The organism is Cellulosimicrobium sp. RS (genome assembly GCF_046159675.1).
GTDB classification, from domain to species: Bacteria; Actinomycetota; Actinomycetes; order Actinomycetales; family Cellulomonadaceae; genus Cellulosimicrobium; species Cellulosimicrobium funkei.
This window is the reverse complement of record NZ_JBJXVU010000003.1, coordinates 341,059-398,729: the sequence shown is the minus strand read 5'-3', so window position 1 is coordinate 398,729 and position 57,671 is coordinate 341,059. Positions and strand designations below refer to the sequence as shown.

Sequence of the window (57,671 nt, the reverse complement as noted above, 5' to 3'; positions counted from 1 at the left end):
TTGACCAGCTGGTCCTGGCCCGCGAGGCGGCGCAGCACGACGCCCCGGCGGTGGTCGACGCGGATCGCCGACCCGGACGAGTCGTGCTCGGCGACCGACGGCGTCGAGACCAGGTCGAACGGGCGCGACCGGAAGCGGTACGCCGCCCCCGTGAGCGCGCCGACCGGGCAGATCTGCACGGTGTTGCCGGAGAAGTACGACGCGAACGGGAGGCCCGCCTCGTCCTCCAGGGCCAGGCCCACCGGGCGGTCGCCGGGCGCCTCGCCCGCGGGGGGCGCGAAGTCGAGCACGGCCTCGTCGAAGCGGCCGATCTGCTGCGCGGCGCCGCGCTTCTGCAGGTCGATGAACGCGTCGCCCGCGATCTCCTGGGAGAAGCGCGTGCACCGCTGGCACAGGACGCAGCGCTCGCGGTCGAGCAGGATCGTCGTCGAGACGGCGATCGGCTTGGGGAACGTGCGCTTGACGTCGACGAACCGGCTCGTCGCGCGCCCGTTGCTCATCGCCTGGTTCTGCAGGGGGCACTCGCCGCCCTTGTCGCACACCGGGCAGTCGAGCGGGTGGTTGATGAGCAGCAGCTCCATGATCCCGTGCTGCGCCTTGTCGGCGACCGGGCTCGTGCGCTGGGTCTTCACCACCATGCCCGGCGTCGCCTCGAGCGTGCACGACGCCTGCGGCTTCGGCATGGGCCGCACGTTGCCCTCGCGGTCGGGCGCCGCGACCTCGACGAGGCACTGGCGGCACGCCCCGGCGGGCTCGAGCAGCGGGTGGTCGCAGAACCGCGGGATCTGGATCCCGATCTGCTCGGCCGCACGGATCACGAGCGTGCCCTTGGGCACCGACATCTCGATGTCGTCGATCGTGAACGTCACCTGGTCCGCGGGGGCCGGGGTCTTGGCCGCGCCGCCCGAGGGCGCGACGGCCGAGGAGCCGGTGCCCGGGGCGGGGGTCGTGGTCGTCATCAGTGCACTCCTGCCGTCAGGACGCGGGCCGGGCGGGGCGTGTAGTCGAAGAGCGCCGAGGCCGCCGGGTCGAACGGGCAGCGGTGCTCCGTGATGTGCGCCTCGTACTCGTCGCGGAACAGCGCGATGCTGCTCGTGACGGGCGACGTCGCACCGTCGCCGAGCGCGCAGAACGCGCGGCCCAGGATGTTGTCGCACGTGTCGAGGAGCAGGTCGAGGTCGGCCTCCGTGCCCTGGCCCGCCTCGATGCGCGCCAGCACCTGCTTCATCCAGTACGTGCCCTCGCGGCACGGCGTGCACTTGCCGCACGACTCGTGCGCGTAGAAGTCGGTCCACCGGCTCACGGCCCGCACGACGCACGTCGTCTCGTCGAAGAGCTGGAGCGCGCGCGTGCCGAGCATCGAGCCCGCCGCGGCAACTGACTCGTAGTCGAGCGGGGTGTCGAGGTGCGCGTCGGTGAACAGCGGCGTCGACGAGCCGCCCGGCGTCCAGAACTTCAGCGCCTTGCCCCCGCGCATCCCGCCCGCGAGGTCGAGCAGCTCGCGCAGCGTCGTGCCGAGCGGGGCCTCGTACTGCCCCGGCCGCGTCACGTGCCCGGAGAGCGAGAACAGGCCGACGCCGGCCGAGCGCTCCGTGCCCATCGAGGTGAACCAGTCCGCACCGCGCGCGACGATCGACGGCACGCTCGCGATCGACTCGACGTTGTTGACGACCGTCGGGCGCGCGTACAGGCCCGCGACCGCGGGGAACGGCGGCTTGAGCCGCGGCTGCCCGCGGCGGCCCTCGAGCGAGTCGAGCAGCGCCGTCTCCTCGCCGCAGATGTAGGCGCCGGCCCCGGCGTGGACCGTGACGTCGAGGTCGAAGCCCGACCCGAGCACGTCCTTGCCGAGGTAGCCCGCCTCGTACGCTTCCTCGACCGCGCGCAGCAGGCGGCGGTACACGTGCAGCACCTCGCCGCGCACGTAGATGAAGGCGTGCCGGCAACCGATCGCGTACGACGTGATCGCGACGCCCTCGACGAGCGCCTGCGGGCTCGCGAGCATGAGCGGGATGTCCTTGCACGTGCCCGGCTCGGACTCGTCCGCGTTGACGACGAGGTAGCGCGGGCCGCCGTCGGGCGCGGGCAGGAAGCCCCACTTCATGCCCGTGGGGAACCCGGCGCCGCCGCGGCCGCGCAGGCCGGACGCCTTGACCGTCGCGACGACGTCGCCCGGGTCCTGCCCGAGCGCGGCGCGCAGGCCCGCGTAGCCGCCGCGGTCCAGGTAGGACGCGAGCGTCCAGGACCGGTCCGCGTCCCACGTGTCCGACAGGACCGGGGTCAGCGGGTCCGGCGCCGGGCGGGTCTCGGTGCTCTGCTGCTCGCTCATGCGTCCGCTCCCTTCGACGGGTCGGGCTTCGTGCCGGGCGACTCGGCCTTGCCGCCGGGGTCGACGTCGGCGTCGGTCGTCGGCTTCCGCTCGGCGCTCGACTGCGCCTCGCCGGCGTCGGGCGTACCGCCGGCGGGGGCGCCGCCGTCGGGGGCCGCCTCGGCGTCCGTCTCAGCGGCCGGGGCGGTCCAGCCGTGCTCGCGCGCGAGCCGCAGGCCGGCGAGGGTGGGCTCGCCCGCGCCGACGCCCTCGTCGGCGCGGCCGTCGGGGAAGCCGGCGAGCACGCGGCTCATCTGCTTGAACGTGCACACGCTCGCCGCGCCGCGCGTCGGGGCGACGGGCTCGCCGGCGCGGAGCCGGTCCACGACGTCCGTCGCGCTGCCGGGGGTCTGGTTGTCGAAGAACTCCCAGTTGACCATCATCACGGGCGCGTAGTCGCAGGCCGCGTTGCACTCCACGCGCTCGAGCGTGATCGCGCCGTCCTCGGTGGTCTCGTCGTGCCCGACGCCGAGGTGCTCAGACAGCTCGTCGAAGATCGCGTCGCCGCCCATGATCGCGCAGAGCGTGTTCGTGCAGACGCCCACGGTGTAGGTGCCGTTGGGGTGGCGCTTGTACTGGGTGTAGAACGTCGCGACGGCGGAGACCGCGGCCGCGGTGAGGCCGAGCTGCTCCGCGCAGAACAGGATGCCGTCGCGCGACACGTAGCCGTCCTCGGACTGCACGAGGTGCAGCATCGGCAGCAGCGCGGAGCGGGACTCGGGATAGCGCGCGACGATCTGCGCGGCGTCGGCGGCGAGCCGCGCCGTCGTCTCCGCGTCGTACCCGGGGCGCGCCCGCCCGGCGGGCGTCCCGTCCGTCGCAGGTCCGGCGTCGATGGTCATCGGTCCACCCCTCCCAGCACGGGGTCCAGGGACGCGACCGCGACCACGACGTCGGCCACCTGGCCGCCCTCGCACATCGCCGCCACGGCCTGGAGGTTGTTGAACGACGGGTCGCGGAAGTGCGCCCGGTAGGGGCGCGTGCCGCCGTCGGACACGAGATGCACCCCGAGCTCGCCGCGCGGGTGCTCCACGGTCTGCCACGCCTGCCCCACGGGGACCCGGAAGCCCTCGGTGACGAGCTTGAAGTGGTGGATCAGGGCCTCCATCGAGGAGCCCATGATCTCCTTGATGTGCTCGAGCGAGTTGCCCTGGCCGTCGCTCCCGATCGCGAGCTGCGCGGGCCACGCGATCTTGCGGTCGCCGACCATGACGGGCTGCCCCGCCGTCGCCTCGAGGCGGTCCAGGCACTGCGCGACGATGTGCAGCGACTGGTAGCACTCCTCGAGCCGCAGCACGACGCGGTCGTAGCAGTCGGCGCCCGTCGCGGTCGGGACGTCGAAGTCGTACGTCTCGTAGCCGCAGTACGGGTCGGCCTTGCGCACGTCGTACGGGTGGCCCGTCGAGCGCAGCACCGGCCCGGTGACGCCGAGCGCCATGCAGCCCGCGAGGTTGAGGTGCCCGACCCCGACGAGGCGCCCCTTGAAGATGGGGTTGGCGAGCATGAGGTCGCCGAGCTGGCCGAGGTAGCGGCGCACGAGCGGGTCCGCCCGGCGCACCTGCTCGACGAGGTCCGGCGGCACGTCCTGCGCGACGCCGCCCGGGCGGACGTACGCGTGGTTCATGCGCAGCCCCGTGACCGCCTCGAAGATCCGCAGGATCTCCTCGCGCGCGGTGAACGCGATGGTCATGACGGTCGTCGCGCCCATCTCGTTGCCGCCCGTGCCGAGGCACACGAGGTGGGACGCGATGCGGTTGAGCTCCATCATCAGCACGCGGATGACGCTCGCCCGTTCGGGCACGTCGTCCGTGATGCCGAGGAGCTTCTCGACCGCGAGGCAGTACGCCGTCTCCTGGAACAGCGGCGCGAGGTAGTCCATGCGGGTGCAGAACGTGACGCCCTGCGTCCACGTCCGGAACTCCATGTTCTTCTCGATGCCCGTGTGCAGGTAGCCGATGCCGCAGCGCGCCTCGGTGACCGTCTCGCCGTCGATCTCGAGCATGAGGCGCAGCACGCCGTGCGTCGACGGGTGCTGCGGACCCATGTTGACGACGATGCGCTCCTCTCCGAGCGCGGCGGCCGCGACGGCGCTCTCCGCGATCTCGGCCCAGTCGCCGCCGGACGCCTCGAAGCTCGGGACGCCGGGGTCGAAGTCGCCGACGGGCGGACGGGTGGCGTGCGGGGCGCCGCCGGGGGCGCCGGTGGTGTGCGTGCTCACGAGTACGACCTCCTCGTGTCGGGCGGGGGCACGGTCGCGCCCTTGTACTCGACGGGGATCCCGCCGAGCGGATAGTCCTTGCGCTGCGGGTGGCCCGGCCAGTCGTCGGGCATCTCGATGCGCGCGAGCGACGGGTGGCCGTCGAAGACGATGCCGAAGAAGTCCCACGTCTCGCGCTCGTGCCAGTCGTTCGTCGGGTAGACGGACGTCGTGGTCGGCACGTGCGGGTCCGCGTCGGGCACCGACACCTCGAGCCGCAGCCGCCGGCCGTGGGTGATCGAGGTCAGGTGGTAGACGGCGTGCAGCTCGCGGCCGACGTCGTGCGGGAAGTGCACGCCGCTCACGCCGAGGCTCAGCTCGAAGCGCAGGTCCTGGTCGTCGCGCAGCGCCCGGCACACCTCGACGAGGTGGTCGCGGTGCACGTGCAGCGTGAGCTCGGCGTGCGCGCCGGGCGGGTCGACGACGACGCGCTCGACCGCGGCGTCGAACCCGACGCCGGACGTCTCGAGCACCTCCGCGAGGACGTCCACGACCTCGTCGAACCAGCCGCCGTACGGACGGGCGCTCGCGCCCGGCATCGCGACGGGCTGCACCAGGCCGCCGTAGCCGGACGTGTCGCCCGAGCCGTGGACGCCGAACATGCCCTCGCGGACCTCGACGACCTCGAGCGTGCGGGGCGACCCGGCACCGGTCACGAGGTCGGCCGACCGGGGGCCGTTCACCTCCTCCGGCTGCGGCACCGGCGTGCCGGCGCCGCTCTTCTCGTCCGTCACCGCAGCAGCCCCTTCATCTGGAACGTGGGCGTCGCCTCGAGCGCCGCCGCCTCGGCGGCGCGCGCCGCCTCCTTGCGGTTCACGCCGAGCGGCTCGTGCTGGATCTGGTCGTGCAGCGCGAGGATCGCGTTGATGAGCATCTCCGGCCGCGGCGGGCAGCCGGGCAGGTAGATGTCCACCGGGACGACGTGGTCGACGCCCTGGACGATCGCGTAGTTGTTGAACATGCCGCCGCTCGACGCGCACACGCCCATGGACAGGACCCACTTGGGCTCGCTCATCTGGTCGTAGACCTGCCGCACGACCGGCGCCATCTTCTGGCTCACGCGCCCGGCCACGATCATGAGGTCCGCCTGGCGCGGCGACGCGCGGAAGACCTCCATGCCGAAGCGCGACAGGTCGAACCGCGACGCGCCCGCCGCCATCATCTCGATGGCGCAGCACGCGAGGCCGAAGGTCACGGGCCACAGCGACGCCTTGCGCAGGTACCCCGCGAGGTCCTCGATCGTGGTGAGCAAGAAGCCCGAGGGAGCTTCCTCGATCCCCATGGTGTCTCTCCTAGTTCTCTCGCCGGTGCCCGCCGGGGCCCCCGCTGGGTGCCACCGTCAGTCCCACTCGAGGCCGCCGCGGCGCCACTCGTAGACGAACGGGACGGTGATGAGCGCGAGGAACGCGAGCATCGCCACCAGCCCGAACGTCGCGAGCGTCGCGAAGTCGACGGCCCACGGGTAGAGGAAGACGACCTCGATGTCGAAGACGATGAACGTCATCGCGACGAGGTAGTACTTGATCGGGAAGCGCCCGCCGCCGACGGCGTGGGGCGTGGGCTCGATGCCGCACTCGTAGGCGTCGAGCTTGGCGCGGTTGTACCGCTTGGGGCCGATGACCGCGCTCGCGGCGACGCCGCCGAGCGCGAGCACGGCGGCCACGCCCATGAGGACGAGCAGCGGGACGTACGGGTTGGTCATCGTCGACTCCTCGAGTGGGGGCTCGGGACGGGTCTCCCCGGACGGCGTCGTCCGGGTCCGCGGTCAGGTGGTGCGAGTGCCGGCGCTGCGTGGTGCGCGGGTGCCGGCCCACCTCGTGGGCTCATGACGATGGCACCACCCTGGTCAGCCCGGCGATGACGCGGTCGACCCAGTCGCCGCCGCGGGGCTCGTAGCAGTCCGACAGGAGCTTGAGGACGAACCGCATGACGACCGGGCGCGGGAGCCCGTAGCGCGTGCAGATCCGCATGATCTCGGGGTGCTCGATGAGCTTCACGAAGTACCGGCCGAGCGTGTAGTAGCCGCCGAGCTCGCGCCGCATGAGGCGCGGGTACGTCTGCAGCGCACGCTCGCGCCCCGCGTCGGTGAGGCGCACGCGGGACTGGGCCACGACGTCGGCCGCGGCCCGCCCGGCCTGCATCGCGTACGCGATGCCCTCGCCGTTGAACGGGCTCACCATGCCGCCCGAGTCCCCGACGAGCAGCACGCCGCGCGTGTACAGCGGCGTGCGGTTGAAGCCCATGGGCAGCGCCGCGCCGCGCACCGGGGCGAGCCGGTTCTCCTCCGTGAACTCCCACTCGGGGGGCGCGTTGCGCATCCAGGTGGCGAACAGGTCCTTGTAGTCGACGTTGGCCGCGGACTGCCGCGCGGGCGTCGAGCTGACCGAGCCGAGGCCGACGTTCGCCGTGCCGTCGCCGAGCGAGAAGATCCAGCCGTAGCCCGGCAGGAGGTTCGACTCGCGGGGCTTGCCGTCCCACAGCTCGAGGTGGGACTCCATCCACGGGTCGTCGTGGCGGGGCGTGCGGAAGTAGGTCCGGACGGCGACGCCGATCGGGCGGTCCTCGCGCCGCGCGAGGCCGAGGGCGAGCGCGAAGCGGGACGAGACGCCGTCGGCCGCGATGACGACGGGCGCCCGGTAGGTGACCTCGTCCCCGGCGCGCCGGCCCTTCTCGTCCACGGGGCGCGCCGTGACGCCGACGACGCGGCCCGTGCGCTCGTCGAGGACGGGGCCGGTGACGGCGGTGCGCTCGAGCAGCTTGGCGCCGGTGCGCTGCGCGTGCTCGGCGAGCGTGCGGTCGAACGAGTGGCGCGCGCGGGCCATGCCGTAGCTGGGGTACGACGCGAGGTCCGGCCACGCGAGCTCCCACGAGCGGCCGCTCGCGACGACGCGCAGCCCGCGGTTGCGGATCCAGCCGTCCTCGGCGCGCGTGGGGACGCCCATGCGCACGAGCTCGGCGACCGCGCGCGGCGTCAGGCCGTCGCCGCAGATCTTGTCGCGCGGGAACGCCGACTTCTCGAGGAGGAGGACGCTCAGGCCCGCGGCGGCGCAGTAGTGGGCGGCCGCGGAACCGGCCGGGCCGGCGCCCACGACGATCACGTCGGCGTCGTCGAGCCTCGCGCCCACCGTGCCCACCTCGCCGTCCCGTCGTCGGAGTCCTCGTGCGATGCTCCACCGTGGCCCGGCTCGGGACACGGTGCACCCACTGTCCTTGTGAAGTCGGTCACAATGGACACCGCCACTCTAGTCACTCCGGACGGGAGATGTGTAGCAAGGCGACCCTTCCCTGGGAGATCCTGTGACGAAGGTCCCGGCACGCGGCGACACCCGACCCTGGGGACGAGGACTCGCGGGCAAGGGGGCCGGCGCCACGATGGCCTAGCCTCCCGCGCGTCCGCGCCCGCCCGGGGCACCGTCGTCCCAGGTCAGCGCCGCGCACGCGTGCCGACGCGGCCGCGCGCCGCCGGGGTCGCCGAGAAGGCCCCGCGCGGCACGCGCGGGGCCTCGTCCTGGTGTGGCGTCAGGCCGGGCGCACGCCCCGGTGCAGCGCGACGATCCCGCCGGAGAGGTTGCGGTAGGCGACCTTCTCCCAGCCCGCGCGCAGCAGGAGACGACCCAGGCCCTGCTGGTCCGGCCACGCGGCGATCGACTCGGCGAGGTACTCGTACGACCCGCCCTCGCGCGTCACCGCCGAGGCGATGCGCGGCAGCGCCTGGACCAGGTACTCCTGGTACAGGACGCGGAACGGCGCCCACGTGGGGGTCGAGAACTCGCAGATCACCACGCGCCCGCCCGGCCGCACGACGCGCAGCATCTCGCGCAGCGCCCCCTCGGTGTCGACGACGTTGCGCAGCCCGAACGAGATCGTCACCGCGTCGAACGTGCCGTCCGCGAACGGGAGCCGCGTCGCGTCCCCGGCGACGAACGGGAGGTCCGGGCGGCGCTCCTTGCCGACCTGGAGCATGCCGATGGAGAAGTCGCACGGGACGACGCGCACGCCGTCGTCGGCGAACGGCTCCGAGGACGTGCCCGTCCCGGCCGCCAGGTCGAGGACCTTCTCGCCCGGCAGCGCGCCGACCGCGCGGACCGTCGCCCGGCGCCACGCGCGGTCCTGCCCGAGCGACAGGATGTCGTTGGTCAGGTCGTACCGGGAGGCGATCCCGTCGAACATCGACGCGACCTCGGAGGGCTTCTTGTCCAGGTTGGCACGGGGCATGGCGCCCATGCTTCCACGTCCCCGCGCCCGCGGTCGCACCGCCGCGGCTTACGCTGGGAGGCGATGAGCGCAGAACCGTCGGCCACGGCCGCACAGCCCCACCCGCTGGTCGTGAGGACCACCCGGATCCCCGACCTGCCCGGCGGCCTCGACGCCCTCGTCGACCTCCTGCCGGACACGCGGCCCCTCGCGTGGGTGCGCCGCGGCGACGGGATCGTCGGCTGGGGCGAGGCGCTGCGGCTCGAGACGTGGGGCCCCGGCCGGTTCGCCGACGCCGAGGCCGCGTGGCACGAGACGCTCGCGCGCGCGGTCGTGCGCGACGAGGTGGGCCTGCCCGGCACGGGCCCCGTCGCGTTCGGCTCGTTCGCGTTCGACGACTCCGCGCCGGGCGACGACGCCCACGACCCGGTCCGGGCCGGCGGGGTGCTCGTCGTGCCGCGCGTCGTCGTCGGGCGACGTGACGGCCACGCGTGGCTCACGACGGTCGACACCGCCGGCTCGCTGTCCTCCTCCCCCACGGACGCCCTGCGCCGCACGCCGCGCGAGCCCGTGCGCGCGCCGGGTGCGGTGGCCTGGCACGACGGCGCGCTCGGCGCCGACGACTGGGCCGCCGTCGTCGCGGAAGGCGTCGAGCGCATCCGCTCGGGCGCGCTGGAGAAGGTGGTGCTCGCGCGCGACGTCGTCGCCCACACGAGCGAGCCCGTGGACCCGCGCTGGCTGCTCGCGCGCCTCGCCTCCGCCTACGAGGCGTGCTGGACGTTCTCGGTCGACGGGCTCGTCGGCGCGACCCCCGAGCTGCTCGTCCGCAGCGAGAAGGGCCTCGTGACGTCCCGCGTGCTCGCCGGCACGATCCGGCGCGGCGGCCTGTCCGACGACGAGGCGCTCCTGCGGGCCGCGCAGCTCGCCCGGTCGTCGAAGGACCTGGAGGAGCACGAGTACGCCGTCCGGTCCGTGGCGCAGGCGCTCGCCCCGTTCTGCTCGTCGATGAACGTCCCCGACTCCCCGTTCGTGCTGCACCTGCCGAACGTCATGCACCTCGCGTCCGACGTGACGGCCGTCCTCGCGCGCGGCGCGAGCGCGCCCGGGGCGTCGGGCGGCGCCGCGGCGGGGCCGACGAGCCTGGCGCTCGCGGCCGCGCTGCACCCGTCCGCGGCGGTGTGCGGGACACCGACGGTCGTCGCGCGCGACCTCATCCGCGAGATCGAGGGCATGGACCGCGGCCGGTACGCCGGCCCGGTCGGGTGGCTGGGCGCCGACGGCGACGGCGAGTGGGGCATCGCGCTGCGCTCGGCCGAGCTGTCGGGCACCGACCCGCGCTCGGTGCGGCTCTTCGCCGGGTGCGGCATCGTCGCGGCGTCCGACCCGGCGGCCGAGGTCGCCGAGTCCGAGGCGAAGCTCGAGCCGATGCGCTACGCGCTCGGCGACGCCTGACGCCCCACCGCCCCGCGCCCGTACCCCGGCGGAAGGCCCCCGACGAGAGACCCCCGGACGACGACGAGCGGCCGGCACGGAGATCCGTGCCGGCCGCTCGGTGCGGTGGGCCGCCGGGGCGGGGACGTCCCCGACGGCCCACCGTCCCGCCACGGTCAGAGGAGGTGGCGGGACGGGGTGCGGCGCCGGGTCAGCCCTGGCCGCCGAAGAACCAGTCGAACGGGTTCGGGACGTTGCCCGGGTCGGTCGGGTCGCCCTGCTGACCCTGGTCGCCCTGCTGGCCGCCCTGGTCGCCCTGGCCGGGGAGCTGCCCCTGGCCGTCCTGGCCCGGCGTCTGCCCCTGGCCGTCCTGCGACCCCTGGCCGGTGGTCTCGTCGTCCGCCGGGCGCGTCGCGAGGGTGACGTCGAGCTCGAGCGTCTTGCCGTCGCGGACGACGGTGAGCTTCGACTCGGCGCCCGCGGCCCGCTCGCGCACGAACGCGGTGAGCGACTCCGCCCCGCCGACCGGGTGGCCGTCGATGGCGACGATGACGTCGCCCGAGCGGATGCCCGCGTCGGCGGCCGGCGAGCCGTCGGTGACCTCCTGGACCTCGGCGCCGCGGCGCGTGACGCCGTCGGCCGTCGCGGTCGCGTCGGCGAGCGTCACGCCGAGGAACGCGTGCTCCGCGGTCCCGTTGTCGACGAGCTGCTGACCGATCGTCTTGGCGAGGTTCACCGGGATGGCGAACCCGAGGCCGATCGAGCCGGACTGGCCACCGCCGCTCGACAGCGTCGCGATCGACGACGTGATGCCGATGACACGGCCCTGCGCGTCGAACAGCGGGCCGCCGGAGTTGCCCGGGTTGATCGCGGCGTCGATCTGGATCGCGTTGGTGACGACGGACGTGCCGCCGCCCTCGCCGGACGCGGACACCGGGCGGTCGACGGCCGAGACGATGCCGGTCGTGGCCGTGTTCGCGAGGCCGAGCGGGTTGCCGACCGCGAGGACCGACTCGCCGACGGTCACGTCGTCGGAGTCGCCGAGCGTCGCGGGCTGGAGGTCGTCGGGGGCGTCGACGAGCTGCACGACGGCGAGGTCCGTCGCCGGGTCGAGCCCGACGATCTTCGCGTCGAACAGGCGGCCGTCGCTGAGCGTGACCTGGACGGTGTCGTTCTCGGCGCCGGACACCACGTGGTTGTTCGTCACCACGTGGCCCTTGTCGTCGATGATGACGCCGGAGCCCTCGGCCCCGCCCTGCGGGGTCTGGACCTGGATCGCCACGACCGACGGCGCGACGGCCTTGGTCACGGCCTCCCAGTCGGGGTTCTGCGACGACGAGTCGGCGACGGGCGCGGCCGACGTCTCGTGCTGCTGGCCGACGTCGGCGAGCGACGTGGAGTCCTGGTCGGCGCCGAACGCGCCGGTGAGGCCGGCGGTGCCGACGCTCGCGAGGAGCGCCGCGGCGGCCGCGGCGCTGACGACCGGCACCCAGGTGCGGCGGCGCTGCGGGGCGCCGCTCTCCCCGGCGGCGGCCGGGGCCGGCGGTGCGGGCGGCGGGCCGAAGCTGCCGGACGGCGTGTGCGCGCCGGGGGCGGGCGCGCCCTGCGCGGGTCGCGCGTACGGGTTCGCCGGCGCAGCGGTGGGCGTGTGCCCCGCGGGTGCGGTGGCGTGGCCCGTCGGGGCGGGCTGCGGCGTCGTGAGGTGCTGCACGGGGTGCGGCGGGAGCGGCTGCGTCGGGTGGTCGGTCGAGTGCGCCGACGGCTGGGCCGGTGCCTGCTCGCCCGCGGTCGCGGCCGGCAGCGGCTGCGTGGCGTCGGGCGTCGGGACGGGGGTGGGCTCGGTGCCCGGGGTGTTCGTCATGGTGGGCCTCCTTCTTCTGCCCACTACTTCACACCGCCGCGCTTGAACGACGCTTGAACGAACCTGGGAGTCTGCTGCGAGTTTTTCCGCGCCCCTCAGCCGCCCGAGGACAGAACCGCGCGCACCGCCGCCCGGACGTCGTCCGCCAGGACCAGGCCGTCGCGACGGCGGTCCGCACGCCCGACACGCACCTCGAGGACCTGGACGCCGTGGCTCGGTGCCGCGAGCGCGTGCCGCAGCGAGGGGACGTCCTGGACGAGCTGGTGGTCCACCCCGTACCCCGCGCACAGCGGCGCGAGGTGCGCGCCGTGCGGCGTCGCGAAGACGCGCTCGAACGTGCGGCGCGCGCCCTCGGACGACTCCCCCAGCGCCCCGGGCTCGAGCCCCGCGAAGATCGCGCCGCCGTCGTCGTTCACGACGACGAGCTGGAGGTCCGCGTGCGGCTCGTCGGGTCCGCGCAGCAGCCCGCCGACGTCGTGGAGGAAGGTGAGGTCGCCGAGCAGCGCGCGGGTGCGCCGGTGGCCACGACCCGTCGCGAGGGCCGCGCCGAGCGCCGTCGACACGGTCCCGTCGATGCCCGCGAGCCCGCGGTTGGCGAGCACGCGCGGGCCGGGCCCGTCGAGGCCGAGCACGAGGCCCAGGTCGCGCACGGGGCTCGACGAGCCGGCGACGAGCAGGTCGTCCGGGCCGCCCGCCGCGGCGACCGCGCGCGCGACGCTCGGCCCGTCGGTCCGGGCCCCGTCGGTCGCCGCCGCGACGACGGCCGTCGCCGCGGCCGACGCCGCCTGCCAGCGCTCGGCCCAGCCCGTGGCGGACGCGGGCTCGAGCCACCCCGCGGGCACCACGGGGAGCACGGTGGAGGCGTTGCGCGCGGCGTCGGGCCAGGGGCGCGAGCCCGGCGCCACGACGGTCACCGCGACGTCCCCGCGCCCGAGCAGCCGCTGCACCGGCCGCGAGAGCGTGGGCCGCCCCAGCACGACGACGTGCTCCACGTCGTCCACGAGCGCGTCGACCCCGAGCACGAGCGGGTGCGCGACGACGAGACGCCGACCGCCCGCCGCCCCGGACGACGGCTCGGCGAGCAGCGGCCAACCGCGCGCCTCGGCGAGGTCGCGCGCGACGGGGCCCGCGCCGTCGCCCGCGACGACGACCGTCCGCTCGCCGGGCACCGGCAGCGCGACGGGGGCGACCGGCGTGCCGAGCGGCTCCGTGACGTCGCCCGGCGCGACGGCGGTCGGCACGGCCGCGGGGGCGGCCGGCACGACGACGACCGGGCGGACACCCGGGAGGTCCGGATCGAGGGCGGCGGGGGCGGTGGGCCCAGCGAGCGCGGCAGCGGGAGGAGTGCCGGGCAGGCCGACGGGCACGAGCGGCTCGCGGTAGGCGAGGTCGAGGTGCACAGGACCGGGGTGCCCCGAGCGTGCGCCCACGGCCTCGGCGAGCGCGCGCGCCGCGACGGCGAGGAGGTCGCGGACCTCGCCCGGGCGGCCGTCGGGCGCCGGGACGTCCGCGGCGAACCGCGTCGCGGGGCCGAAGATCCCGGCCTGGTGGGTCGTCTGGTTCGCGCCCGTGCCGCGCAGCTCGTGCGGCCGGTCGGCGGTGAGGAGCACGAGCGGGACGCCCGTGTGGTGCGCCTCGAGCACCGCGGGGTGCAGGTTCGCGACGGCCGTCCCCGACGTCGTGACGACCGCGACGGGCCGGGGCAGCGCGACGCCGCCGCGCACGAGCGGCCCCGCGCCGCGCGAGAGCCCGACGGCGAGGAACCCGGCCGCACGCTCGTCGACGCGCACGTGCAGCGTGAGGTGGCCGAGGTCGGCCGCCGCCGCGAGCGCGTACGCGAGCGGAGCGCTGCGCGACCCGGGGGCGAGCACGACGTCCGCGACGCCCTCGAGCGCGAGGCGGTGCACGAGCGCGAACGCGCTGCGCACCGCGGGCGGCTGGGCGTGCAGGCCGTCGAGCAGCGGGTCGAGGGCGGCGCTCATCGCACGCTCCCGGCGGCCACGAGGCCGGCGACGCGGTCGAGCCGCGCGCGCCACCGCCGGTCGGTGCCCGGGTCGGGCGCGGTCGCCGCGAGCGCCTCCGCGCTCGGCGCGGGGCGGGCCACCGGCAGGGCCCCGTCGACGGGCACGAGCGGCGCGGCCACGACGTCGGCGGCGAACAGGTTCACGGTCGCGAGGCCGCACGCGTACGGCAGCGCGGGGAGCGCGGCGGCGAGCGCGACGCCCGCGGCGATGCCGACCGACGACTCGAGCGCCGACGACACGACGACGGGCAGCCGCACCTGCTCGGCGAGATCGAGGCACGCGCGCACGCCGCCGAGCGGCTGCACCTTGAGCACCACGACGTCGGCCGCGTCCGCGCGCACGACGGCGAGCGGGTCCTCGGCGCGCCGGATCGACTCGTCCGCGGCGACGGGCACGGCGGTGTCGCCGCGCTGGCCGCGCCGCACGGCCGCGAGACCGGCCACGTCGGGGCACGGCTGCTCGACGTACTCGAGGCCGCCCGCCGCGCGGTCGAGGTGCGGGAGGCGGCGCAGCGCCTCCTCGGGCTCCCAGGCGCCGTTCGCGTCGACGCGCACCCGACCGCCCGGGCCGAGCGCGTCGCGCACGGCCTCGAGGCGCGCGACCTCGGCTCTGAGGGGTTCGAGCGCGCCGTCGGGCCCGCGCTGCGCGACCTTGACCTTGGCGGTGCGGCACCCGCCGGACGCGGCGACGAGCTCCCGGGCGCGGTCCGGTCCGACCGCCGGGACGGTGACGTTCACGGGGACCCGGTCGCGGACGGGGGCGGGCCAGCCGTCGTCGGCCGCCTCGCGCGCGGCGCGCAGCCAGGACGCGGACTCGGCGTCGTCGTAGTCCCAGAAGGGCGAGAACTCGCCCCAGCCGGCGTCTCCGCGCAGGAGGACGCCGTCGCGCGCGTCGAGCCCGCGGAACCGGGTGGTGAGTCGGGTGCGGTAGACGACGGCGCGGGAGTCGGGCACGCGTCCAGGCTATGCCACGCGTCGTCGTCGGCCCGCGGCACGGGCACGGCCGCGGCGGGCGGCGCTCACGCGTTGACGAGCACCACGACGACGAGCGCGACGATCACGGCGTTGAACGCGAACGCGACGACGGCGTGTGTCGTGACCATCCGGCGCGTGACGGGGTCGAGCACCGTGACGTCGGCGGTCGAGAAGGTCGTGCTCACGCCCGCGGCGAGGTACACGTAGTCGGCGTAGGCGCGCGGTCCCTCGCCGGGGAACGCGAACCCGAGGCCGTCGCCGGCCGCGACGTCGCGGCGCGCGTAGTGCACGGAGTGGGACACGAGCACCGCGACCCACGACACGACGATGACCGCGACGCCGAGCACGGTCAGCGCGGGGGCCGCGGCCCACGCGACGCCCTGCGCGAGCGCGAACCCGACGAGCAGCGCCATGACCGCGAACTGGACGGACCACGCCGTCGACCCGCCGCCGAGGAGCAGCGTGCGGCCGCGGCCGCGCCCGTCGGGGTGCGCGCGCAGCAGGGCCCGCTCGAGCTCGGGGCCGCGGCGCCCGGCGAACGCGACGCACGTCAGCGTGCACGAGAGCCCGGCGAGCACGACCCACACGAGGAGGCCCGCCGCAACGGGCACGGTGCGGTCGTCGAGGCCGAGCGGGCCCTCCGCGAGGAGCACGACGACCGGACCGGTCACGAGCGCGACGACGGTCGAGACGAGGGTCCGGGTGGTCTCGGGGACGAGGCGGTCGCGCAGGGCGGGTCGGGCGGTGGACGGGCGTCGGGTCATGGGCCGCGAGGCTACCCGGCGGCGGCGCCCGACCTCAGCGCGGTCCGGGTGCCACGAGCTCGCCGACGAGGCGGACCGCGAGCGCTCGCACGTCGCGGCCCTCGCTCAGCGCGCTCACGGCGGCGCCGTCGACGACCGCGACGAGGAGCGACGCCGCGACGTGGCCGAGGCCCCGCACGGCGAGGAGCTGCGCGACGGCGTCGTCCAGCCCCTGCCGACCCTTCCCGTAGGCCCGGGCGAGCGCCGGGTAGCGGCCCGCGCCGACGAGGTGCTCGTAGAAGCCCCGCAGCTCGCTCTCCCCGCCGGGCGGCAGGACGGCGTCGACGAGGACGCGCGCGTCCTCCCGGGCCCGGTCCCCGCCGCGCGCCGCGCGCTCCGCGGCGCCGTGCGCGTGCTCCGCCCACCCGGTGACGATGAGCTCGCCGGCCGCGCCCATGAGGTCGTCGAGGCCGGTGAAGTAGTAGGTGGTGGCCGCGAGCGGGACGTCGGCGCGCGTCGCGACGGCGCGGTGGGTCACCGCCGCGGGGCCGTCCTGGAGGATGAGGTCCGCGGCGGCGCGGACGATCGCGTCCCGGCGCGCGACACCGCGCGCCTGGCGCCGCGGTGCGGGTCGTCGGTCGGCGGTCTCGGTCGGCGTCGTCCCCACCCGCACACCGTAGGGCACCGGCCGCGCGCTCGTCAGGCGGGCAGGCGTCCCGCGCCCGCCGCCCGCAGCGCGTCGACGATGCGCGCGACGTCGGGCTCGCGCACGCGCGCCGTGCCGACGACCACGCCGTGCTCGGTCGGCTCGGCGCGCTCGACGCCCGTCCCGCTCAGCGGCTCGACGGGGACGCCGGCCGCGCGCAGCCCGTCGACCGCCGCGTCCTCGGCCGCCGGGCCGGGGAGCGGGACGACAAGGTGGAGACCCGCCGCGACGCCCCCGACCGTGACGCCGGGCAGGGCCTCGCCGAGCGCGGCGAGCAGCGCGCGGCGCCGCCGCTGGTAGACGACCCGGGCCCGGCGCAGGTGCCGCTGGTACGCGCCCGAGCCGAGGAGCGCCGCGAGCGCCGCCTGCTCGGGGACGGACGTGCCGAGGTCGGCGTGGCGCTTGGCCTCGACGAGCGGCCCGACGACGCGCGGTGGCGCGACGACCCAGCCGAGCCGCAGCGCGGGCGACAGGAGCTTGGAGACGGACCCGAGGAGCACGACCCGCTCGGGGGCCAGGGGCTGCACCGACGCCACGGGCCGACGGTCGTAGCGCAGCTCGGCGTCGTAGTCGTCCTCGAGCACGAGGCGGTTCCCCGCGGCGGCCCACGCGAGCAGCGCACGACGGCGCGCCGGGGCGAGCACGACGCCGAGCGGGAACTGGTGCGCGGGCGTCACGAGCGCGGCGCGCGCGTCCTCGGGGAGCAGGTCGGTCCGCAGCCCGTCGGCGTCGACGGGCACGCCTGCGGGCCGGGTCCCCGCGTCGCGCAGGAGCTCGAGCGCGCCCCGCGACGACGGGTCCTCGACGGCGACCGTGACGGGCCCTGCCCCTGCCCCTGGCCCTGACCCCGGCCCGGGCGCCACCCGGCCCGCGGCGAGCAGCCGTGCGAGCAGCGCGAGCGCCTGGGCGACACCGCTCACCACGACGACGTCGTCCGCGGTCACGTGCGCGCCGCGGCTGCGGCGCAGGTGCTCCGCGAGCGCCTCGCGCAGCGCGGGCAGGCCCTGGGGGTCCGGGTAGCCGAGGTCGGCGTCCGCGAGCCCGCGGACGCCGTCGCGGACCGCGCGCGCCCACGCCGCCCGGGGGAACAGCGCCGGGTCCGGGGTCCCGACGCTCACGGGCCGGGGGCCCGCCGTGCCGTGCCGGGTGCTCCCGGTCCCCGGGCCCCGCGCGGGCGGTGCCCCTCGGGGGGACGGCGCCGCGGGGAGCGCCGCGACGACGACGCCCGACCGCGGCCGGGACACGAGCAGCCCCTCGCCCACGAGCACGTCGACCGCCGTCGTCACCGTGCCGCGCGAGAGCCCGAGCGCGACGGCGGCGTCCCGGCCCGACGGCAGGACCGTGCCCGCCGCGACCCGCCCCTCGACGACCGCCGCGCGCAGGCCGTCCTGCAGCCAGCGGCCGACGTCGCGCGCGGGGCGCGGGCCGAGCACGAGCAGGAGGGCCTCGGGCGCGAGCCGGGTCGTCATCTGGCCCAGTGAACCAGGCACGACCTGGCCCTGCACCCTGGTCCACGACGCTCCTACCGTCGAGGCATGACACCCGCACCCGAGCGTCCCGGCAGCCCGCGGACCGGCGACCTGCGCTGCGCCGCGGGCATGGCGATCGTCGGCTCGTCGTTCGTCGCGTCCGCCGCCCTCGCCGGGTTCCCGGTGCTGGGCGGCCAGGCCGCGCGCTACGCCGTCGCCGCGCTCGTCCTGCTCGCCGTCCTCGCCGTGCGCCGGGTCCCCTGGGTGCTGCCCTCACCCCGCGCGCTCGGGCGCCTGACCGCGCTCGCGGCCACGGGGCTCGTCGGCTTCAGCGTCCTCGTCGTCGAGAGCGCGGGCCGCGCCGACCCGTCGCTCGTCGGGGCCGTCGTGGGCGCCTCGCCCGTCGTCCTCGCGGCCGCGGGGGCGCTGCGGGCCCGACGGCTCGCGGTCCGCACCCTCGCGGCCGCCGTCGTGGTGACCGCCGGGGTCGTGGTCGTCGAGGGCGGCGGCGCGGGCGACCCCGTCGGCGTCGCGCTCGCGCTCGGCGCGCTCGCGTGCGAGGTGTGCTTCTCGCTCCTCGCCGTCCCCCTCCTGCCGACGCTCGGCGCGCTGCGCGTGTCCGCCTACGCGTGCGTCCTCGCCGTGCCGCAGCTCGCCGTGCTCGGGCTGGTGCGGCAGCAGGTGTCGGGGAGCCCGTTCCTCGCGGTGCCCGACGGCGCCGAGCTCGCCGCGCTCGCGTACCTCGCCGTCGTCGTCACGGCCGTCGCGTTCCTCCTCTGGTACTCCGGCCTCGCGACGATCGGGCCCACGCGCGCCGGGCTGTTCGCGGGCCTGCTGCCCGTGGCGGCGCTCGTCGCGTCGGTCGTGCTCGGGTTCGAGGAGCCGACCGCGCGGTCGGTCGTCGGGACGCTCGTCGTCGGGGCGGGGCTCGTGCTCGGCCTCGCCCCGGCGCGCGCACGCCGCCCGCTCGCGCACCGGCTACCGTGGCGGGCGTGAGCAGCACCGACCCCACCCCCGCCGTGCCCGACGACGCGAGCCGCGCCCCCGCCCGCCGGGAGCACGCCCTCCCCCGCCAGGTCTCCGAGACGTTCGACCCGGGCGCCTGGCGCGAGGTCGACGGCTTCGAGGCGCTCACCGACCTCACCTACCACCGCGGCGTCGAGCGCGACGCCGACGGCGCCGTCGTGCGGGACCTGCCCGTGGTCCGCGTCGCGTTCGACCGGCCCGAGGTGCGCAACGCGTTCCGGCCCCACACCGTGGACGAGCTGTACCGCGTCCTCGACCACGCGCGCATGACGTCCGACGTCGGGACCGTGCTCCTCACGGGCAACGGGCCCTCGCCCAAGGACGGCGGGTGGGCGTTCTGCTCGGGCGGCGACCAGCGCATCCGCGGGCGCTCCGGGTACCAGTACACGACCGCGCCCGACGGCGGCGGCGACGTGCACACGCGCGACGCCGTCGACCCGGGCCGCGCGGGGCGCCTGCACATCCTCGAGGTGCAGCGGCTCATCCGGACGATGCCGAAGGTCGTGGTCGCGGTCGTCAACGGCTGGGCCGCGGGCGGCGGGCACTCGTTGCACGTCGTCGCGGACCTGTCGATCGCGAGCCGCGAGCACGCGCGGTTCAAGCAGACCGACGCGAACGTCGGGTCGTTCGACGGTGGCTACGGCTCGGCGTACCTCGCACGGCAGGTGGGCCAGAAGCGCGCGCGGGAGATCTTCTTCCTCGCGCGGGAGTACTCCGCGCAGGACGCGTACGCGTGGGGCGCGGTCAACGAGGTCGCGGACCACGCGGACCTGGAAGCGCTCGCGATCGAGTACGCGCGGGTGATCGCGACGAAGTCGCCGCAGGCGATCCGGATGCTGAAGTTCGCGTTCAACCTCGCGGACGACGGGCTCATGGGGCAGCAGGTCTTCGCGGGCGAGGCCACGCGGCTGGCGTACATGACGGACGAGGCCGTCGAGGGCCGCGACGCGTTCCTCGAGCGGCGCGACCCGGACTGGGGACGCTTCGGCTACGCGTTCTGACGAGCCGGCTCAGGAGCCGCCGACGAGGCTCGTCAGCATCTCGATGAGGCCGCGCCCGACGAACGCCGCCGCGACGGCGAGGCCGAACAGGAGCCCGACGGAGACGACGACCGGGGCGGCCGAGCGGGCGACGCCGGGCTCGTCGTCGCGCGACGCACGCGGCGCGTACGAAGGCGGGAGCGGGGTCTGGTCCGCGCGCTGCGGGGCGTCCTCGGAGGGGGTGCGGGGCTGGGACGGGTGGACGGGGTGCGGGACGACGGTTGCCATGACTCCACGGTGCCGCCCGGGACCCCTCGGCGCGTCGGCCCCGCGGCTCGACCTGTGCGGCGGGCGGTCCCCCTCGGGGCGGAGCGGACGTACGCCGTGGGGAGGACGTCGTCCGCCCGACGGCGGAGGGTCAGCCCACCGTCCAGCTCCCGGACCCCGTGGGCACGAGCTCGATCCAGGACGCGCCCGGCTCGAGCTCGACGGGTGCGCCGTCGGCGCCGCTGAGCACGAGCGGGGCCTCGACGCCCTCCTTGGACCACGTCACCGCGACCTGCTTGCCGCCGCTCGCGACGACGCCCTCGCCCGTCCCGACGAGCTGCGTCTCGGGGACCGGCACCCCCGCCGGATCCTTGAACGGCGTGTCCACCATCGGCGCGGCGAGCAGCACGACGTTCGTCGCCGACAGCCGCACCTCGTCCGCGGAGACGGCCGGGCGGTCGCCCTCGCTGCGCACGTAGCGGCCCTCGCCGCCGTCCCACTCCCACACCGCGCGGCTCGCGTGCGTGAGGCGCACGTCGAGCCGGGTGGCCGCGGCGCCCGCGACCGTCGCGGTCGCCGTCCCGGGCTCGCGCGCGAACACGAGCTGCGCGGGCGGCGGGGACGTGCGGTCGTCGTCGGCCTGGGCCCAGAACGCCTCGGGGCTGCCGTACACGTTGTGCGGGGCGCGCCGCGCGCGCGTGGTCGTGAAGCCGTCGTCGCCCTCGTCCATGACGACCGACTGGACGCCCGCGGCACCCACGGCGTCGATGAACGGCTGCTGCCCGCCGGTGTACGCGAGGACGCCGTGCAGCGGCGCGACGATCGCCGGGTCCATGGGCCGCACCGAGCGGACGGGGCCCACGCTCTCGGGCACCTGCGAGTGGTAGACGGCGACGAAGCGCGTGATGCCGCCCTCGACCACCTCCTCCCACACGACGTCCGCCTGCTCGAGCCCGGTCTGCGGGCGCGCCTGGGGCGCGTTCTCGATCTTCACCGCGAGCGCCGGCCGGTCCGCGACCTCGTCGGCCGCGACGCCCGTGAGCGGCCACACGAGGGGGACGTCCGGTGTCGGGGGCACCCCCTTGGTGCCCGACGCGTCCGGCTCGATCGTCGTGGTGCTCGGCGCCGTCGGCTCGCCCGCGCACCCGGCGAGCGCGACCACCGCCGCCACCAGGACCGCGGCGAGCGCGCTCCCCCGGACTCCTCGTCCCGTCCTCGTCACCCTCGACCTCCCGACGGCCCGGGGCCCCTGCCCGTGCCGGCACCACGACGGACCTGTGTCCTCGGCCACGGTACGACCCGACCTAGGCTGATCCGGTGAACCGCGCCGTCGTCCCCGCCGATCTGGACGCCCTCGTCGCGGCGGTCGGGGCCGCGCTCGACGGCGACGGCCCGCCCGTCGCGCCCGTCCCGCTGCTCCCCCGCCCCCCGGGCTCCGGACCGGCCGCGGGCGACGTCCCCGCGGGCACCGCGCTCGTGCTGCGCACGTCGGGCTCGACGGGCGCGCCCCGGGAGGTGCTGCTCGGCGCCGACGCCCTGCGCGCGTCGGGCGCCGCGACGCACGAGCGGCTGGGCGGCCCGGGACACTGGCTCCTCACGCTGCCCCCGACGCACGTCGCGGGGGTGCAGGTCGTCGCGCGGGCCCACGCCGCGGGGCGGGGCCTCACGGTCGCGCCCGCGGGCGAGCCCTTCACCCCCGGCGGGTTCGCGGCGCTCGTCGCCCGCGCCCCGCGCGGCGAGCGGCGGTACGTCTCGCTCGTCCCGACCCAGCTCCACCGCCTCGTCGAGGCGGCCGACGCCGGGTCCGCCGACGGCGCCGCAGGACTCGACGCGCTCCGCTCGCTCGACGCCGTGCTCCTCGGCGGTGCCGCGACGCCGCCCGCGCTGCTGCGCCGCGCGCGGTCCGCGGGAGCGCGCGTCGTCACCACGTACGGCATGACGGAGACGTGCGGCGGCTGCGTGTACGACGGCGTCCCCCTCCCGGGCGCGCGCGTCCGGCTGGTCCCGGCGGGCGACGCCGAGGGCGAGGGGGCGGGCGTCGTCGAGCTCTCCGGCCCGTTCCTCGCGCACGGCTACCTCGGGGAGCCGGACGGGACCGCGGCCGCGTTCCGCACCGACGACGACGGCACGCGCTGGTTCCGCACGAGCGACCTCGGGCGGCTCGACGGCCCCGCGGACGCGCCGGTGCTCACCGTCCTCGGCCGCGCGGACGACGTGATCGTCTCGGGCGGCGTGAACGTCGCCCCGGCGGCTGTCGAGGCCGTGGTCGGCGAGGTCGGGGGCGTCGGGGAGGCGTGCGTCGTCGGGGTGCCGCACCCCGAGTGGGGCCAGGAGGTCGTCGCGGTCGTCACGCTGGCGGGCGCGCAGCGCGACGACGGTGCCGCGTCGGGCACGGCGGGCACGGCGGGCACGGCGGGCACGGCGGGCACGGCGGGCGCCGGGGGCGTGACGAGCGCCCCGCCCGAGCTCGTCGCCGCCGTGCGGGGCCGCGTCGCGGATAGGCTGGAGCGGGCGGCCGCACCCCGCCGCGTGCTCGTCGTCCCGGACCTCCCCCGGCGCGGGCCCGGCAAGGTGGACCGCGCCGCGGTGGCCCGGATCGCCGTCGGGCACGGGCGCACCCTGCCCGGCTGAGCCGGCCGGACCACCCCGGGCACGACCGAGCAGCACGACCCGAGACGCACGACCGAGACGCACGACCGAGACGGAGCACCATGGCCAGCACCACCCAGTGGGTCGCGGGCGCACGCCCGCGCACCCTCCCTGCCGCCGCGACGCCCGTCATCGTGGGTTCCGGCGCCGCGGCCCAGGTGGACGGGTTCGCGTTCTGGCCCGCGCTGCTCGCCCTCGGGGTCGCGCTCGCGCTCCAGGTCGGCGTGAACTACGCCAACGACTACTCGGACGGCGTGCGCGGCACCGACCTCGACCGCGTCGGCCCGCTGCGGCTCACCGCGTCCGGGCTCGCGCGGCCCGCGCAGGTGCGCGCCGCGGCGTTCGCCGCGTTCGGTGTCGCGGGCGTCCTGGGGCTCGTCCTCTGCGCGGTCACGGGCCACTGGTGGCTCCTGGCGGTCGGCGCCGTCGCGATCCTCGCCGCCTGGTACTACACGGGCGGGCGCAACCCCTACGGCTACCGCGGCCTCGGCGAGGTCGGGGTGTTCGTGTTCTTCGGCCTCGTCGCGACGCTCGGCACCACGTACACGCAGGCCGGGGTGGTCACGTGGCCGTCCGCGGTCGGCGCGGTCGCCGTCGGGCTGCTCGCGTGCGCGATCCTCATGGTCAACAACATCCGCGACATCCCGACCGACGTCGTCGCGGGCAAGCGCACGCTCGCGGTGCGGCTCGGCGACTTCCGGGCGCGCCGCGCCTACGTCGCGATGATCTGGGTGCCGCTCCTGCTGGCGGTGGTGTGCGCGTTCGCGTCGCCGTGGGCGCTCGGCACGCTCGTGCTCCTGCTGCCCGCCGCGCTCCTCACCGTCCCGGTGGTCGCGGGCGCGCGCGGTCCGCTGCTCGTCCCGGTGCTCGCGGGCACCGGCCTGTTCGAGCTCGGCTACGGCGTCCTGCTGGGGGTCGGGCTGGCGCTCTGAGCGTGGGCCCGCTCGGGGCCGGCGGGCTCCGGGCGGGCCGGCTCTGGGCGGGCGGGATCGGCCGGACCGGCTCCGGCGTCCCCGGTCAGCGCGCCGGGGAGGCTCCCGGGCGGCCGGTCGCGTCGGCTTCTGCCTCGGCCTCGGGGCGGGACGTCCCGTCCGCTGCGGCGGGGTCCGTGGACCCGGCGGCAGCCGCGGCGTCGTCGACGGCCGCGTCCTCGGCAGCCGCGTCGTCCTCGATCTCCCGGGAGAACCGCTCGCCCGTGCGGGCGCGGTGCTCGGCCCGGGCGGCGAGGTAGCGCGAGGCCGCCTCGCGGGGCTTGCTCAGCGTCAGGTACGACAGCATGAGCGCGACGGCGGCCGCGACGAGCACGAGCAGCCAGCCGCGCAGGCCGGCGAACCAGAGGGCGCCGAGCGCCACCGCGAAGAGGAGCAGACGCAGGACGGAGTAGACGACGACAGGCACGACTCCAGGGTACGGCCCGTAGGCTGGAGCCATGCTCCGCGTCCTGCTCCCGCTGCTCGCCGTCGGTCTCGCCGTCTACGCGCTCGTCGACCTCGCCTCGAGCGACGAGGACGAACGCGGCGGCATCCCCAAGGGGCTGTGGGTCGTGCTCATCATCCTCCTGCCGTTCCTCGGCCCCATCGCGTGGATCCTCGTCAAGCGCTCGGCGTCGCGGTCCGGGACGCGCTCCCGCCCCGCCGGCCGCCCCGGCCCCGGCTCGGCCCCCGGGGGCACGCGGCGTCGGCGCAACGCGCCCGTCGCGCCCGACGACGACCCCGAGTTCCTCTGGCGGCTCGAGCAGCAGCAGCGCCGCCAGGCACGCGACGACTCCCCGGCACCCGCCGACGACGCTCCGGCCACGGACGCGACGCCCGGGGACGAGCGCACCGACGACGGCGACGCGCGCCGCCCCGGCGCGAGCAACCCCTCGGAGGACGGCGACGACGCGACGCGCTGAGGCGCCCGGCGCGACTTGAGGCTCCCGCGACGACGAGGCTCGCACCGCCGAGTCCGCGACACCACGACGCTCGCACCGCCCAGCCCGCAGCACCACGAGGCTCGCACCACCCAGCCCGCAGCACCACGAGGCTCGCACCACCCAGCCCGCAGCACCACGAGGCTCGCGCCACCCAGCCCGCAGCATGACGAAGGGGGCCGCCGTCCGATCGGACGGCGGCCCCCTTCGTCGTGCCGCGCCGCGTCGTGGTGCTGCGCAGCGGTGGGTCAGTCGCCCGGGTTGAGGCCCGAGTACGAGTGCTTGCCGTTGAACAGCAGGTTGACGCCGGTGAAGTTGAAGAGCACGCACGCGTAGCCGACGATCACGAAGTACGCCGCGCGGCGGCCGGACCACCCGCGGGTCGTGCGCGCGTGCAGGTAGGCCGCGTAGACGATCCAGACGACGAAGCTCCAGACCTCCTTGGGGTCCCAGCCCCAGTAGCGGCCCCACGCGTGCTCGGCCCAGATCGCCCCGCCGATGATCGTGAACGTCCACAGCACGAACGCCACCGCGTTGAGCCGGAAGCTCAGGGCCTCGAGCTGGAGAGCGCCCGGCGTCGAGTCGAGCCAGCGCCACCCGCGGGCCCCGACAAACGCGTTGCCCGAGTCGCGCGAGTCGCGCAGGAGCTGGAGCACCGAGGTGACGAACGCGACGGTGAAGATGCCCGTCGCGATGATCGCGACCCCGACGTGGATGACGAGCCAGTAGGACTGGAGCGCCGGCTGCACGCCCGTCGCGACGACGAAGAACGCGTTCTGGGCGAGCACGAGGAACAGGACCGACAGCCCCGTGACGAACGAGCCCAGGAAGCGCACGTCGCGCTTGAGGGAGACGGCGAGGAACGCCGCGAGCGCGACGAACGTGCCCACGAGCGTGAACTCGTACATGTTGGCCCAGGGGGTGCGCCCGGCCGCGACCCCGCGCGTGACGATCGCGACGAGCAGCAGCGCGGTACCGAGCCACGTCAGCGAGACGCCGATGTTCGCGGCCTTGCGCGACGGCGGCGCGGCGTCCGCCGGGTCCGCGTCGGCGGCGTCCGTCGTGCCGGGCCCGTACGGGGAGGCCGACGAGGCACCCGCGGCGGTGAGCACCTCGGCGCGGTCCGCGGAGCGCTCGCGCGCCCCGGCCCGGGCGTCGGCACGCTCGAGGTCCGCGCGGCCCGCGAGGCGCGCGAGGTCGATCGCGAACGCGACGAGCGCGACGGTCAGCGCGGTCGCTGCGGCCCAGACGAGGTCCTGGCTCAGCTCGGCGAGGGTCATCGGTCAGCCTTTCGTGCGCGGTCGCGCGAGGTCGGGTCCTGTGCGGGACGCCCGGTGGGGCGGGTGCCGTCCGCCGGGGCACGCCCCGGCGACGAGGTGAGGTCGCCCTCGTCCGATGGTGCCACGCCCGGGAGCGCGGCGAGAAGCGAGTCGACCTCGCCCTGCAGCCCGGCGTCGTCGCCCCGGGCGAGCCCCGCGACGGCGACGACGGTCCGCTCGCGCGGGGCGTCGTCGTCGCCCGTGCCGGGCACCTCCTCGCGCCACGCGCGCACCCAGACGCGGCGGCGGGGCGTGAAGAGGGAGACGGCGAGGCCCAGCAGGGCGCCGAGCGAGAAGACGAGCACCCACGTCAGCGACGGGTCGTGCCGCAGGTCGAGGGCCACGTAGCGCGGCAGGGAGTCGAACGTGATGGTGCCGAGCCCGTCGGGGAGGTCGACGGTCTCGCCGGGCGCGACGAGGATCTTCACGCGCTCGCCGTCCTCGTCGACCGACGGCGTGAGGTCGTCGGTGTCGAGGCGGTAGACGTTCTGGGGCAGGCCCTCGTCGAGGCCCAGGTCGCCCCGGTACACCTCGAGCACGAGGAGCGGGTTGATGGGCTGCGGGTAGATCGAGGCCGCCGTCTCGCCGTCCTCGCTGATCTCGGCCGTCGGCAGGAAGTACCCGACGAGGCCGATCTGGTCGAGGCCGTCCGAGACGTCGGGCACCTTGATGACGCCGCGCGACGTGTACATCGTGTCCTCCGGGAGGAACGGCACGCGGCCCGAGAACGCGGTCTCGCCGTCGGCGTCGCGCACCGTCACCTCGGGCGCGAACCCGTTGCCCTGGAGGTAGATCTTCGCGCCGCCCGCGGTGAGCGGGTGGTTGACCTTGATGGTCTCCTCGTGATGGGCGCCGTCGGGGTCGCGCACCGTGACGAACGCCGTGAAGTCGCGCGACTGGGCGAACGCGGCGGCGTCGGCCGCGAACTCCGACTCGAACGCGTCGAGCGTCATGGAGAACGGGACGAGCGACGACGGGCGGAACCAGGCGCCGTTCTCGAACGTGTCGTAGTCGACGACCGCGTTCGCGAACCCGCGGCCCTCGGTGACGATGGCCTGGCCGCGGTAGTGCAGGAGCTGGCCGGTCGCGACCGCGACGAGCAGCCCGACGAGGGACAGGTGGAACAGCAGGTTCCCGGTCTCGCGCAGGTACCCGCGCTCCGCGGAGACCGTCCGCGCGGCGGGCCGGGCGGCGGCGCGTCCGCGGGCGGGCGTCGCGTCCTCGGCGCCGGTGTCGACGCGGAAGGTCGGGAGCCAGGACAGGCGTCCGCGCAGGTGCGTGCTCGCCGCCTCGACGACCTCGTCGGGCGTCGCGTCCGTGACGGCGCGGCCCTGCGCGGGGAACCGGTCGAAGCGGCGGGGCGTGCGCGGCGGGCGGGAGCGCAGCGCCTGCAGGTGCGCCTTCGTCCGCGGCAGGATGCACCCGACGAGCGAGACGAACAGCAGGATGTAGATCGCCGAGAACCACACCGACGCGTAGACGTCGAAGAAGCCGAGACGGTCGAGCCACTCCCCCGTGGTGGGGTTCTCCTGGAGGTAGCGCAGCACCGCCGCCGGGTCCTGCGGGCGCTGCGGCAGGACCGAGCCGGGCACCGCGGCGACCGCGAGCAGCATGAGGAGCATGAGCGCGACGCGCATGCTCGTGAGCTGGCGCCACGTCCAGCGCAGCGCACCGCGCCACCCGAGCGACGGGAGCGCCGGGCCGCCGTCGCCTCCCGCGCCGCCCTTCCCGCCCGACGGCGTCCGCTCCCCCGGGCCGTCGCCCGCGGAGAACGCGTCGTCGATGCCCTCGGGGCGGTAGCCCGTCCGCACGGTCGTGCCGGCCTTCTCGGCCTTCTCGGCCTGCTCGGCCTGCTCGCTGTTCCCGGGCTCCCCGGTCCGCCGGCTCATCTCACACCACCGTCACGTATCCGCCGATCCAGCCCTGCAGCGACGTCGTCCACGTCGTCCACAGGCCCGTGACCAGCGCCAGACCGATGAGCACCAGCAGCCCGCCGCCGATCCGCATGATCGCGAGACGGTGCCGGCGCAGGAACCCGAGCATGCGCTGCGAGCTCTGCAGCCCCAGCGCGATGAGGAGGAAGGGCACGCCCAGCCCGAGGCAGTACGCGACGCCGAGGATCGCGCCGCGCCCCGCCGACGCCTCGCTGAGCGACAGCGCCTGGACGGCAACGAGCGTCGGGCCGAGGCACGGGGTCCAGCCGAGGCCGAACACGATGCCGAGCAGGGGCGCCCCCCACAGCCCGGCCTGCGGGCTCACGTGCAGGCGCCGCTCGCGCTGGAGGAAGGGCAGGGAGCCGAGGAACGCGAAGCCCATGAGGATGACGACCACGCCGAGCACGCGCGTGATGACGTCCTCCCAGCGGACCAGGTGCACGCCGATCGCGCCCGCCGCGAACATGAGCGCCACGAACACGAGCGTGAACCCGGCGACGAACAGCCCGACCCCCGCGAGCACGCGGCCCCGGCTCGGTGCCGCGACCCGGGTGGCCGTCGTCGTGCCCCCGGACGCCTTGCCCCCGCTGCCGGTGGTGGCCGCGGCCATGCCCGAGACGTAGCCGACGTACCCCGGCACGAGCGGCAGCACGCACGGGGACGCGAACGAGACGAGGCCCGCGATGACCGCGACGGGCACCGCGAGCAGCATCGAGCCGCTCCACACGGTCGTCGCGAAGGTGTCGCCGATGCTCGACGCGGCGGCCGCGGGGACCGCGGCGGCGAGGGGCGTGAGGACGGGCACGGTCAGCCCTCGGCGAGGACGTCGTCGACCAGGGCGGTGAGCGTCGAGCCCTCGACGAGCCCGATGACGCGCGCCGCGACGCGGCCCTCGCGGTCGAGCACGACGGTGGACGGCACGGCCTGGAGCGGGACGGTGCCCGAGAGCGCCGCGACGACCTCGCCGGAACGGTCGTCGATCGACGGGTAGGGGACGTCGAACCGGCGCTGGAACGCCTGGGCGGCGCCCGCCTCGTCGGTCGTGTTGATCCCGAGCACCTGCACGCCGTCGTCGGCGCGGTCGTTGGCGAGCGCCACGAGGTCGGGCGCCTCGGCCCGGCACGGCGCGCACGCCGCGTACCAGGTGTTGAGCACGACGACGTCCCCGAGCCACGCGCTCGTGTCGACCTGCTCGCCCTCGTAGTCCGTGCCCGTGAGCGCGACGACGTCGCCGCGCTCGTCGGCGTCCCACGTGCGGACCGACCCGTCGCCCGAGACGAAGCCCTGCCCCACGACGTCGGTCGAGGCGCCGGAGTCCTGCGCGCACGCCGCGAGACCGAGGGCCGCGGCGAGCACGACGGCGCCCGTCAGCGCACGGCGCACGGGTCGCCGACGCGACGGCAGGGCAGCGGCCCGCGCCTCGACGGAGAGGGGGCGCGCGGCACGCGCGCGCGAGTCGGCGGTCACGACGGCATCACGGGACGCACCCTGCCCGCGCTTCCTGAACGGGACCTGAGAGACGTGACCTCCGCCACGCCCGAACCGTGCAGTTCGGACGCGACGGCCGTGGCGACAGCGCTGGACATGACCGACGTCACGCCCCGGAGACGGTCGCCGCGCCCGGGAGGAGGTCCGCGACCGGCTCGGTGTAGTGGAGGCCGACCAGGCGGTCGTCCTCGAAGTGCAGCGACGTGAGCGACGCGAGCGAGCACTCGCGCTTGCGCGGGTCGTGCCAGAGCCGGCGGTTCTCGAAGCTCAGGCGCGTGAGCCACACCGGGAGCTGGTGGCTGACGAGCAGCGCCTCGTGCCCGGCCGCCTTGTCCCGCGCGTCGGCGACGGCGGCCCGCATGCGCGCGACCTGCTCCACGTACGGCTCGCCCCACGAGGGGCGGAACGGGTTCCACAGGTAGGGCCAGTGCTGCGGGTGCCGCAGCGAGCCGTCCCCGACGCCGAAGGTCTTGCCCTCGAAGTGGTTCGCGGCCTCGATGAGCCGCTCGTCCGTGCCCAGCTCGAGCCCGAACGCCTCGGCGGCAGGCGTCGCGGTCTCCTGCGCGCGCTGCAGCGGCGAGGCCACGACGACCGTGAGGTCGGCGCGGGGGCGCGACGTGCCGTCGGGCCCGGGCTCGCCCGCGAGGTGCGCGGCGACGCGGCGGGCCATCTCGTGGCCGCGCTCGGAGAGGTGGTAGCCGGGGATCCGGCCGTAGAGGACGCCGTCGGGGTTGTGGACCTCGCCGTGGCGCAGGAGGTGGACGATGGTGGAGACCATGCCCACCAGTGTCCCGCACTCGGGGCGAGCGCACGCCACCGCGAGCCGGTGCGACGGGCCGGGACGGGTGGTCAGGCGTCGCGGTCGGCCTTGCACGCCTCCGCGACGGCCGCCATCGCCTCGCCCAGCGCCCGGAACTGCTCCGGCGTGAGCACGTCGACCAGGTACCGGCGCACGGCCGCCACGTGGGCGGGCGCCGACGCGACGAGCACGCGGTAGCCCTCGCTCGTCATCGCGCAGTTCACGCCCCGACGGTCGCCCGAGCTCGCGGAGCGCCGGACCAGTCCGCGCGCCTCCATGCGCGCGACGGTGTGCGTCACGCGGCTGCGCGAGCGGGCGAGCCCGTCCGCGAGCGCCGACATGCGCAGGGTGTGGTCGGGGCTCTCGGAGAGACGCACGAGCAGCTCGTACTCGTTGAGCGACACCTCGGACCGTTCCTCGTGGTCCCGGCCGAGCGCCTCGATGAAGCGCACGGTCCCGTCGAGGTACGCGCGCCACAGGCGCTGCTGCTCCGCGTCGAGCCAGCGCGGCTCGGCGGCGGGGGCTGCGGGGGTGCGGACGGTGCTCGCCGTCGGGGTGTCGACGTCGTTGCGGGTCATGGGTCCTCGGCGGTGCGGGGGCGGTCGGGGGCGTGGGGGCGTCGCGAACATTGTTCCACCCCACGGGAATAGACGGACCGAGGGGTGCTGTTGATACGCTCGTTCCGAAGTTGAACGTTCAACCACTTGGTCCGCCCGGACCCCGACCACCCGCAGGAGCACCCATGGCCTCGTCGCTGCCCGCCGGCCTCACGACCGGTACCTACGCCCTCGACGCGTCGCACTCGCAGGCGTCGTTCACCGTCCGCCACGCCGGGATCTCGAAGGTCCGCGGCACCCTCGCGATCACCGACGGCACGATCACCGTCGGCGACGACCTCGAGTCGACGTCCGTGACCGCCCAGCTCGACGCCGCGTCCGTGAGCACGGGCGACGAGAACCGCGACAACCACCTGCGCAGCGCCGACTTCTGGGACGCGGAGAACAAGCCGACGTGGACGTTCACGTCGACGCGCATCACGGGCGACGGCGACGACTACGTCGTGGCCGGCGACCTGACGATCAACGGCGTCACCAAGCCGGTCGAGCTCGAGACGGAGTTCGCGGGCACCGCGACCGACCCGTTCGGCAACCCGCGCGCCGGCTTCGAGGCGACCACCGAGATCTCGCGCAAGGAGTTCGGCCTCACCTGGAACGCCGCGCTCGAGACCGGCGGGGTGCTCGTCGGCGACAAGATCAAGATCGCGCTCGACGTCTCGGCCATCAAGCAGGCCTGACCGTCGTCCCGGGCACGTCCCGGGCGAGACCGGCACCCTCCGGCAGGGGAGCCGCCCCGAGGGGCCGCGTGCACCGGCACGCGGCCCTTCGTCGTCCCCGGGTCCGGACGCCGGGGCCGCTCAGCGCTCCTGCGACGCCGCGAGGGCGCGGGCCTGCGAGTGGAACGCGAGGATCTGCAGCTCGCTGCCGACGTCGACGCCGCGCACGTCGACGTCCGCCGGGACCTGGAGCGCACGCGGCGCGAAGTTGAGGATCTCGCGCACCCCCGCCGCGACCACGCGGTCCGCGACCGCCTGCGCGTGCGCCGCGGGCGTCGCGAGGACGACGATCGACACCTTCTCGCGCTCCACGACCTCCTCGAGCGCGTCGACGTGCTCGACGACGAGGCCCGCGGCCCGCGTCCCGACGACGTCCGGCGACGCGTCGAGGAGCGCCGCCACGTGGAAGCCGCGCTGCTCGTAGCCCGAGTAGTTCGCGAGCGCGTGCCCCAGGTTGCCGATCCCGACGATCGCGATGCGGTGCTCGTCGACGAGGCCCAGGGCCTCGGTGATGTACTGCGCGAGCGAGTCGACGTCGTAGCCCACGCCGCGCGTGCCGAACGAGCCGAGGAACGACAGGTCCTTGCGCAGCTGGGCCGGGCCCACGCCGGACAGCTCCGCGAGCTCGACCGACGACGTCGTCCCGACGCCCCGCGCCACGAGGTCCCGCAGCGCGCGCAGGTAGGACGGGAGCCGCGCCACCGTCGCGCTCGGGATCCCCGGCGCCGTCACCTCACCGACTACCTGCTCAGCCACCGTCACTCCGTCGTCCAGGGACCGTCCTCGTCGACGGTCACGCTCCACGGGAGGAATCATCCCAGGTCCGCGCGCGGCGCCGAAATCCGGGCCACCGCACGCGCCAGCCGGCGCGCGTCCACGCGCCAGAACCCCTGCTGCACCCCGCCGACCGTGACGACCGGCACGTACTCGCCGTACTGCTCGCGCAGGGCCGGGTCCGTGCCCGGCGCGTCCAGGTCGACCTCCGCCCACGCGACGCCCGCCTCGGCGCACACGGCCTCGACGACCGTCCGCGCGTCGTCGCACAGGTGACAGCCCGCGCGGCCGAACAGCAGGACGGGGGCGGGGGCGTCGGAGGTGCTCACGCCTCCCAGGGTACGAGGCCCCGGCAGGCCGACCGCCTAGAGTGGAGGCATGGCGACGTCTCCCGGCCCGGGCCCCGACCCGACCTCCCGGCCGACGCTCCCCGAGGAGGCGCCCGCGCGCGCGCCCGGGCCGCCGCACCGCACCGCCGCGTTCTTCGACGTCGACAACACGATCATCCGCGGCGCCTCGTCGTTCCACCTCGCGCGCGCCCTGTACCAGCGCGAGTTCTTCTCGACGCTCGACATCGTGCGCTTCGCCGTGCACCAGGCCCGGTACCTCGTGTTCGGCGAGAACAAGCAGCAGATCGACCGCATCCGGTCGCGCGCGCTCGCGCTCATCGCGGGGCGCTCCGTCGCCGAGGTCACCGCGATCGGCGAGGAGGTCTACGACACCGTCCTGTCGCTGCGCATCTACCCCGGCACGCGCCGCCTGCTCGACGAGCACCTCGCCGCCGGGCACCAGGTGTGGCTCGTCTCCGCGACCCCCGTCGAGATCGGCGAGCTCATCGCGCGCCGGCTCGGGACGACGGGCGCACTCGGCACCGTCGCGGAGCACGAGGACGGCTTCTACACGGGACGGCTCGTCGGCGACATGATGCACGGCCGCGCGAAGGCTGCCGGGGTGCGGGCGCTCGCCGAGCGCGAGGACATCGACCTCGAGGCGTCGTACGCGTACGGCGACTCGCTCAACGACGTCACGATGATGGAGGCCGTGGGGCACCCGTGCCCCATCAACCCGGACGCCCGCCTGCGCCGCCACGCGCAGGACGTCGGCTGGCCCATCCGCGAGTTCCGCGGGCGCCGCCGCCGCGTCGCCCGCAGCAGCGTCCGCACCGCGAGCTGGGCCGGCGCCGCCTGGGCCGCCGCGCTCGTCCTGCGCTCGGTGCGCCGCGCCGTCGACCGGCGCATCGCCCGCCTCTGACCCCGCCCGGGCCGCGCCCGGAGACGCGTCGAGCCCGGTCCCTCGGGAGGGACCGGGCTCGACGACGGGTCGGCGCGTCAGGACGCGCGCGACGTCACTTCTTGTTGCGACGCTGGTGACGCGTCTTGCGAAGCAGCTTGCGGTGCTTCTTCTTGGCCATGCGCTTGCGGCGCTTCTTGATGACGGAGCCCATACGGTCCTCGCAATGCTCGAGCGGCGTGTCGGTCGGCGACCGGTCGACCGGCCGCGGGTGGTCCACGGTTGATCGGGGCCCCGGCGACCACGAGGGCGCCGCAAGCCGACCAACACGAGAGAAATCCGCCCCCTAGCCTACCCGCTCGCGCCCGTGCCCCGGTACGCGACCGGTCGCGGGGCGTCTCAGTCGAAGTGCGCGTCGAGGCCCAGCAGCGGGAAGACGGCCCGGCGCGTGGCCGCGACGGCGCGGTCGACGTCGTCGTCCGGGTCGTACCCGCTGCTCCACCGCCGGACCTCGACCTCGGGCCCGAACGCGAGCGGCGCGTCGAACCCGGCGACCTCCGCCACGCGCTCGCGCCACTCCGCGGGCAGGGGCACGCCCGCGGTGACGGGCCGGTGCACGACCTCCCCCACGACGGCCGACCACACGAGCGGCACGACGCGCGCGATCGCGTACCCGCCCCCGCCGAGCGCGAGCCACCGCCCGTCGGTCAGCTCGTGCGCGAGCCCGTGCATCCAGGTGGCGGCCGTGCGCTGCGCGTCGACGGACACGTCGAGGTCGGACAACGGGTCCTCGCCGTGCGCGTCGCACCCGTGCTGGGTGACGAGCACCTCGGGACGGAACGCGCGCAGCACGGGCGGCACGACGGCGTCGACCGCGCGCAGCCAGCGGGCGCCGTCGGTGCGGCGCGGGAGCGCGACGTTGACCGCCGTCCCCTCGGCGCCGGGGCCCCCGAGGTCGGTCGGGTGGCCCGTCCCGGGGAAGAGCGTCGCGCCGCTCTGGTGGACGGAGACGGTGAGGACGCGCGGGTCGTCCCAGAACGCCTCCTCGACGCCGTCGCCGTGGTGGGCGTCGAGGTCGACGTACGCGACGCGCTCGACGCCGTCGTCGAGCAGGCGCCGGATCGCGACGGCCGCGTCGTTGTAGACGCAGAAGCCCGACGCCGCGCCCGCCTTCGCGTGGTGCATGCCGCCCGCGACGTTCACCGCGTGCCGGGTGCGACCCGCCGCGATCTCGCCCGCCGCCTCGTACGAGCCCGCGACGATCCGCGCGGCGGCCTCGTGCATCCCGCGGAAGACCGGGTCGTCCTCGGTGCCGAGGCCGCGGGCCGGGTCGGGCGTGCCGTGCTCCGACGCCGCGCGCACCGCCGCGACGTACGCGGGCTCGTGCACGAGCTCGAGCACGTCGTCGGGCGCGGGCTCGGGCCGCACGACCCGCAGGTCCGCGTCGTCGTCGAGCAGGCCGAGGGCGCGCACGAGCCCCATCGTCAGGTCGAGCCGGGCCGGCGCCATGGGGTGGCCGGGACCGAAGTCGTAGCCGAGGAGCTCGGGGCTCCACACGACGCAGGCTCCGGGCGCCGCAGCCGCCCCGGTCGGGGCGGGCGACGACGTCGGGTCGGTCGTGGGCATGGCTCACGGTAACGCCCGACGGCGCGCCCCCGCCCCACCGACCGCGCGCCGGACCACGCAGGGCCGCCGGTCCGGGCGTTCCGCCGGGTCTCCACGAGCCCCGGTGCGGCGTCCGGGCCCGCGACCGGGCATGATGTCCCGGCGCCGGAGCGGCGACATGACGGGCCACCGGGCCCGTGGCAGAGTGGCGCGAGTGGTGAGGGAGGCTCCATGCCGACGAGCATGACCGGGCGCCTGTTCCGGGGGCGGGAGATCGTCGACCGCCTCGCCCGGCAGTCCCCCGCCCGCCTCGCCGTCACCGTGTTCGCCGCCGTCATCGCCGTCTTCACCGCCCTGCTCATGGCGCCCTGGGCGACGGCGAACGGCCGGTCCGCGCCGTTCGTCGACGCGTTCTTCACCGCCACGTCCGCCGTGTGCGTCACCGGTCTCGTCGTGGTCCCCACGGGGACCTACTGGTCGGGGTACGGGCAGGTCGTCATCCTGCTCGGCATCAAGATCGGCGGCCTCGGCGTCATGACGCTCGCGTCGATCCTCGGCATGGCCGTGTCCCGGCGCATCGGCCTCACGCAGAAGCTCCTCACCGCGTCGGAGACGAAGACGACGCGGCTCGGCGAGGTCGGCTCGCTCGTGCGGGTCGTCATCATCACGTCAACCTCGCTCGAGCTCCTCATCGCGCTGCTCCTGCTGCCGCGGTTCGTCGTGCTGGAGGAGACGTTCGGCGAGGCCGCGTGGCACGGCATCTTCTACGGCATCTCCGCCTTCAACAACGCGGGGTTCATCCCGACGGAGCACGGTCTCGCGCCGTACGTCGGCGACTGGATGCTGTGCCTGCCGATCATCCTCGGCGTGTTCATCGGGTCCCTCGGCTTCCCCGTCATCCTCAACGTCATGCGCAACCGCCGCCGCGCCTCCAAGTGGAGCCTGCACACCAAGCTCACCCTCACCACGAGCGCGGCGCTCGTCGTCGTAGGCACGGTGCTCTTCGCGGCCGTCGAGTGGGGGAACCAGCGGACCCTCGGGCCCCTCGACCTCGGCGAGAAGCTGCTCGCGTCGCTCTTCGCCGGCGTCATGCCGCGCTCCGGCGGCTTCTCGACCGTGGACACCGGCGGCATGCACGAGGCGAGCTGGCTCATCACCGACGCGCTGATGTTCGTCGGCGGCGGCTCCGCGTCGACCGCGGGCGGCATCAAGGTCACGACGCTCGCCGTCATGCTCATCGCCATCGTGTCCGAGGCCCGCGGCGACCGGGACATGGAGGCGTTCGGGCGACGCATCCCGCGCGACACCCTCCGGCTCGCGGTCGCGGTGTCGTTCGTCGGCGCGACGGCGGTGCTCCTGTCGAGCCTGCTCCTGCTGGAGATCACCGGCGAGACGCTCGACGTCATCCTCTTCGAGACCATCTCCGCGTTCGCGACCGTCGGCCTGTCGACCGGCATCACGCCCGACCTGCCCGACGCCGGGAAGTACGTCCTCATCGCGCTCATGTTCGTCGGGCGCACGGGCACCATGACGTTCGCCGCCGCGCTCGCCCTGCGCGACCGCCGCCGCATCGTGCGCTACCCCGAGGAGCGCCCCATCATCGGGTGAGCAGGCCCGCCCGGCGGCGCGACCGCCGGACGCGACCGCCGCACGAGACCTCACCGACACGCCAGACACCGCACCACCGGACCGACGAAAGGCCCCACCGTGACCGACCCGTTCACCCGCGCCGCCGACGGGAAGGACGGCGCGTCCGCGGACCCCGTCGCCCAGCGCATCGTCGAGCGCGGCCGCGCGGAGCGCGCGCGCCGGGACGAGGCGAAGGCCCCGCGCAAGGACGCGGGCGTCCTCGTCATCGGCCTCGGCCGCTTCGGGACCGCGATCGCCGCGACGCTGGACCGTCTCGGGCAGGACGTGCTCGCCGTCGAGCGCGACCCCGACCTCGTCGCCCAGTGGAGCGGACAGCTCCCGCTCGTCGAGGCCGACGCCTCCAACCCGGTCGCGCTCGAGCAGCTCGGCGCACGCGACTTCCCCGTCGCGGTCGTGGGCGTGGGCACGTCGCTCGAGGCGAGCGTGCTCATCACCGGAAACCTCGTCGACCTCGGCACGCCCCAGATCTGGGCCAAGGCGATCTCGGCGGAGCACGGGCGCATCCTCCAGCGCATCGGCGCGCACCACGTCGTGTTCCCCGAGGCCGACGCCGGCTCACGCGTCGCGCACCTCGTCTCCGGGAAGCTGCTCGACTACATCGAGGTCGAGGACGGGTTCACGATCGTCAAGATGCGGCCGCCCCGCGAGGTGCAGGGGTTCACGCTCGCGCAGTCGAAGGTGCGCGAGCGGTACGGCGTCACCGTGATCGGCGTGAAGTCGCCCGGCGAGGAGTTCCTCTACGCGACCCCCGAGACCCGGATCAGCGCGAACGACCTGCTCATCGTGTCGGGTCACGCCGACCTCCTGGAGCGGTTCGCCGCTCGGCCGTGAGGGTCGGGTTCGATCGGGTTCACAGCCCGCGGGTCGGGCCCGCGGTGGGGTCGGACCGTGCGCTCGGACTGGCGCACCGTCGCCCTGGTCTTCCGGGCGAAGGTCTGAGGAGTGCGCCTTGACGTCCTTCGCGCACGGTCCGACCCCACCGCTCGTCCTGGCCGTCGCCCTTCGTCCCGCGGTTCGGGCCTCGGTCCGGTGGTCCCTCGGGGTCGGTCTGGCGCTGTCGTGCCACGGGGGGCACAAGGCTGTCGCGCCGCGTGGGGGCACGCATCGCCGGGATCCTCGCCGGTCGGCCTGCCCGGCTCGTCCGGCCGGTCGTCAGGAGGGTGGGCGGTGCAGGACGAAGAGGCCTCGGTGCAGGGGGCGGTCGTGGCGGTCGGCGTCGGTCGCGACGTACTCGTCGAGGACGGCGAGGATACGGCGGTCGAGCTCGGCGACGTCGTCGTCGGAGAGGTGCAGGTAGAACGCCGCAGACGTGGTGACGGCGTCCGGACCGGCGGCGAGGGCGTCGTCGAGCGCCGCGGCGACGGGGCCGAACCGCGCGCCGGGCTCGGCGTCGCGCAGCGGGTCGTCGAGCCACCACGTGGCGCCCGTGGCGCGGTAGGGCCGCTCGAGCGCCCCGCCCGCCCCCGTGCGGACCTCCGCGGGCTCGAGCAGCCCGGCACGCACGAGGAGGCGGACGTGATGCAGCGCCGTGCCCGGCGGGACGCCGAGGTGGTCGGCGAGCTCCTTGTTCGTCATCTCGCGCGTGCCGCACTGCCGCACGATGCGCTGGCGCAGCGGGTGCGCGAGCGCCTTCGCCTCGAGAGCGGTGGGCGGACGGCGGCCCGGGACGCCGGGGGCGCCCGGCCTGGGGGCGGGCCCGGCGGTGGGATCCGGGATCGACTCCAAGGTCGACTCCGGGGTGGGCTCGGGGGTCATGGGCTCATCGTACGGACCCTCGATCGAGAGCGCTCGATCGATTGGGGTTTCTCGATCACTGTGCCATGCTGGGCGACATGGCCTCTCGACCCGGGCGCCGTCGCCCCGCCGCCGCACCGCTCGGCGCGCCGTTCCGGCGCCTGTGGGCCGCGTCCACGGTGTCGAACCTCGCCGACGGGGTGCTCAAGGTCGCGCTCCCGCTCGTCGCGGTCCGGTACACCGACTCGCCGGCGCTGGTCGCGGGGCTGACGTTCGCCCTCACGCTCCCGTGGCTGCTCTTCGCGCTGCCCGCGGGCGCGCTCGCCGACCGTCTGGACCGGCGGCTCGCGATGGTCGGCGCCAACGTGGCGCGCGCGGTCCTCGTGGTCGCGCTCGCGGCCGTCGCGCTCGTGCCCGACGCCGGGAGCATCGCCGTGCTGTACTTCGTCGCCTTCACCGTCGGCGTCACCGAGACGCTGTACGACACCTCGGCGCAGTCGATCCTCCCGCAGGTCGTGCCGCGCACCGCGCTCCCCCGCGCCAACGGGCGCCTCTACGCGGCGGAGCTCACCGCGAACCAGTTCGTGGGGCCACCTCTGGGCGGGCTGCTCGTGGCCGCGGGCGCCGCCGTCGCGTTCGGCGTCCCCGGAGCGCTCTGGGCGCTCGCCGTGGTGCTGCTGCTCGGGCTCCCGGGCACGTACCGGACGGTGCGCGCGACCCGCACGACGCTGCGCGCGGACGTCGCCGAGGGCCTGCGGTTCCTGTGGCACGACCGCATCCTGCGCACGCTCGCGATGATGGTCGGCGGCATCAACTTCGCGAGCAACGCCGCGTTCGCGGTCTTCGTGCTCTACGCCGTCGGCCCCGACTCGCCCCTCGGCCTGTCCGAGCCGGCGTACGGCGTGCTCCTCACCGCGACGGCGGTCGGGGCGTTCGCGGGGTCGTTCGTCGCCGAGCGTGTCGTCGGGACGATCGGGCGCGCGCGCTCCCTCGCGCTGACGATCCTCGGCACGGTCGCCCTCGTCGGCGTCCCCGCGGTGACGACGAACGCGTGGGTGATCGGCGCCGTCTCCGCCGTCGGCGGTGCCGGGATCGCCGTGTGGAACGTCGTGACGCTGTCGCTGCGCCAGCGCATCACGCCCGACGCCCTGCTGGGCCGGCTCAACGCGTGCTACCGGCTCCTCGCCTGGGGGACGCTGCCCCTCGGCGCCGCGGTGGGTGGCCTGCTCGGTGAGCTCTTCGGGCTGCGCACGGTCTTCGTGGTCATGGCGGCAGTGTCCGGCGCGATGCTCCTGGGGATGCTCGTCGTCGACGACCGGGCGATGGACGCCGCGGAGGCTGCGGCGGACGCACGCGACGCCGACGCGCGTGCGGTCGAGGCCGCGCGGGCTGGCGCCGAGACGGAGCCGCAGCCGGAGAGCTGACCCTGCGGGCGCGCCGGAGGGGCGCGCCGACGAGGTGCGCCCGGAGAGGTGCGCAGGCTCAGGCCGCGCCGCCCCTGCCTGCCCGACGGCGCAGCGCCGCCCCGGCCAGGACCGCCGCCCCGGCCAGCGCCGCGACGAGGCCCAGGCCCGCGCCCGTCGTCGCCAGGCCCGCGCCCGTCGTCGCCAGGCCCGCGCCCGTCGTCGCCAGGCCCGGGCGTGAGGAGCCCGGCCCGCCGCCCGCCGCCGCACCACCCGAGCCGCCCGCTCCCCCGGACCCCGCGGACGGCGTCATCCCGGGCTCGTGCGGCTCGCCGGGGGCGGCGAGCACGAGGAACGGCTCGGACACCACGTCGGCACCGCCCGCCGTCGGCACGAGCCGCACGTGGTGCTCGCCCGGCGTCGTACCCGCGGGGATCGTCGCGACGAAGAGGAACGCCCCGTCGGCGTCCGTCGTGACGGTGCCCAGGAGCACGGGATCGCTCTCGAGCCAGACCTCGTGGACGGCGTGCGGCGCGAGGCCGGTCCCGCGCAGCTCGAGCCTGCCGCCGACGACGAAGGGCCCGGAGCCGACGACGGCCACGCGCGGCGTCGTCGGCACCTCACGCTCGGTGATCTCGACGCTGACGCGCACGCTGTCGGCGGGGTCCGTGACCGAGATCGCGACCGGGGTGGCGGCCGGGGCGGCGGCCGGGGCGGCGGCCGCTGCAGGGAGGGTGGTCGGGGTCGCCGCGCCGGCCGTGCCCGCGGGCACGACGAGCGAGCCGGCGAGCACGAGGGCGGCGAGCAGCCTGCGGGTGGTCGTCGTCACGCGGGGAACCTCTTCGTCCGGCCCGGGGCGGGCACCGCTGGGTCGCCCCCGAACCCGACTGGACGGTCGTCCAGTTCACGGACATCCTGCCATCCTGGACGCTCGAACTGAACACCCGTCCAGTTTGTTCACCCACGCGTCGCACCGCCGTCGACAGGCGGGCACGGCTCGGCCCCCGCCGCTCCGCGGAGCGACGGGGGCCGAGCCCGGACCCGGGCCGTGCCGGCACACCGCCCGGGGGTCCGGCACCCCCGGCCCGGCCGAGGCCGGACCGGGGGACGGTCAGGCGCAGTCGAGCGCGTCGACCGCCGCCTCGCGCGTGGCCGTCACCTCCCGGCCGTCGAGGGTCGCCACGCCGGTCACCGTGACCGAGCCCGCCGGGACCGCCGTCGTGCGGGCGGCGAACGACTGGTAGGCGTTCTTGCCCGGCGCGACGTCGGCGACCGTCTTCTCCCCGTACGGCGTCGTGAGCGTCAGCGTGACGGGGACGTCCTCCCCGTTCGTCGCGCGGACCGCGACGTACGCCTTCCCCGCGAGGCAGCGCGGCGTGACCTCGACCGCGAGGTCGAGCTCGGGCGCCGGCGGCTGCTCGCCGTACGCCGCGAGGAGCGCGGCGTGCTCGGCGGCCGTGATCGGCAGCACGGTGCCGTGGCGTGGGCTGCTCGGCAGGTGGGCGTCGACCGACGTCCACACGCCCGAGTCGAGGTCGGTGGACTCGAGCGGCAGGTACCCCTGGCCACCGTGGTAGCTCGGCTGGTCGACGAAGAGGTACCACTTCTCCTCGGTGTTCGACTTGAAGACGGTCGGGCCCTCGCCCGCGGTGAGCGTGCCGCCCCACGGGTTGGGCTGGCCGTAGCCGATCTTCTCGGCGACGAGGTCCCAGTCGGTCGAGCGCAGGTCCGTCGACTTCTCGAGGCGCGGGATCATGTACGCCTCGTCCTTGGTGAACCGGTAGTAGGTGCCCTCGTGCTCGACGATCGACGAGTCGATCATCCCCAGCCCGTTGCCGCGCTTCTCGTCGATCCACACCTGCGGCTCGGAGAACGTCACGAAGTCGCGCGTCGTGGCGTACATCATGCGCTGGTAGGAGTCGGCGATGCGGCGGCCGTCGGTCGACGTCGTCGGGTAGAGCGCCGAGGCCCAGTAGACGATGTACTCGCCGCGCTGCGCGTCCCAGAACGCCTCGGGCGCCCACGTGTTGCCCGCGTACGCGCTCGACACCGTGACCATGCGCTGGTCGGACCAGTGCACGAGGTCGGTCGACTCCCAGATCATCAGCGCGCGCGACCCGCGCTCCTGCGCGTTGCCGAAGTTGTTGCCGCCGTAGATGCGCAGGTCGGTCGCGAGGAGGAAGAACCGGTCGCCCTCGGGTGAGCGGATGATGAACGGGTCGCGCAGGCCCTTCTCGCCGAGCGTCGACGTGAGCACGGGCTCGCCGTCGTTGAGCTCGACCCAGTCGAGCGGGTCGTTCCCGTTGCTCGCGCTGAAGTAGACCGACTCGCCGTCCGCGGTGCTCTCCCCCTCGAAGTACGGGAAGAAGTAGCCCTCGTAGTCGGCGGCGGCCGGCAGCGGGCGGACCGTCGCGTCGTAGGTGTGCGTCGCGGTCGCGCCGTCCTTGGTCGCCGTGACGGTGAGCCGCACGACGGCGGCCGGCTCGCCGTGGGCGGGCCGGGTCACCTCGCCCGTGGCCGAGACGGTCGCGGGGTCGGAGCTCTCCCACGTGAGGGCGGAGCCGTTGGCCCCCTCGGCCGGCAGCGTGAGGTTGCCGCGCACGTCGCCGAGGTGCGGCACGACGACGTGGCTCGCGTCCCACGCCACGGCCGCGGCAGGAGCCAGGTGGGCGAGGACGGTGACGTCGAACTGGGCGGTGCGCGCGACCGCGCCGCGCGTGACGAGCGCGGTGAGCGTCACGGTCGCGTCGTCCTCGCCCGCGGCGGGCCGGGTGACCTTCCCCGTGGCGCCGACGACGCCCGCGTCCGACGACGTCCACGTGACGAGCGAGCCCTGCGCGCCCGTGGTGGGCAGCACGAGGTCCGCGGTGACGGCGCTCGTGTCGCCGAGGTCGAGCGCGGCGAGGTCGGCGTCCGCGGCGGCCGTGGAGGTCCGGGCCGCGAGCTCGGCCGCCTCGGCCGGGCTCAGCGCACGGTCGTAGAGGCGGAAGTCGCGCACCTGGCCCTTGAGGTAGCGGTCGCCGGAGTAGAGCGAGCGGCCGACGTAGTTCGCGGTCGTCTGACCGCCGCCGATCTGACCGGGGTCGGTCGTGACGTTCGTGGCCTGCTTGACCTGCACGCCGTCCTCGTAGAGCGTCGCCGTCGTGCCGGAGAGCGTGTACGTGAGCGTCTTCCAGACGCCGCGCTGGAGGTTCGCACCCTTGGTGACGGTCTGCTCGGTGGTCCAGCTCCCGGTCGCGATCGACGTGCGGTACGCGTTGCCGGTCGTGAACAGGTAACCGTTGCCGTTCGACCCGCTCGTGTTGCCGAGCCCGTAGACGAAGTACGGCGTGCCCTGGTCCTGGCTCACGAGCACGTCGAGGCTCACGGTGGCGTCCGTGAGGCCCGCGAGCAGGTGGTCGGGCAGGTCGACGTAGTCGTCGGTCCCGTCGAGCGTCGTGCCGTCGGCCGTCGCCGTGCCGCCCACCACCGTGGCCGGGCCGAACGTCGAGCCCTCGGCGCGGTTCGCCGTCGTGCCGCCGGTCGTGCTCGCGGCGTCGAGCGGGTACCACGCGACGAGCCCGTCGTCGGTGGGCCCGCCGACGTCTGCGGCCGCGGGTGCGGCGACCGCGGCGGCGAGCGTGGAGACGGCGAGCGCCCCCACCAGCCCGGCGGCGAGCGCCGAGCGTGCTCGGTGTATGGAAATCATGTCGTCCTCTCCTCGTCGAGATGCAGGTCGTGTCGCGAGGTAGAGCCCCGGTCCCGCGAGGTAGAGGCGTGGTCGTGACCACGCCTCTACCTCGGCTCACCGGGGCTCTACCTCGGGGGATCGTCAGCCGCAGGGGTGGGCGTCGTAGGCGACGTCGTAGGGCGTGGTGACCGGGGTGCCGTCGAGCACGGCCGTGCCGGTGACCGTCACGGTGCCGGCCGGGACCGCCGTCGCCCTCGTCGCGAACGACTGGTAGGCGTTCGCGCCCGGGGCGACGCCCGCGAACGTCTTCGTGCCGTACGGGGTCGTGAGGGTGACGTCGGCGGGCACGTCGCCCGCGTTCGTCGCCCGTACCGCGACGTAGACCTTGCCCGCGAGGCACCGCGGGGTGGCCTCGACGGTCAGCTCGACCCGGGGCGCGGGGGCGACGTCGACCGGGTCCACGCTCTCGAGCGTCGGCACGACCTTCTGGATGAGGCCGTCCTCGCCGAACGTGAGGCGGTCGATCGTCGTCTCGCGGTGGGTCCCGTCGCCGCCGGGGATGGCGAACCGGTGGTAGGCGATGTACCAGTCGTCCGTGCCCTCGACGTTGAGGATCGAGCTGTGCCCGGTCCCGAGGATGCCCTGCGAGGCGTCCTTCTCGAGGATCACGCCGCGGTACGTCCACGGGCCGTCGATGCTGTCCGACGTCGCGTAGCCGACGCGGTAGCTCTCCGAGCCCGTGTCGTCGATCGAGTACGTGAGGTGGTAGACGCCGTCCCGGTAGTTGAGGAACAGACCCTCGCGGAAGTCGGTCAGGCCGGGGATGCGCCGCAGCGTGTCCTGCTTGATCGACGTCATGTCGTCGCCCAGCTCCGCCATGACCGGGCCGTTCGACGGCCCGCCGTTGCCCCACAGCAGCCAGTGCTTCCCGGTCTCCGGGTCGCGGAACGCGGCCGGGTCGATGGCCTGGCCGGACGTGACCGCCTCGCCGTTCGTGATCATCGCCGTCGGCTGCGCGGTGAACGGCCCCTCCGGGCTGTCGGCCACCGCGACGCCGATCGTCTTCCGGTTGTAGGTCGGGTTGTGGCCGGAGAAGTAGAACCAGTACTTCCCGTCCCGCTCGATGATGGTGGGCGCCCACGCGTTGCCGGACGCCCACGGGACGTTCCCGTTCGCGCCGTCGAGCGTGAGGAACGGCTGCTCCGAGCGCTCCCACGTCACGAGGTCGGTGGACTTCCAGACGTAGAAGTCCTTGCCGCCCCAGCCCGGCGTGCCGTCGGTCGTGGCGTAGAGGTAGAACGTGTCGCCGAACTGCGCGATGTTCGGGTCGGCGTACGTCCCGGGGAGCACGGGGCTGCCCATCTGCTTGGCCTGGACCGTCCACGTGCGCGACGACCCGTCCGGCCCGGTCACGGTGTACGCCACGGGCTGCGTGAGGTCCTGCACGGAGCCGTTCCCGGGCGTGACCGTCGCGCGCGGCGAGACCGTGAGGACCGGCGCGAGCGCGGAGACATCCGTGCCCGGCTCGACGGCGAGCGTCACGGTCGAGCTCGCCCCGTCGACGATCGCGGGGACCTTGAGCGCGTCGAGCTCGGCGCCCGTGACGGCCGTGTGGTCGGCCCCGACCTGGTAGACCTCGTCCGCCGTGAGCGCGCGGTCGTAGACCCGGAAGTCGCGCACCGAGCCCTTGAGGTAGCGGTCGCCCGAGTACAACGAGCGGCCGATGTAGTTGGCGAGCGTCGAGCCGTTCCCGATGTCCTTCGGGTCGATGGTGACGCCGGTCTGGCGGCCCACCTCGACGCCGTCCTCGTAGAGCACGGCCGTCGTGCCGGACAGGGTGTACGTGAGGTGCTTCCACACCCCGCGCTGGAGGTTCGCGTTCTTCGTGACGGTCTGCTCGGTGGTCCAGTTCCCCGTCGCGATCGACGTGCGGTACGCGTTGCCCGTGGTGAACAGGTACCCGTTGCCCGCCGTGCCGCTCGTGTTGCCGAGGCCGTAGACGAAGTACGGCGTCGCCTGGTCCGTCGCGACCTTGACGTCGAGCGCGACCGTGACGTCGGTGAGCCCGGCGAGCAGGTGGTCGGGCAGGTCGACGTAGTCGTCCGTCCCGTCGAGCCGGACGCCCTCCCCGGTGCCGGAGAAGGCCGCGCCGTTGGTCAGCGTCGCCGGGCCGAACGACGACCCGGGCGCGGTGTTCGCCGCCGCCGTCCCGCTCGTCTCGTCGAACGCGTACCGCACGACGAGCCCCGGCACGTCGGCCGTCACCTCGACCGCCACGTACGCGGTGCGCGACCCGTCGGCCGTGGTCGCCGTGACGAGCGCGTGGCCCTTGCCGACGCCCGTGACGACGCCGTCGGCCGAGACCGTGGCGACGTCCGCGTCGTCCGACGCCCACGTGATCGCGCGCGCCGTCGCGTTGGCGGGCGTGACGGTCGCCGTGAGCTGCCGCGTGCCGCCGACGCCCACCTCGAGCGACTCGGGGGTGACGCTGAGGCCCTCGACGGGGACGACGTCGTCGGTCACGGTGACGACCGCGCGGGCGCGGACGCTCACCCCGCCGCCGAGCGTGCCCAGCACCTCGAACGAGCCCGCCTGCGCGTACGATGCCGGGTCGACCGCGTCCCACGTGACGTCCGCCGAGCCCGTGGAGCCGTCGGCGAAGCGCGCCGTGACGCTCGCGGGCAGCACCGGCGCGGAGCCGGTCTGGACGGTCACGGCGACGTCCTCGACGGACTCGACGAACGCGTCGGGCTGGTACGTCCGCAGCAGGCGGTCGTACTCGGCCTGCGTCACGGGGAGCACCGTGCCGTGGCGCGGGCGGGACGGCATCTCGTAGTCGGAGGACATGGTCCACTCGGCCGCGTCGAGCGAGGTCGACTCGAACGGCACGTAGCCGCGGCCGCCGAACTCGTCGATGAAGAGGTACCACTTCTCCTCGGTGTTCGACTTGAAGATCGTCGGGCCCTCGCCCTGGTTGATCCCGCCGCCCAGCGAGTTCGCCTTGCCGATGCAGTCGGTGATGAAGTCGTAGTCCGTCGAGCGCAGCTCGGCCGCCTTCTCCGCGAGGATGAACTTGGAGCACGGCGTGGACGACGTGTTGTTCCGCTCGTCCTTGGTGAACCGGTAGTACTGGCCGTCGTGCTGCGTCACGGTCGAGTCGATGACCGAGTAGCCCGGGTCGACCCACACCTGCGCCTCGCTGAACGTCACGAAGTCGCGCGTCGTGGCGTACATCATGCGGTTGTACGTGTTGCCGGTGTGGTCCGGGTCGTCCTCCGCGTAGAGCTTCGAGGCCCAGAACACGACGTACGCGCCGATCGTCTCGTCGTAGTACGCCTCCGGCGCCCACGTGTTGCCCGCGGTGTCGGGCGAGACCTGCACGAGACGCTGGTCGGTCCAGTTCACGAGGTCCGTGGACTCCCAGACCATGATCGACTTCGAGCCGGTGCGCTGGGACGCGTCCCAGTTCCCGTTGCCGTAGATCTTGAGGTCGGTGGCGATCTGGTAGAACTTGTCGCCCTCGGGCGAGCGGATGATGAACGGGTCCCGCAGGCCCTTCTCCCCCAGCTCCGACGTGAGGACGGGCTGGTTGTCGTTGAGGTTCTGGTACTTCAGCGGGTCGTTGCCCTGGCTGAGCCCGAAGTAGACCTGCTCGCCCGTGGCGGTGCCCTCGCCCACGAAGTACGAGAACAGGTAACCCGCGAGGTCCTCCTGCTCGGGCAGCGGCGGGACGTGCGCCGCGAGCTCGCGCGTCGCGGTGGCCGCGCCGACCGTCACCGTCGCGGTGAGGGCCACGGTCTCGGCGTCCTCGCCGTGCGCCGGGCGCGTCACCTCGCCCGTCGGGGTGATCGTGCCCGACGACGACTCCCACGTCACGCTCGCGCCGTGCAGCCCCGTGGTGGGCAGCGTGAGGTTGCCGCGCACGTCGTCGAGGTTCGTCACCTCGAGCGCGGCGGCCGCGGCGTCGGCCTTCGCCTGGTCGCCGTCGCCCGGCAGGACCGTGACGTCGAACGTGCGGGTCGCGGTCGCGCCGCGCAACGTCACCGTGGCGGTGAGCGTCGCGGTCGCCGGCTCGTCGCCCGCGGGGCGCGTCACCGCGCCGCTCGCGGAGACGACGCCCGCGTCGGAGCTCGACCACGCGACGGCGGAGCCACCGACGCCCTTCGCCGGGAGCGCGAGGTCCGTGGCGACGGCGCTCGTGTCGCCCAGGTCGAGCGCGGCGGCGTCGGCCGCGACGGCGTCCTGCGCGGCGTCCGACGCGAGGTCGGCGACCTCCTGCGCGGTGAGCGCGCGGTCGTAGAGCCGGAAGTCCTTCATGCGCCCCTTGAAGAGGTTGTCGGCCGCGTAGGCCGACTTCCCGAGCGCGTTCGCGGTCGTGGTGCCGCCGCCGATCGCGCCGGGCGTGATCGTCACCGCGGTGTTCTGCCCGACCTGGGTGCCGTCCTCGTACAGCCGCGCCGTGCCGCCCGCGAGCGTGTAGGTGACGGTCTTCCACACGCCGCGCTGGAGGGCGCCCGCGGGGGTCTTGGCCGTGTTCTGCTCGCGGCCCCACGCGAGGTCGGAGATCGTCGCGCGGTAGTTCGCGTTGCCCGTCGAGAACAGGTAGCCGTTCCCGGACTGCGGGGTCCCGACCGCCGCGTTGCCCAAGGTGTAGAAGAAGTAGTTGCCGCTCAGCGACGTGTCGACCCACACGTCCGCGCTCACCGTCACGGCGTCGTAGCCGGCCAGGAGGTCGTCGGGCAGGTCCACGTGGTTCGCGCCGCCGAACGTGAGCCCCTGTCCCGCGCGCCACCCGCCGCCCGAGCCGACGAGCGCGGCGTCGAGGCCGTGACCCGACGCGTCGTGCGCGACGGCGCCCTCGGTCTCGTCGAGCGGGAGCCAGAGCCGCAGACCGTCCGTGGTCGGCTCGGCCGCTGCGGGGGCCGGTGCGGGCGCCGCGGGCATCGGGCCGGCGGCCGCCGCGCCCACGGGCGCGAGCGGGGCGACGAGCGCGAGGCCGAGCAGCGCCGCGAGCGAGCGGCGTCGGCGTCGGGCGCGGGGCTCCGCGGGCGTCGGGGGTGGTTCGTGGCGTGAGGTCATCGGTGACTCCTCGTCGTCGTGCCCGGCGTCGGCGCCGGTCGCGGGTCCGCCGTCGGACGCGCGTGTGAACGCTAACATGTGAACGCAAACATGCCTAGGGACCCCGGGACCGACAACGATGTCGAAAAGCGCGTGAGGACTCCCGGGCGCACCCGGACGCCGACGGCGGCCCGCACCCCGGGTGGGGTGCGGGCCGCCGTCGGGCAGTGCTGGTCGTCCGGTGTCAGCCGCAGGACAGGTCGCCGTAGGCGGCCTCGTGCGCGGTCTCGACCGTGACGCCGTCGAGCACCGCGGTGCCCGTGGCGGTCGCGACCCCGGCCGCGAGCGACCCGGACCGCGTGGCGAACGACTGGTACGCGTTCGCCCCCGGCGCGACGTCGCGCACGACGCGCGCGCCGAACGGGGTGACGAGCTCGACGTCGGCCGCGACGTCGGCGAGGTTGGTCGCGCGCACCGCCACGTAGGCCTTGCCCGCGAGGCAGCGTGCGGACGCGGTCACGTCGAGCTCGACGGCCGGGCCGGCGGCGTCGGCCGCGAACTCCCACGTGTCCACCTCGACGAGGTCGACGCCCGCGGGGCCGGCGAACGTGAAGTACACGTCGTGGACGCCGCTCACGCCCTCGAGGGCGGCGGTCACGTCCGCCCACTCGCCCACGGGGGTGTCGAGGTCGAGCGTGCCGACGACGGCACCCTCGCGGTCGTCGAGGCGCACCTCGACGGTGGCACCCTCGACGAGCGGCTTGACGCGCGCCGTGACGCTCGCGGCACCGTCGCCGAAGTCGACCGACGACAGCGCCGACCAGTCGCCGGCGTCGACGTCGCGGACGACGAGGTTCGGCGCCTGGTCGCCGAACTGTGCCGAGCCGCCGTCGACCTTCGCGGTGGTGAGGCCCTGCTGCCACGCGAACGTCTCCGCCTCGAGCACCTGGAACGGGTCGAGGTCCTTGACCTGGTCCACGCCCGCGTAGTCGCCGACGACCTGCTGGACCGTGCCGTCCGCGTTGAACGTCAGCTCCTGGATGTGCGGGCTGCGGTAGCCCTGCGTGGTGCTGCCGTTGATGCGCTTGTTGAGCGTGGGCGCGTGGTACGTGAAGTAGTACTTGCCGTCCAGCTCGAACACCGACTGGTGGTTGTTGCCACCCGTGCCCGCGCCGAAGAACTGCGACTGGTTCGGGAACATCACGCCGGCGTACGTCTCCTTGGGGAACGACATCGGGTCGTCGGAGATCATGTAGCCGATCTGCCCGCCGCCCGGGTACCCCGGGAGCGTGGCCTGGTTGCCGCCGAAGTCGTTGCCGCCGAAGTGCGACGAGTACGACAGGTAGTACTTCCCGTCGCGCTCGAAGACCTGCGCCGCCTCGAACGCCACGGGCGCGTCCACGACGGCCGCCGTGCCCTGCGTGGAGACCATGTCGTCGCCGAGCTCGATGACGCGGATGTTCTTCGGGTTGTTGAACCGCTCCGCCGCGGGCATCGACGTCGACGCCGGGCCGCCGCCGAAGTAGAGGTACGCGCCGTCGTCGGTGACGAGCGGCGCCGGGTCGAACTTCCAGGCCACGGCGTCGGCGCCCGGGGTGCGCCCGTCGATGAGCGTGCTGTCGCGCTCGCTCGTCCACGGCCCGAGCGGCGAGGCGCCCGTGATGACGTTCGACGACCCGCCGCCGTTGGCGTAGTAGAGGAAGTACTTGTCGACGCCGTCGACCGTCTTCTTCGCCATGCCCGGCGCCCACGAGTTGTTGGTGAAGGGGGCGACGCCCTGCGGCCCCGCGACCTGGATCTCGCCGTGGTCCGTCCAGTTCACGAGGTCCTCGGACGAGATGAGCGTGATCTGGTTGATGCTGCCGTAGTTGATCTGCGGCGAGACGCCCGTCACCGGGTCGGGCGCGTAGCCCTGGGTGTCGTTCGTCATGTACATGTACACGCGCCCGTCCTCGACGAACCCGAACCCGTCGGCCCCGAACTTGTGGGAGATGAGCGGGTTGTGCTCGCCGGGAAGCTTGCCGAGCACCTCGATCGTCTTCGACGGCGGTCCGGGCGGGGCCGCGCCGACGACGGAGACGTCGTCGAGCACGAAGTCCATGAGGTGCGTCGCCGGGTCGGCGGACGGGTTGCTCGTCCACGGCGTCTCGAAGAACAGCCGCGCGGTGCCGACGTTCTGGTCGGCCGGGATCGTGAACCGGCCGTCGAGCGTCGCCCACTGGCCCTTGGTCGCGGTGACGCTCACCAGGTTCGTGTACGACCCGCCGCCGTAGTGCATCGTCGCGAAGAACTGCTTGGTGGCCGGCGCCGCGGCGGCGTCGTAGCGGATCTTCGCGGTGAGCTCGTACGTCTCGCCCGCGCGGACCTTGCCGCTGAGGTCCTGCATCGGACCGGAGCCGGTCGTCGCGCGCTCGGTGGTCAGGGCCGCGGCCTCGCCCGCGAACGCCTGGTCGGTGGTCGACAGCACGGCCTTGTCGGTCGCGTTGCCGTTGTTGACGAACCAGCCGGTCGTGCCGTCCTCGAAGCCGCCGTTGACGACCAGCTCCTCGTCCGCGGCGTACGACGGCAGCGCGGCGAGCGACGCGGAGAGCAGCGTCACGAGCGCGGCCCCGGCGACGGCGCCGCGCAGGCGACGTCGTCTGCGGTGGTGCGTGTCCATGGATCCTCCTCGATCGATGTGGGTGTCCTGCGCGTCCGCGCGCCTCGCGCGGACGGTCGTGCCCGACGGCGGTCCCCGCCGTCGTCCTGCGTCCTCCCTCCTCGCGCGCCGACCCGGCGCGGCCTGCGCGGCCCGCCGGGTCGGGCGCGGGTCAGCGGCCGAACGGCACGGTGCGGGTCGTCGTCGCGGCGTCGGTCGAGCGCGTGACGGTGACGGTGGCCTCGCCAGCCGGTGCCTGCGACCGTCGCGTCGGGAACGCCTGGTAGGCGCTCGCCCCCGGTCGGACGTCGGCGAACGTGCGGCTGCCGTACGGCGTGGCGACCACCACGTCCACCGGGACGTCCTCCTCGTTCACGACGCGCACGGCGACGTAGTCCGTGCCGGCGAGCGCGCGCAGGCTCGCCTCCGCCGCGAACGCGACGCCCGGGGACGTCGTCGGCTCCAGTGACGCGACGGCGAGCGCGAGCGCCCGGGCGGGAGCGTCGGCCTGGTTCTGCGTCGACGGCGCGGTCGTCGACCGCGCCCAGGCGAGGGCCTGCTCGACGGCGGCCCACGACTCGGCCGTGTGGTCCGCCGGGTCGAGCCCTTCCGCCTCGGCGACGACGGCGTCGAGCGCCGTCCGGTCGGCGCCGCCGTCGGCGTCGAGCACGTCGCTGAGGAGGAAGTGGTCGAAGTCCACGTGCCCGCCGGTCCGCTCCTTGGCGTAGGAGAAGAGGCCGAACCGGTAGCCCATGAAGTGGGACAGGCTCCAGTCCATGACGAGCGGCCCCTGGCGCGGCCCGAGCGGCTGCCACGTGCGCCCGTCGAGGCTGTAGGAGTACTGCACCCAGAGCTGGCCGCCCGGCGAGGCGAAGTCCGCGTCCGCCTTGAGGTGCACGTCCGCGCGCTCCCCGAGCGGGACCTGCGACCCGGGGACGAACGACTCGACCGCCTCGCGGTCGATCGTGTCGGTGAACGGCTGGAGCCGCGTGACGAGGCCGAGCGTGCGCTCGCCGTCGACCTGCTGGACCCCCGCGTACGCGAAGCTGCGGCCGTAGACGGCCAGGCCGGCGACGTCGCCGTCGAGCATCCCCGACACGTCGACGCGGGTCTCCGCGGAGGCCGTCGGCCCGAAGGTGCGCTGACCGAGCGTGTTGCGCGCCTCCTCGAGGTAGGTGAGGTCGCGCCCGGGCGCCTTGGTGTACTCCGCCTCGCCGCTCACGACGTGCCCGTTGGTCAGGCGCAGCCAGCCCTCGCGCTCGGTGAGGGACCAGTACCGGTTGTCCGGCGCGTGGTTCCACTGCCAGGCGAGGTCGAGGTCCGAGCCGTTGTACGACACCTCCTCGAGCGTGGGCGTCTCGACGGCCGGCGCGCGGCCGACCACGGACACGTCGTCGAGCAGGTACTCGACGCTCGACGACGGCGGCTGCGGGTTGCCCCACGGCGTCTCGACCGCGAGCTTGAAGGTCCGGACGTCCGCGTCCTGCGGGACGGTGTAGGTGCCCCGCACGGTCGTCCACTCCCCCGGCGTGGCGTTCGCCCACGCGAGCGTGGTGACGCCCGCGCCCCAGTCCCCGACGAGGTTGAAGCGGACCTGCGCCGGCCCGGAGGCGTAGCGGACCCGGGCCGAGACCTCGTAGGTCACGCCCGCCTGGATCTTCCCGCCGAGCTGCTGGTTCGGCCCGGAGCCGTTGAGCGTCCGGCCCGCGACGCGCAGCGCGCCCGTGCCCGACGCCGCGCCGCTCGTCTCGCGCGACAGCGTCGCCCCGAACTGCGCGGCCCACGGCGCGGTCCCGGCGTCCTCGAACCCAGGGTTGGCGACGAGCTCGACGCCGAGCAGGGACTCGTCGTACGTGGGCGCGTCGGGGACCTCCCAGACGGTGTCGCTGAACGCGCGGTGCTCGGCGTCGTTCGCGAAGTCGTCGGAGGCGACGATGCTCTTCAGCCGCTCCCGGCGCTCCGTCGCCGGGTCCAGCACGATCGGCTTGGCGAACGTGTCGCCGACGCGGACGACGCCGTCGTCGCCGAACGTGGGCCAGCCGTCCTCCCACGTCGCGGGGATGAGCGCGGGGATGCGGCCGAGAGGGTAGGTGTCGCGGAAGAACATGCCCCACCACTCGTAGCCGCCCGCGCCGTCGGGCACCTCGACCAGCCCACCCTGCGCGAAGCCGTCCGAGTTCAGCGCGCTGCGCGCCTCGTACGGGTTCGACCCGTCGGCGGTCTCGTAGCGGCCCAGCAGGTGCGGGGAGCGGAACAGCACCTCCTGCCGGTTCTGGCCGCTGGGCCACGTGATGATCGCGACGTAGTACTCGCCGTCGATGTAGTGCACCTGCGCGCCCTCGAACAGCCCGCCGACGAACGGCTCGCCCGCGTAGTCCGCGGCACGGAAGATGTTCGGGAAGTCCGCCTCGATCGCGGTGAGGTCGTCGTTCAGCCGGACGGCGCTCGTCGCGCCCGAGCCGTAGAAGATGTAGGGCGTCCCCCCGTCGGCCTCGTCGAAGAACAGCGACGGGTCGTGGAACCCCCGGCCGAGCGCGGTGCGCTCCCACGCGCCGTGCTCGACGTCGTCCGTGCGGAAGAGGTACGACCCCCCGAGGTCGTTGGTGTTGAACACCACGTAGAACGTGCCGTCGCGGTAGCGCAGCGAGGACGCCCACTGCCCGTTGCCGTAGCCGTTCTTCCCGTTGCGCAGCGACGACACGTCGCCGACGCCGAGACGGTCGTAGACGTAGCCGACGATCTCCCAGCTCACGAGGTCGTACGACTTCATGATCGGGGCGCCGGGCGCGAGGTGCATCGTCGTGCTGATCATGTAGTAGAGGTCGCGGCCCTCGTCGTTCTCGGCCGCGGGGACGCGCGTGACGCTGATGTCGGGGACGTCGCTGCGCAGGAGCGGGACGTCGTACGTCCCGTCGCCGCGGTCCGTCGTGGTCAGCCCGGTGAGGGCGGTCGCCGCCGGGGGCTCGTCGTCGGCCGTCGCGGTGGCGTGCGCCGCGGGCAGGCCGGCCCCGAGCGCCAGCACCCCCGCCACGATCGTCGCCGCGGCTCGTCGTCTCCGGTGCCTGCTCATGTCGTTCCTCCTCGTCGAGGTCTGCTGCTGTCGTGGGTTCATGCCGGGGATATCGATGTCGGTACCGATATCGACTGACGCCGCGTCGCCGCGCTGCGGCGTCCTCGCGGCCCGTCGGACCGACCGCGAGGACGCCGGTGCGGCGCGCGGGTCGCTCAGCCGCAGGTGCGCGGCTCGATGTCGACGTCGTGGGTCGTGGTGACCGGGGCGCCGTCGAGCACCGCCGTCGCGGTGACCGTCGCGCTGCCGGCGGGGACCGCCGTCGCGCGCGACGCGAACGACTGGTACGCGTTCGCGCCGGGGACGACGCCCGTGGACGACCTCTCCCCGTACGGCGTCGCCAGGGTGACGTCCACCGGCGTGGCGCCCGTGTTCGTCGCCCGGACCGCCACGTAGGCCTTGCCGGCGAGGCAGCGCGACGAGACCTCGACGTCGAGCGGGACGACGGCCGTCGCCCCCGGCACGATCTCGACCCGGTAGGTCGTGGCGGTCTCGTGGTCCTGCGCGACGCCGACGACCTCCACGGTCCGGGCGCTCCCGTCCGCCGGGAGCGGCACGACGCGACCCTGCGTGTCGTCGATCAGCACGCCGTCGACGCGGACCAGGCCGCTCGGCACGTGCGGGTCGGCGTCGAGCACCACGCTCGTCATGCCCGCGGGGACGGTGAGGGTGTAGTCCGTCACCGCCGGGTCGAACGCAGGGGCGAGCGACCCGGTGTCGAACGCGAGCGCCGCGAGCCCGGGCGTCGCGTCGTACGACGCCGCGCGGTCGACCCGGACGCCGAACACGCCTCCGGCCCAGCCGCCCGTCGCCTGGAAGCGGACGGTGACCACGGGGATGCGCTCGCCGTCCTCGTCGAGCACGTACTCCCCCGCGCTGTCGACCTTCCAGCGCGTGCCCTCGCCGATCTCGAGGTACTTCGCCGGGAGCTGCGTCGTGTCGACGTAGAACCCCTGCTCGTCCTTGGTCGGGGCGTTCGCGACCGTGGTGATCGTCTTCAGCTTCTCGTCGTCGACGTACACGTCGAACACGCGGCCCTGGTCGCCCGAGTAGAGCGTGACCCCCAGGTGGTTCGACGCCGAGGCCGGGTCGATCATGAGGTCGTAGCTGAACCAGCCCGTGCCGTTCGCGTGGCGGAACTGGCGGCCGGAGAACGTCCCGACCGACGACCCGCTCTGCTTGAGGTTCTTCGCGTTCTCGAAGTTGTTGTCGTCGAAGCTCGTCAGGCTGTCGACGGTGCGCTCGGCGTCGCGCAGCTCCTGCTTGGCGCGCAGGATGCGCTCCTGCGACGCGGCCGAGTCCGGCTCGTCGAGGTGGAGGTAGAGCCCGTACGTCACGTCCCAGTTGGTGTGGTGGGGCGTGAAGACGAGGTCGCCGCCGTCGGCGGTGTTCCGCAGCTCGAGCTGGACCCGACCCTCGGCGTCGTCCTCGACACGGACGAGGTTCTCCGCGATCCGCTCCTTCCACTCGTCGGCGCCCATGTTCGCGGCCGTGATCGTCGTCTGGGCGTCGGCGTCGCGCGTGGACGAGCGGACGAGGATGCCCGTGCCCTGCCACGCCGGCTCGGGGACCTCGCCGAGGTTCGCGGAGAGGACGACGGGCCCGTACCGGAAGGCCACGAAGTACGGGTTGTCCGGGGTGTCGACGACGGACGCCGCCATCGGCATCGTGTACCGGACGACGTCGCCCGCGGCGACGGGCAGCACGACGTACCCGCGCGACACGTGCGGCTCGACGGCGGCGCCGTTCACCTCGACCGCGGGCTCGCCCGCGATCCACGACGGCACGCGCAGGCGCAGCGTCGCGTCCTCGGCGACCGCACCGCCGTCGAGCGCGTCGACGCGGAAGGTCACGGTGTCCTCGTTCGGCAGGTTCGCCTCCTGCGTGAGCCGCAGGTTCTGCTCCGCGTGCTCGACCGTCGAGGAGAAGAACATGTTGACCCACACCGAGCCCTGGCCGGTGAAGTAGATCGAGTCGCCGAGCTTGGAGAAGCTCTCCATCCCCGTCCCGGTGCAGCACCAGAACTCGGTGAACGGCAGGTTGTAGACGCGGTGGTAGCCCGACGCCATGGGGTTGAAGTACGTCGTCGTCCCGGTCTCCGGGTTCTGCGACGCGAGGATCGTGTTGATGAACGCGTTCTCGTAGTAGTCCGCGTACCGCACGTCCTTGCTCAGCGTGAAGAGCTCGCGCGCGAGCTTGAGCATGTTGTACTCGTTGCACGTCTCGGCCGTCTCGGCGTTGCGCGCGGTGCCCTGCTCGTCCGCGCGCTCGTGCAGCGACCCGGGCGCGTGGAAGTGCTCCGCCTGGCTGTTCGCGCCGGTGACGTAGGTGTGGTCGCGCACCACGATGTCGAAGAAGTTCTCCGCCGCCGCGAGGTACATCGGCAGCTCGTCCTTCTCGGCGGGCGTGAGCAGGTCGTAGTAGGCGGGGTTCTGCGTGAACACCTGGTAGCGCTTGAGCGCGCCGAGCAGCTTGGGGATCTGCGTGTTGGCGTGCTTGCCCGGCAGCACGTCCTGGCCCGCGGCGAGCTGACGGAAGAACGTCACCTCGTCGAACGCCTCGGCCGCCTCCTTGATCCGGACGTCGCCCGTGAGGTCGAACAGCTCGTACAGCGCCTCGTTCATGCCGCCGTACTCGGTGCGCAGCATGACGTCGGTGCTCGGCAGCTTCGCGACGCGGCCCTGGACGTAGAGCCCGAACTCGGTCGCCACGGCGAGCGCCTGGTCACCGACGGGGCCGTCCACGTGCTCGGCGACGTCGAGCAGCCCGGCGAGCACCTTGTGCAGGTTGTACCAGGGCACGATGACGTTCTCGTCCGACGTCCCGGTGCCCTGCACCTGGTCGAGGATCGACTCGCGGAACGCGGAGACGTACCCGGCCGAGCCGGGGTGCGCGGCGGCGTACGCGTCCTGCACGCGCGCGAGCCCGCCCACACCCTCCTCGATCTCGGTGAACAGCGCGTCCTTCGTCGCCTCGTCCTGCGTCGAGGACCACGACATCGCGAGCGCCGAGAGGTAGTGGCCGAACGCGTGGCCGCGGAAGTTCACGGCGTTGCTGCGCTCCCAGCCGCCGTACCCGGCGGCCGTGGTCGGGGTCAGCCCGCCGACC

The 57,671-nt window shown here is 74.8% G+C and carries 46 protein-coding genes (2 of these 46 only partly in view); 11 read left to right on the top strand and 35 right to left on the bottom strand.

Features of this window, described 5'->3' with window-relative positions; translation table 11 throughout:
* The 9 genes from ACI769_RS07375 to ACI769_RS07335 form a co-directional block, all read right to left on the bottom strand.
* Positions 1-959: the beginning of an NADH-quinone oxidoreductase subunit G gene (locus tag ACI769_RS07375; RefSeq protein ID WP_085388430.1), read on the bottom strand. The gene continues 1,726 nt to the left of window position 1, outside the view; 959 of the gene's 2,685 nt are visible here — the first part of the coding sequence; its start codon is at positions 957-959; the stop codon falls past the left edge of the window.
* Entirely contained in the window at positions 959-2,326 is a 1,368-nt protein-coding gene (gene nuoF / locus ACI769_RS07370; RefSeq protein ID WP_051027979.1) for an NADH-quinone oxidoreductase subunit NuoF, read from the bottom strand. Before nuoF ends, ACI769_RS07375 begins: the two co-directional genes overlap by 1 nt.
* Entirely contained in the window at positions 2,323-3,207 is an 885-nt protein-coding gene (gene nuoE / locus ACI769_RS07365) for an NADH-quinone oxidoreductase subunit NuoE (protein ID WP_085388431.1), read from the bottom strand. The genes nuoF and nuoE overlap by 4 nt, the downstream gene beginning before the upstream one ends.
* Entirely contained in the window at positions 3,204-4,583 is a 1,380-nt protein-coding gene (locus ACI769_RS07360) for an NADH-quinone oxidoreductase subunit D (protein ID WP_021481792.1), read from the bottom strand. The genes nuoE and ACI769_RS07360 overlap by 4 nt, the downstream gene beginning before the upstream one ends.
* On the bottom strand, positions 4,580-5,305 hold the full coding sequence (locus ACI769_RS07355) for an NADH-quinone oxidoreductase subunit C (RefSeq protein ID WP_051876741.1): 726 nt from the start codon (positions 5,303-5,305) through the stop codon (positions 4,580-4,582). Before ACI769_RS07355 ends, ACI769_RS07360 begins: the two co-directional genes overlap by 4 nt.
* 47 nt (positions 5,306-5,352) lie before the next feature.
* Complete coding sequence (locus ACI769_RS07350) at positions 5,353-5,904, bottom strand: NADH-quinone oxidoreductase subunit B family protein (RefSeq protein WP_021481794.1); 552 nt, start codon at positions 5,902-5,904, stop codon at positions 5,353-5,355.
* A 57-nt stretch (positions 5,905-5,961) separates the two neighbouring features.
* Positions 5,962-6,324: an NADH-quinone oxidoreductase subunit A gene (locus tag ACI769_RS07345; protein WP_021481795.1), complete on the bottom strand. Its 363-nt coding sequence runs from the start codon at positions 6,322-6,324 to the stop codon at positions 5,962-5,964.
* 121 nt (positions 6,325-6,445) lie between these two features.
* On the bottom strand, positions 6,446-7,747 hold the full coding sequence (locus ACI769_RS07340) for a geranylgeranyl reductase family protein (protein ID WP_228485243.1): 1,302 nt from the start codon (positions 7,745-7,747) through the stop codon (positions 6,446-6,448).
* Positions 7,748-8,141: 394 nt separating this feature from the next.
* Positions 8,142-8,837, bottom strand: a complete 696-nt coding sequence (locus tag ACI769_RS07335; protein WP_043653744.1) for a demethylmenaquinone methyltransferase — start codon at positions 8,835-8,837, stop codon at positions 8,142-8,144.
* A gap of 63 nt (positions 8,838-8,900) precedes the next feature.
* Between ACI769_RS07335 and ACI769_RS07330 the strand changes: the two genes are divergently transcribed.
* Positions 8,901-10,268 (top strand): isochorismate synthase MenF, encoded by a 1,368-nt coding sequence (locus ACI769_RS07330; RefSeq protein WP_085388432.1) that lies wholly within the window; start codon positions 8,901-8,903, stop codon positions 10,266-10,268.
* A gap of 190 nt (positions 10,269-10,458) precedes the next feature.
* On the opposite strand, the gene ACI769_RS07325 is transcribed toward ACI769_RS07330, so the two are convergent.
* The 6 genes from ACI769_RS07325 to ACI769_RS07300 all read right to left on the bottom strand — a co-directional run bounded on the left by ACI769_RS07325 (position 10,459) and on the right by ACI769_RS07300 (position 18,024).
* A complete protein-coding gene (locus tag ACI769_RS07325; RefSeq protein ID WP_409141423.1) occupies positions 10,459-12,108 on the bottom strand; it encodes a trypsin-like peptidase domain-containing protein in 1,650 nt (549 codons plus the stop codon).
* 95 nt (positions 12,109-12,203) lie between these two features.
* Positions 12,204-14,090, bottom strand: a complete 1,887-nt coding sequence (menD, locus tag ACI769_RS07320; protein ID WP_409141422.1) for a 2-succinyl-5-enolpyruvyl-6-hydroxy-3-cyclohexene-1-carboxylic-acid synthase — start codon at positions 14,088-14,090, stop codon at positions 12,204-12,206.
* Positions 14,087-15,085 (bottom strand): o-succinylbenzoate synthase, encoded by a 999-nt coding sequence (locus ACI769_RS07315; RefSeq protein WP_409141421.1) that lies wholly within the window; start codon positions 15,083-15,085, stop codon positions 14,087-14,089. The genes menD and ACI769_RS07315 overlap by 4 nt, the downstream gene beginning before the upstream one ends.
* Before the next feature lie 65 nt (positions 15,086-15,150).
* Complete coding sequence (locus ACI769_RS07310; protein WP_409141420.1) at positions 15,151-15,870, bottom strand: DUF1345 domain-containing protein; 720 nt, start codon at positions 15,868-15,870, stop codon at positions 15,151-15,153.
* A 34-nt stretch (positions 15,871-15,904) separates the two neighbouring features.
* A complete protein-coding gene (locus ACI769_RS07305; RefSeq protein ID WP_051028633.1) occupies positions 15,905-16,516 on the bottom strand; it encodes a TetR/AcrR family transcriptional regulator in 612 nt (203 codons plus the stop codon).
* A gap of 32 nt (positions 16,517-16,548) precedes the next feature.
* On the bottom strand, positions 16,549-18,024 hold the full coding sequence (locus tag ACI769_RS07300) for a PLP-dependent aminotransferase family protein (protein WP_409141419.1): 1,476 nt from the start codon (positions 18,022-18,024) through the stop codon (positions 16,549-16,551).
* A gap of 66 nt (positions 18,025-18,090) precedes the next feature.
* Here ACI769_RS07300 and ACI769_RS07295 point away from each other — a divergent pair, with 66 nt between their 5' ends.
* On the top strand, positions 18,091-19,020 hold the full coding sequence (locus ACI769_RS07295; protein WP_137281583.1) for a DMT family transporter: 930 nt from the start codon (positions 18,091-18,093) through the stop codon (positions 19,018-19,020).
* A gap of 23 nt (positions 19,021-19,043) precedes the next feature.
* Complete coding sequence (locus ACI769_RS07290) at positions 19,044-20,051, top strand: 1,4-dihydroxy-2-naphthoyl-CoA synthase (protein WP_409141431.1); 1,008 nt, start codon at positions 19,044-19,046, stop codon at positions 20,049-20,051.
* 9 nt (positions 20,052-20,060) lie between these two features.
* On the opposite strand, the gene ACI769_RS07285 is transcribed toward ACI769_RS07290, so the two are convergent.
* Positions 20,061-20,318 carry a hypothetical protein gene (locus ACI769_RS07285; protein ID WP_085388438.1) on the bottom strand — a complete coding sequence of 86 codons (258 nt, stop codon included), beginning with the start codon at positions 20,316-20,318 and terminating at the stop codon, positions 20,061-20,063.
* A 130-nt stretch (positions 20,319-20,448) separates the two neighbouring features.
* On the bottom strand, positions 20,449-21,519 hold the full coding sequence (locus ACI769_RS07280) for a DUF3048 domain-containing protein (protein WP_409141418.1): 1,071 nt from the start codon (positions 21,517-21,519) through the stop codon (positions 20,449-20,451).
* A 95-nt stretch (positions 21,520-21,614) separates the two neighbouring features.
* Between ACI769_RS07280 and ACI769_RS07275 the strand changes: the two genes are divergently transcribed.
* Together ACI769_RS07275 and ACI769_RS07270 are read left to right on the top strand one after the other, a co-directional pair.
* Positions 21,615-22,928 (top strand): AMP-binding protein, encoded by a 1,314-nt coding sequence (locus ACI769_RS07275; protein ID WP_085388439.1) that lies wholly within the window; start codon positions 21,615-21,617, stop codon positions 22,926-22,928.
* Positions 22,929-23,008: 80 nt separating this feature from the next.
* Positions 23,009-23,878: a 1,4-dihydroxy-2-naphthoate polyprenyltransferase gene (locus ACI769_RS07270; protein ID WP_043660717.1), complete on the top strand. Its 870-nt coding sequence runs from the start codon at positions 23,009-23,011 to the stop codon at positions 23,876-23,878.
* An 85-nt stretch (positions 23,879-23,963) separates the two neighbouring features.
* Here ACI769_RS07270 and ACI769_RS07265 read toward each other — a convergent pair whose 3' ends face one another.
* Positions 23,964-24,344 (bottom strand): DUF4229 domain-containing protein, encoded by a 381-nt coding sequence (locus ACI769_RS07265; protein ID WP_085388440.1) that lies wholly within the window; start codon positions 24,342-24,344, stop codon positions 23,964-23,966.
* A 31-nt stretch (positions 24,345-24,375) separates the two neighbouring features.
* Here ACI769_RS07265 and ACI769_RS07260 point away from each other — a divergent pair, with 31 nt between their 5' ends.
* Positions 24,376-24,840 (top strand): PLD nuclease N-terminal domain-containing protein, encoded by a 465-nt coding sequence (locus tag ACI769_RS07260; RefSeq protein WP_085388441.1) that lies wholly within the window; start codon positions 24,376-24,378, stop codon positions 24,838-24,840.
* Between the two features lie 266 nt (positions 24,841-25,106).
* Here the strand turns inward: ACI769_RS07260 and ccsB are convergent, their stop codons facing one another.
* The 6 genes from ccsB to ACI769_RS07230 form a co-directional block, all read right to left on the bottom strand.
* Positions 25,107-26,138, bottom strand: coding sequence for a c-type cytochrome biogenesis protein CcsB (ccsB, locus tag ACI769_RS07255; RefSeq protein WP_085388442.1), 1,032 nt, complete (start codon positions 26,136-26,138; stop codon positions 25,107-25,109).
* Positions 26,135-28,066 (bottom strand): cytochrome c biogenesis protein ResB, encoded by a 1,932-nt coding sequence (locus ACI769_RS07250; RefSeq protein WP_085388443.1) that lies wholly within the window; start codon positions 28,064-28,066, stop codon positions 26,135-26,137. The genes ccsB and ACI769_RS07250 overlap by 4 nt, the downstream gene beginning before the upstream one ends.
* Before the next feature lies 1 nt (position 28,067).
* Complete coding sequence (locus tag ACI769_RS07245; RefSeq protein ID WP_085388850.1) at positions 28,068-28,862, bottom strand: cytochrome c biogenesis CcdA family protein; 795 nt, start codon at positions 28,860-28,862, stop codon at positions 28,068-28,070.
* Between the two features lie 56 nt (positions 28,863-28,918).
* On the bottom strand, positions 28,919-29,494 hold the full coding sequence (locus tag ACI769_RS07240) for a TlpA disulfide reductase family protein (RefSeq protein WP_085388852.1): 576 nt from the start codon (positions 29,492-29,494) through the stop codon (positions 28,919-28,921).
* A gap of 211 nt (positions 29,495-29,705) precedes the next feature.
* Positions 29,706-30,377, bottom strand: a complete 672-nt coding sequence (locus tag ACI769_RS07235) for a histidine phosphatase family protein (protein ID WP_043655743.1) — start codon at positions 30,375-30,377, stop codon at positions 29,706-29,708.
* A 71-nt stretch (positions 30,378-30,448) separates the two neighbouring features.
* A complete protein-coding gene (locus tag ACI769_RS07230; RefSeq protein WP_082774794.1) occupies positions 30,449-30,976 on the bottom strand; it encodes a MarR family winged helix-turn-helix transcriptional regulator in 528 nt (175 codons plus the stop codon).
* Between the two features lie 164 nt (positions 30,977-31,140).
* Here ACI769_RS07230 and ACI769_RS07225 point away from each other — a divergent pair, with 164 nt between their 5' ends.
* Positions 31,141-31,692 carry a YceI family protein gene (locus tag ACI769_RS07225; protein WP_043655749.1) on the top strand — a complete coding sequence of 184 codons (552 nt, stop codon included), beginning with the start codon at positions 31,141-31,143 and terminating at the stop codon, positions 31,690-31,692.
* A 120-nt stretch (positions 31,693-31,812) separates the two neighbouring features.
* Here ACI769_RS07225 and ACI769_RS07220 read toward each other — a convergent pair whose 3' ends face one another.
* Together ACI769_RS07220 and ACI769_RS07215 are read right to left on the bottom strand one after the other, a co-directional pair.
* On the bottom strand, positions 31,813-32,487 hold the full coding sequence (locus ACI769_RS07220) for a redox-sensing transcriptional repressor Rex (protein ID WP_021482510.1): 675 nt from the start codon (positions 32,485-32,487) through the stop codon (positions 31,813-31,815).
* Positions 32,488-32,543: 56 nt separating this feature from the next.
* The gene (locus tag ACI769_RS07215; RefSeq protein ID WP_232322615.1) at positions 32,544-32,834 is read right to left on the bottom strand and encodes a glutaredoxin family protein; all 291 of its coding nucleotides are present in this window, start codon (positions 32,832-32,834) and stop codon (positions 32,544-32,546) included.
* A 49-nt stretch (positions 32,835-32,883) separates the two neighbouring features.
* On the opposite strand from ACI769_RS07215, the gene ACI769_RS07210 reads away from it, so the two are divergent.
* Complete coding sequence (locus tag ACI769_RS07210) at positions 32,884-33,756, top strand: HAD family phosphatase (RefSeq protein ID WP_076403236.1); 873 nt, start codon at positions 32,884-32,886, stop codon at positions 33,754-33,756.
* A 94-nt stretch (positions 33,757-33,850) separates the two neighbouring features.
* Here ACI769_RS07210 and ACI769_RS07205 read toward each other — a convergent pair whose 3' ends face one another.
* A complete protein-coding gene (locus ACI769_RS07205; RefSeq protein ID WP_003792170.1) occupies positions 33,851-33,949 on the bottom strand; it encodes a 30S ribosomal protein bS22 in 99 nt (32 codons plus the stop codon).
* Positions 33,950-34,134: 185 nt separating this feature from the next.
* Positions 34,135-35,361: an acetoin utilization protein AcuC gene (locus ACI769_RS07200; RefSeq protein ID WP_085388444.1), complete on the bottom strand. Its 1,227-nt coding sequence runs from the start codon at positions 35,359-35,361 to the stop codon at positions 34,135-34,137.
* 210 nt (positions 35,362-35,571) lie between these two features.
* Between ACI769_RS07200 and ACI769_RS07195 the strand changes: the two genes are divergently transcribed.
* On the top strand, positions 35,572-36,948 hold the full coding sequence (locus tag ACI769_RS07195) for a TrkH family potassium uptake protein (protein ID WP_085388445.1): 1,377 nt from the start codon (positions 35,572-35,574) through the stop codon (positions 36,946-36,948).
* A 168-nt stretch (positions 36,949-37,116) separates the two neighbouring features.
* Positions 37,117-37,821 carry a TrkA family potassium uptake protein gene (locus tag ACI769_RS07190; protein ID WP_043655776.1) on the top strand — a complete coding sequence of 235 codons (705 nt, stop codon included), beginning with the start codon at positions 37,117-37,119 and terminating at the stop codon, positions 37,819-37,821.
* 321 nt (positions 37,822-38,142) lie between these two features.
* Here ACI769_RS07190 and ACI769_RS07185 read toward each other — a convergent pair whose 3' ends face one another.
* On the bottom strand, positions 38,143-38,745 hold the full coding sequence (locus tag ACI769_RS07185) for a transcriptional regulator (RefSeq protein WP_157446671.1): 603 nt from the start codon (positions 38,743-38,745) through the stop codon (positions 38,143-38,145).
* A 77-nt stretch (positions 38,746-38,822) separates the two neighbouring features.
* Between ACI769_RS07185 and ACI769_RS07180 the strand changes: the two genes are divergently transcribed.
* On the top strand, positions 38,823-40,148 hold the full coding sequence (locus ACI769_RS07180) for an MFS transporter (RefSeq protein ID WP_409141417.1): 1,326 nt from the start codon (positions 38,823-38,825) through the stop codon (positions 40,146-40,148).
* 58 nt (positions 40,149-40,206) lie between these two features.
* On the opposite strand, the gene ACI769_RS07175 is transcribed toward ACI769_RS07180, so the two are convergent.
* From ACI769_RS07175 to ACI769_RS07150, 6 genes are all read right to left on the bottom strand, one after another.
* Positions 40,207-40,956, bottom strand: a complete 750-nt coding sequence (locus tag ACI769_RS07175; RefSeq protein WP_085388446.1) for a hypothetical protein — start codon at positions 40,954-40,956, stop codon at positions 40,207-40,209.
* A gap of 282 nt (positions 40,957-41,238) precedes the next feature.
* Entirely contained in the window at positions 41,239-43,815 is a 2,577-nt protein-coding gene (locus ACI769_RS07170; RefSeq protein ID WP_085388447.1) for an immunoglobulin-like domain-containing protein, read from the bottom strand.
* 123 nt (positions 43,816-43,938) lie between these two features.
* On the bottom strand, positions 43,939-48,876 hold the full coding sequence (locus tag ACI769_RS07165) for a family 43 glycosylhydrolase (protein WP_409141416.1): 4,938 nt from the start codon (positions 48,874-48,876) through the stop codon (positions 43,939-43,941).
* 223 nt (positions 48,877-49,099) lie between these two features.
* Entirely contained in the window at positions 49,100-51,514 is a 2,415-nt protein-coding gene (locus ACI769_RS07160) for a family 43 glycosylhydrolase (RefSeq protein WP_409141415.1), read from the bottom strand.
* Between the two features lie 151 nt (positions 51,515-51,665).
* Positions 51,666-54,563: a family 43 glycosylhydrolase gene (locus ACI769_RS07155; protein ID WP_409141414.1), complete on the bottom strand. Its 2,898-nt coding sequence runs from the start codon at positions 54,561-54,563 to the stop codon at positions 51,666-51,668.
* A gap of 155 nt (positions 54,564-54,718) precedes the next feature.
* Positions 54,719-57,671 carry the 3' portion of a beta-L-arabinofuranosidase domain-containing protein gene (locus ACI769_RS07150; RefSeq protein WP_409141413.1) on the bottom strand. Its footprint extends 1,226 nt past the window's final position, so the window shows 2,953 of its 4,179 coding nt (coding positions 1,227-4,179); its start codon lies beyond the right edge, outside the window; its stop codon occupies positions 54,719-54,721.

Coding starts and splice junctions, on each gene's coding strand:
- ACI769_RS07285 (WP_085388438.1), bottom strand. CDS start 20,318: ATGGCAACCGTCGTCCCGCACCCCGTCCACCCGTCCCAGCCCCGCACC.
- ACI769_RS07180 (WP_409141417.1), top strand. CDS start 38,823: ATGGCCTCTCGACCCGGGCGCCGTCGCCCCGCCGCCGCACCGCTCGGC.
- ACI769_RS07260 (WP_085388441.1), top strand. CDS start 24,376: ATGCTCCGCGTCCTGCTCCCGCTGCTCGCCGTCGGTCTCGCCGTCTAC.
- ACI769_RS07210 (WP_076403236.1), top strand. CDS start 32,884: ATGGCGACGTCTCCCGGCCCGGGCCCCGACCCGACCTCCCGGCCGACG.
- ACI769_RS07165 (WP_409141416.1), bottom strand. CDS start 48,876: ATGACCTCACGCCACGAACCACCCCCGACGCCCGCGGAGCCCCGCGCC.
- nuoF (WP_051027979.1), bottom strand. CDS start 2,326: ATGAGCGAGCAGCAGAGCACCGAGACCCGCCCGGCGCCGGACCCGCTG.
- ACI769_RS07185 (WP_157446671.1), bottom strand. CDS start 38,745: ATGACCCCCGAGCCCACCCCGGAGTCGACCTTGGAGTCGATCCCGGAT.
- ACI769_RS07250 (WP_085388443.1), bottom strand. CDS start 28,066: ATGAGCCGGCGGACCGGGGAGCCCGGGAACAGCGAGCAGGCCGAGCAG.
- ACI769_RS07295 (WP_137281583.1), top strand. CDS start 18,091: ATGACACCCGCACCCGAGCGTCCCGGCAGCCCGCGGACCGGCGACCTG.
- ACI769_RS07225 (WP_043655749.1), top strand. CDS start 31,141: ATGGCCTCGTCGCTGCCCGCCGGCCTCACGACCGGTACCTACGCCCTC.
- nuoE (WP_085388431.1), bottom strand. CDS start 3,207: ATGACCATCGACGCCGGACCTGCGACGGACGGGACGCCCGCCGGGCGG.
- ACI769_RS07310 (WP_409141420.1), bottom strand. CDS start 15,870: ATGACCCGACGCCCGTCCACCGCCCGACCCGCCCTGCGCGACCGCCTC.
- ACI769_RS07195 (WP_085388445.1), top strand. CDS start 35,572: ATGCCGACGAGCATGACCGGGCGCCTGTTCCGGGGGCGGGAGATCGTC.
- ACI769_RS07235 (WP_043655743.1), bottom strand. CDS start 30,377: ATGGTCTCCACCATCGTCCACCTCCTGCGCCACGGCGAGGTCCACAAC.
- ACI769_RS07345 (WP_021481795.1), bottom strand. CDS start 6,324: ATGACCAACCCGTACGTCCCGCTGCTCGTCCTCATGGGCGTGGCCGCC.
- ACI769_RS07325 (WP_409141423.1), bottom strand. CDS start 12,108: ATGACGAACACCCCGGGCACCGAGCCCACCCCCGTCCCGACGCCCGAC.
- ACI769_RS07230 (WP_082774794.1), bottom strand. CDS start 30,976: ATGACCCGCAACGACGTCGACACCCCGACGGCGAGCACCGTCCGCACC.
- ACI769_RS07155 (WP_409141414.1), bottom strand. CDS start 54,563: ATGAGCAGGCACCGGAGACGACGAGCCGCGGCGACGATCGTGGCGGGG.
- ACI769_RS07330 (WP_085388432.1), top strand. CDS start 8,901: ATGAGCGCAGAACCGTCGGCCACGGCCGCACAGCCCCACCCGCTGGTC.
- menD (WP_409141422.1), bottom strand. CDS start 14,090: ATGAGCGCCGCCCTCGACCCGCTGCTCGACGGCCTGCACGCCCAGCCG.
- ACI769_RS07350 (WP_021481794.1), bottom strand. CDS start 5,904: ATGGGGATCGAGGAAGCTCCCTCGGGCTTCTTGCTCACCACGATCGAG.
- ccsB (WP_085388442.1), bottom strand. CDS start 26,138: ATGACCCTCGCCGAGCTGAGCCAGGACCTCGTCTGGGCCGCAGCGACC.
- ACI769_RS07335 (WP_043653744.1), bottom strand. CDS start 8,837: ATGCCCCGTGCCAACCTGGACAAGAAGCCCTCCGAGGTCGCGTCGATG.
- ACI769_RS07300 (WP_409141419.1), bottom strand. CDS start 18,024: ATGACGACCCGGCTCGCGCCCGAGGCCCTCCTGCTCGTGCTCGGCCCG.
- ACI769_RS07270 (WP_043660717.1), top strand. CDS start 23,009: ATGGCCAGCACCACCCAGTGGGTCGCGGGCGCACGCCCGCGCACCCTC.
- ACI769_RS07205 (WP_003792170.1), bottom strand. CDS start 33,949: ATGGGCTCCGTCATCAAGAAGCGCCGCAAGCGCATGGCCAAGAAGAAG.
- ACI769_RS07160 (WP_409141415.1), bottom strand. CDS start 51,514: ATGGACACGCACCACCGCAGACGACGTCGCCTGCGCGGCGCCGTCGCC.
- ACI769_RS07200 (WP_085388444.1), bottom strand. CDS start 35,361: ATGCCCACGACCGACCCGACGTCGTCGCCCGCCCCGACCGGGGCGGCT.
- ACI769_RS07170 (WP_085388447.1), bottom strand. CDS start 43,815: ATGATTTCCATACACCGAGCACGCTCGGCGCTCGCCGCCGGGCTGGTG.